General features: G+C 69.3%; 48 protein-coding genes (1 of these 48 running past the window's edge). 26 read left to right on the top strand and 22 right to left on the bottom strand.

Translation table 11 applies throughout. The features are described from left to right. The 9 genes from V7Q42_RS03940 to V7Q42_RS03900 form a co-directional block, all read left to right on the top strand. Window positions 1-304, top strand: the 3' end of a protein-coding gene (locus tag V7Q42_RS03940) for a Ppx/GppA family phosphatase (protein WP_333822593.1). Its footprint begins 1,181 nt before the window's first position; only the last 304 of its 1,485 coding nucleotides appear in the window; its start codon lies off the left edge, out of view; the stop codon is at window positions 302-304. Continuing rightward, entirely contained in the window at window positions 301-1,386 is a 1,086-nt protein-coding gene (locus V7Q42_RS03935) for a lysine-2,3-aminomutase-like protein (protein ID WP_333822592.1), read from the top strand. Before V7Q42_RS03940 ends, V7Q42_RS03935 begins: the two co-directional genes overlap by 4 nt. A gap of 289 nt (window positions 1,387-1,675) precedes the next feature. Continuing rightward, window positions 1,676-2,785 (top strand): septal ring lytic transglycosylase RlpA family protein, encoded by a 1,110-nt coding sequence (locus V7Q42_RS03930; protein WP_333822591.1) that lies wholly within the window; start codon window positions 1,676-1,678, stop codon window positions 2,783-2,785. A 174-nt stretch (window positions 2,786-2,959) separates the two neighbouring features. Then, complete coding sequence (locus V7Q42_RS03925) at window positions 2,960-4,183, top strand: D-alanyl-D-alanine carboxypeptidase family protein (protein ID WP_333822590.1); 1,224 nt, start codon at window positions 2,960-2,962, stop codon at window positions 4,181-4,183. Continuing rightward, window positions 4,180-4,878 carry a dTMP kinase gene (tmk, locus tag V7Q42_RS03920; protein ID WP_333822589.1) on the top strand — a complete coding sequence of 233 codons (699 nt, stop codon included), beginning with the start codon at window positions 4,180-4,182 and terminating at the stop codon, window positions 4,876-4,878. The genes V7Q42_RS03925 and tmk overlap by 4 nt, the downstream gene beginning before the upstream one ends. 8 nt (window positions 4,879-4,886) lie before the next feature. Beyond that, window positions 4,887-5,960 carry a DNA polymerase III subunit delta' gene (locus V7Q42_RS03915; protein WP_333822588.1) on the top strand — a complete coding sequence of 358 codons (1,074 nt, stop codon included), beginning with the start codon at window positions 4,887-4,889 and terminating at the stop codon, window positions 5,958-5,960. 85 nt (window positions 5,961-6,045) lie between these two features. Beyond that, window positions 6,046-7,617: a methionine--tRNA ligase gene (gene metG / locus V7Q42_RS03910; RefSeq protein ID WP_333822587.1), complete on the top strand. Its 1,572-nt coding sequence runs from the start codon at window positions 6,046-6,048 to the stop codon at window positions 7,615-7,617. After that, entirely contained in the window at window positions 7,617-8,396 is a 780-nt protein-coding gene (locus V7Q42_RS03905) for a TatD family hydrolase (RefSeq protein ID WP_333822585.1), read from the top strand. Before metG ends, V7Q42_RS03905 begins: the two co-directional genes overlap by 1 nt. Window positions 8,397-8,431: 35 nt before the next feature. Then, window positions 8,432-9,244 (top strand): MBL fold metallo-hydrolase, encoded by an 813-nt coding sequence (locus tag V7Q42_RS03900; protein WP_333822584.1) that lies wholly within the window; start codon window positions 8,432-8,434, stop codon window positions 9,242-9,244. Between the two features lie 437 nt (window positions 9,245-9,681). Here V7Q42_RS03900 and arfB read toward each other — a convergent pair whose 3' ends face one another. Further along, window positions 9,682-10,116 carry an alternative ribosome rescue aminoacyl-tRNA hydrolase ArfB gene (gene arfB, locus V7Q42_RS03895; protein ID WP_333822583.1) on the bottom strand — a complete coding sequence of 145 codons (435 nt, stop codon included), beginning with the start codon at window positions 10,114-10,116 and terminating at the stop codon, window positions 9,682-9,684. Window positions 10,117-10,280: 164 nt separating this feature from the next. Here arfB and V7Q42_RS03890 point away from each other — a divergent pair, with 164 nt between their 5' ends. The 3 genes from V7Q42_RS03890 (at window position 10,281) to V7Q42_RS03880 (ending at window position 14,216) form a co-directional block, all read left to right on the top strand. After that, the gene (locus V7Q42_RS03890; RefSeq protein ID WP_333822582.1) at window positions 10,281-11,177 is read left to right on the top strand and encodes a protein-L-isoaspartate O-methyltransferase family protein; all 897 of its coding nucleotides are present in this window, start codon (window positions 10,281-10,283) and stop codon (window positions 11,175-11,177) included. 63 nt (window positions 11,178-11,240) lie between these two features. Continuing rightward, the gene (mazG, locus tag V7Q42_RS03885) at window positions 11,241-12,062 is read left to right on the top strand and encodes a nucleoside triphosphate pyrophosphohydrolase (protein ID WP_333822581.1); all 822 of its coding nucleotides are present in this window, start codon (window positions 11,241-11,243) and stop codon (window positions 12,060-12,062) included. 282 nt (window positions 12,063-12,344) lie between these two features. Beyond that, window positions 12,345-14,216, top strand: a complete 1,872-nt coding sequence (locus tag V7Q42_RS03880) for an autotransporter domain-containing protein (RefSeq protein ID WP_333822580.1) — start codon at window positions 12,345-12,347, stop codon at window positions 14,214-14,216. 155 nt (window positions 14,217-14,371) lie between these two features. On the opposite strand, the gene V7Q42_RS03875 is transcribed toward V7Q42_RS03880, so the two are convergent. The 10 genes from V7Q42_RS03875 to V7Q42_RS03830 all read right to left on the bottom strand — a co-directional run bounded on the left by V7Q42_RS03875 (window position 14,372) and on the right by V7Q42_RS03830 (window position 25,819). Continuing rightward, the gene (locus V7Q42_RS03875) at window positions 14,372-14,578 is read right to left on the bottom strand and encodes a hypothetical protein (RefSeq protein ID WP_333822579.1); all 207 of its coding nucleotides are present in this window, start codon (window positions 14,576-14,578) and stop codon (window positions 14,372-14,374) included. A gap of 36 nt (window positions 14,579-14,614) precedes the next feature. Continuing rightward, window positions 14,615-16,090 (bottom strand): GTPase HflX, encoded by a 1,476-nt coding sequence (gene hflX, locus V7Q42_RS03870; protein WP_333822578.1) that lies wholly within the window; start codon window positions 16,088-16,090, stop codon window positions 14,615-14,617. Between the two features lie 11 nt (window positions 16,091-16,101). After that, on the bottom strand, window positions 16,102-16,341 hold the full coding sequence (gene hfq, locus V7Q42_RS03865; RefSeq protein WP_333822577.1) for an RNA chaperone Hfq: 240 nt from the start codon (window positions 16,339-16,341) through the stop codon (window positions 16,102-16,104). A 254-nt stretch (window positions 16,342-16,595) separates the two neighbouring features. Then, window positions 16,596-17,459, bottom strand: a complete 864-nt coding sequence (locus tag V7Q42_RS03860) for a D-amino-acid transaminase (protein ID WP_333822576.1) — start codon at window positions 17,457-17,459, stop codon at window positions 16,596-16,598. 36 nt (window positions 17,460-17,495) lie between these two features. Next, window positions 17,496-18,863, bottom strand: a complete 1,368-nt coding sequence (gene ntrX / locus V7Q42_RS03855; protein ID WP_333822575.1) for a nitrogen assimilation response regulator NtrX — start codon at window positions 18,861-18,863, stop codon at window positions 17,496-17,498. Between the two features lie 4 nt (window positions 18,864-18,867). Then, entirely contained in the window at window positions 18,868-21,099 is a 2,232-nt protein-coding gene (locus V7Q42_RS03850) for a sensor histidine kinase NtrY-like (RefSeq protein ID WP_333822574.1), read from the bottom strand. 280 nt (window positions 21,100-21,379) lie between these two features. Then, entirely contained in the window at window positions 21,380-22,009 is a 630-nt protein-coding gene (locus V7Q42_RS03845; RefSeq protein WP_333822573.1) for a LysE family translocator, read from the bottom strand. A 136-nt stretch (window positions 22,010-22,145) separates the two neighbouring features. Beyond that, on the bottom strand, window positions 22,146-23,588 hold the full coding sequence (ntrC, locus tag V7Q42_RS03840) for a nitrogen regulation protein NR(I) (protein WP_333822572.1): 1,443 nt from the start codon (window positions 23,586-23,588) through the stop codon (window positions 22,146-22,148). A gap of 21 nt (window positions 23,589-23,609) precedes the next feature. Beyond that, window positions 23,610-24,686 (bottom strand): two-component system sensor histidine kinase NtrB, encoded by a 1,077-nt coding sequence (locus V7Q42_RS03835; RefSeq protein WP_333822649.1) that lies wholly within the window; start codon window positions 24,684-24,686, stop codon window positions 23,610-23,612. A 62-nt stretch (window positions 24,687-24,748) separates the two neighbouring features. Continuing rightward, a complete protein-coding gene (locus V7Q42_RS03830) occupies window positions 24,749-25,819 on the bottom strand; it encodes a tRNA dihydrouridine synthase (protein WP_442958160.1) in 1,071 nt (356 codons plus the stop codon). A gap of 198 nt (window positions 25,820-26,017) precedes the next feature. Between V7Q42_RS03830 and V7Q42_RS03825 the strand changes: the two genes are divergently transcribed. Then, entirely contained in the window at window positions 26,018-27,247 is a 1,230-nt protein-coding gene (locus V7Q42_RS03825) for a bifunctional 2-C-methyl-D-erythritol 4-phosphate cytidylyltransferase/2-C-methyl-D-erythritol 2,4-cyclodiphosphate synthase (protein ID WP_333822570.1), read from the top strand. A gap of 4 nt (window positions 27,248-27,251) precedes the next feature. Further along, window positions 27,252-27,752: a CinA family protein gene (locus V7Q42_RS03820; RefSeq protein ID WP_333822569.1), complete on the top strand. Its 501-nt coding sequence runs from the start codon at window positions 27,252-27,254 to the stop codon at window positions 27,750-27,752. A gap of 13 nt (window positions 27,753-27,765) precedes the next feature. Here V7Q42_RS03820 and kdsA read toward each other — a convergent pair whose 3' ends face one another. The 8 genes from kdsA to secG all read right to left on the bottom strand — a co-directional run bounded on the left by kdsA (window position 27,766) and on the right by secG (window position 37,943). Next, window positions 27,766-28,596: a 3-deoxy-8-phosphooctulonate synthase gene (kdsA, locus tag V7Q42_RS03815; RefSeq protein WP_333822568.1), complete on the bottom strand. Its 831-nt coding sequence runs from the start codon at window positions 28,594-28,596 to the stop codon at window positions 27,766-27,768. Window positions 28,597-28,646: 50 nt separating this feature from the next. Next, complete coding sequence (locus V7Q42_RS03810; RefSeq protein ID WP_333822567.1) at window positions 28,647-29,549, bottom strand: VOC family protein; 903 nt, start codon at window positions 29,547-29,549, stop codon at window positions 28,647-28,649. A gap of 50 nt (window positions 29,550-29,599) precedes the next feature. Next, window positions 29,600-30,019 (bottom strand): DUF350 domain-containing protein, encoded by a 420-nt coding sequence (locus V7Q42_RS03805; protein ID WP_333822566.1) that lies wholly within the window; start codon window positions 30,017-30,019, stop codon window positions 29,600-29,602. Window positions 30,020-30,140: 121 nt separating this feature from the next. After that, window positions 30,141-30,773: a 4'-phosphopantetheinyl transferase superfamily protein gene (locus V7Q42_RS03800; RefSeq protein ID WP_333822565.1), complete on the bottom strand. Its 633-nt coding sequence runs from the start codon at window positions 30,771-30,773 to the stop codon at window positions 30,141-30,143. Then, window positions 30,770-31,258: a GNAT family N-acetyltransferase gene (locus V7Q42_RS03795; protein ID WP_333822564.1), complete on the bottom strand. Its 489-nt coding sequence runs from the start codon at window positions 31,256-31,258 to the stop codon at window positions 30,770-30,772. Before V7Q42_RS03795 ends, V7Q42_RS03800 begins: the two co-directional genes overlap by 4 nt. Before the next feature lie 24 nt (window positions 31,259-31,282). After that, window positions 31,283-35,395, bottom strand: a complete 4,113-nt coding sequence (locus V7Q42_RS03790; RefSeq protein ID WP_333822563.1) for a Pls/PosA family non-ribosomal peptide synthetase — start codon at window positions 35,393-35,395, stop codon at window positions 31,283-31,285. Window positions 35,396-35,724: 329 nt separating this feature from the next. After that, window positions 35,725-37,353 carry a CTP synthase gene (locus tag V7Q42_RS03785; protein WP_333822562.1) on the bottom strand — a complete coding sequence of 543 codons (1,629 nt, stop codon included), beginning with the start codon at window positions 37,351-37,353 and terminating at the stop codon, window positions 35,725-35,727. A 173-nt stretch (window positions 37,354-37,526) separates the two neighbouring features. After that, window positions 37,527-37,943 carry a preprotein translocase subunit SecG gene (gene secG, locus V7Q42_RS03780; protein WP_333822561.1) on the bottom strand — a complete coding sequence of 139 codons (417 nt, stop codon included), beginning with the start codon at window positions 37,941-37,943 and terminating at the stop codon, window positions 37,527-37,529. A gap of 341 nt (window positions 37,944-38,284) precedes the next feature. Here secG and V7Q42_RS03775 point away from each other — a divergent pair, with 341 nt between their 5' ends. Together V7Q42_RS03775 and V7Q42_RS03770 are read left to right on the top strand one after the other, a co-directional pair. Further along, a complete protein-coding gene (locus tag V7Q42_RS03775; RefSeq protein WP_333822560.1) occupies window positions 38,285-38,728 on the top strand; it encodes a DoxX family protein in 444 nt (147 codons plus the stop codon). A gap of 163 nt (window positions 38,729-38,891) precedes the next feature. Then, complete coding sequence (locus V7Q42_RS03770; RefSeq protein WP_333822559.1) at window positions 38,892-39,716, top strand: PhzF family phenazine biosynthesis protein; 825 nt, start codon at window positions 38,892-38,894, stop codon at window positions 39,714-39,716. 60 nt (window positions 39,717-39,776) lie between these two features. Here the strand turns inward: V7Q42_RS03770 and tpiA are convergent, their stop codons facing one another. Continuing rightward, window positions 39,777-40,517, bottom strand: a complete 741-nt coding sequence (gene tpiA / locus V7Q42_RS03765) for a triose-phosphate isomerase (protein WP_333822558.1) — start codon at window positions 40,515-40,517, stop codon at window positions 39,777-39,779. 412 nt (window positions 40,518-40,929) lie between these two features. Here tpiA and V7Q42_RS03760 point away from each other — a divergent pair, with 412 nt between their 5' ends. After that, the gene (locus V7Q42_RS03760) at window positions 40,930-42,825 is read left to right on the top strand and encodes a peptidylprolyl isomerase (protein ID WP_333822557.1); all 1,896 of its coding nucleotides are present in this window, start codon (window positions 40,930-40,932) and stop codon (window positions 42,823-42,825) included. A 5-nt stretch (window positions 42,826-42,830) separates the two neighbouring features. Then, a complete protein-coding gene (gene trpE, locus V7Q42_RS03755; protein WP_333822556.1) occupies window positions 42,831-44,348 on the top strand; it encodes an anthranilate synthase component I in 1,518 nt (505 codons plus the stop codon). Between the two features lie 34 nt (window positions 44,349-44,382). On the opposite strand, the gene V7Q42_RS03750 is transcribed toward trpE, so the two are convergent. Then, window positions 44,383-45,645 carry an esterase/lipase family protein gene (locus V7Q42_RS03750; protein WP_333822554.1) on the bottom strand — a complete coding sequence of 421 codons (1,263 nt, stop codon included), beginning with the start codon at window positions 45,643-45,645 and terminating at the stop codon, window positions 44,383-44,385. A 243-nt stretch (window positions 45,646-45,888) separates the two neighbouring features. Between V7Q42_RS03750 and V7Q42_RS03745 the strand changes: the two genes are divergently transcribed. The 6 genes from V7Q42_RS03745 (at window position 45,889) to lexA (ending at window position 51,298) form a co-directional block, all read left to right on the top strand. Continuing rightward, complete coding sequence (locus V7Q42_RS03745) at window positions 45,889-46,494, top strand: anthranilate synthase component II (RefSeq protein WP_333822553.1); 606 nt, start codon at window positions 45,889-45,891, stop codon at window positions 46,492-46,494. A gap of 52 nt (window positions 46,495-46,546) precedes the next feature. Continuing rightward, the gene (gene trpD, locus V7Q42_RS03740; RefSeq protein WP_333822552.1) at window positions 46,547-47,560 is read left to right on the top strand and encodes an anthranilate phosphoribosyltransferase; all 1,014 of its coding nucleotides are present in this window, start codon (window positions 46,547-46,549) and stop codon (window positions 47,558-47,560) included. 8 nt (window positions 47,561-47,568) lie between these two features. Next, on the top strand, window positions 47,569-48,369 hold the full coding sequence (gene trpC, locus V7Q42_RS03735) for an indole-3-glycerol phosphate synthase TrpC (protein WP_333822551.1): 801 nt from the start codon (window positions 47,569-47,571) through the stop codon (window positions 48,367-48,369). Next, window positions 48,366-48,851, top strand: coding sequence for a cyclic pyranopterin monophosphate synthase MoaC (gene moaC / locus V7Q42_RS03730; protein ID WP_333822550.1), 486 nt, complete (start codon window positions 48,366-48,368; stop codon window positions 48,849-48,851). The genes trpC and moaC overlap by 4 nt, the downstream gene beginning before the upstream one ends. Before the next feature lie 4 nt (window positions 48,852-48,855). Continuing rightward, the gene (locus V7Q42_RS03725; RefSeq protein WP_333822549.1) at window positions 48,856-50,064 is read left to right on the top strand and encodes a molybdopterin molybdotransferase MoeA; all 1,209 of its coding nucleotides are present in this window, start codon (window positions 48,856-48,858) and stop codon (window positions 50,062-50,064) included. Window positions 50,065-50,584: 520 nt separating this feature from the next. Beyond that, window positions 50,585-51,298, top strand: coding sequence for a transcriptional repressor LexA (gene lexA / locus V7Q42_RS03720; protein WP_333822548.1), 714 nt, complete (start codon window positions 50,585-50,587; stop codon window positions 51,296-51,298). Here lexA and V7Q42_RS03715 read toward each other — a convergent pair. Further along, on the bottom strand, window positions 51,292-54,255 hold the full coding sequence (locus V7Q42_RS03715) for a ComEC/Rec2 family competence protein (protein WP_333822547.1): 2,964 nt from the start codon (window positions 54,253-54,255) through the stop codon (window positions 51,292-51,294). The two genes, lexA and V7Q42_RS03715, sit on opposite strands and share 7 nt — an antisense overlap. A gap of 127 nt (window positions 54,256-54,382) precedes the next feature. On the opposite strand from V7Q42_RS03715, the gene gltX reads away from it, so the two are divergent. Further along, window positions 54,383-55,813 carry a glutamate--tRNA ligase gene (gltX, locus tag V7Q42_RS03710; protein WP_333822546.1) on the top strand — a complete coding sequence of 477 codons (1,431 nt, stop codon included), beginning with the start codon at window positions 54,383-54,385 and terminating at the stop codon, window positions 55,811-55,813. Window positions 55,814-56,110: 297 nt separating this feature from the next. Next, window positions 56,111-57,403 (top strand): citrate synthase, encoded by a 1,293-nt coding sequence (gene gltA / locus V7Q42_RS03705; RefSeq protein WP_333822545.1) that lies wholly within the window; start codon window positions 56,111-56,113, stop codon window positions 57,401-57,403. Window positions 57,404-57,671: the final 268 nt, after the last annotated feature.

Below are 57,671 nucleotides of genomic sequence, written 5' to 3'. Positions count from 1 at the left end.
ACTCGCCAGCTACTACCGCCACATGGGAATGATCGACGATGCGCTGAGCCCGAGCGTCGCCAAGCTCGCCACGCCACGGCTGATGGAGCGCGCCAAGGTGCTCGGCGCTGCCTTCCGCGTCGCCTTCATCCTGTCGGCGGCGATGCCGGGGATCATCCTCGATGCCCAGGTGAGCCGCGGTGTCGGCAGCCTGGTGCTCGATCTGCCGCCGCACCTCGCCGATCTCGACGGCGAGGTTCTGCTGCGCCGCTTCCGTCAGCTCGCCAAGCTCGCCGGGCTCGACGCCGAGATCCGCACGCGATGAGCCGGGACGGCGATCCGGGAAAGCCCGGCCGCGACGCCGAGATCCGCCGGGTGGATGATCTGGTGGCGCGTGGCTTCGTCGATCCCGCCCGCGCCGAGGCGATCGCCCGGGTGGTCGACCGCTTCGCCCTGGCGATCACCGACGACATGGCGGCGCTGATCGACCCCGACGATCCCGCCGACCCGATCGCCCGCCAGTTCGTCCCCGACGAGAGCGAACTCGACCGCCGCGACGACGAGGTCACCGACCCGATCGGCGACGCCGTCCATGCCGCCGCGCCCGGCCTCGTCCATCGCTATCGCGACCGGGTGCTGCTCCAGCCGACGCATCTGTGCCGGGTCTACTGCCGCTTCTGCTTCCGCCGCGAAGCCGTCGGCGACGGCGAGGCGACGCTCTCGGAAGCCGAGATCGACGCGGCGCTCGCCTATGTGGCGGCTCGGCCGGAGATCTTCGAGGTGATCCTGACCGGCGGCGATCCGCTGGTGCTCTCCGATCGGCGGCTGGCGCTGCTGCTCGACCGCTTGGAGGCGATCCCTCACGTCGAGGTGGTGCGCATCCATTCGCGCGTGCCGGTCGTCGATCCGGGCAGGGTGACGGCGGAGACCGCGCGCGCCTTCCGCCGACGCTTCGCCACCTGGATGGTGGTCCACGTCGATCATCCGCGCGAACTGACGGCCGCCGCCGCCGCGGCGATCGCCCGACTGGTCGACGCGGGCGTGCCGGTGCTCTCGCAGACGACGCTGCTCGCCGGGGTCAACGACGAGGCCGAGGTGCTCGAGGCGCTGTTCCGCCGCCTGGTGACGCTCAGGGTGAAGCCCTACTACCTCCACCACCTCGACCGCGCCGAGGGGACGGCGCGATACCGCGTGCCGGTCGAGCGCGGGCGGACGCTCGTGACCTCGCTGCGCGGCCGGCTCACCGGCATCGCCCAGCCGACCTACGTCCTCGACATCCCCGGCGGCCACGGCAAGGTGGCGATCGGCGTCGATCCCCTGACCCGAACGGGGGAGGGGGCCGAGCCGGGCACCAGCCGCTGGCGGGTCACCGCCCCGGACGGCGGATCCCACGATTGGGACGGGTGAGGCGGCGATCGATTCGCGTCGAACTGGTATCCCGCCCCGTCGTGACCACCGATGTGATACCCCTCCCTTTTCAGCGATCTCCGAATGAGTTATGGGGCTTAATCAGGGAGTAACCGGTGCGGATGAATCATGCGGATCGAAAGATCCGTTCGCGCCGGGTGGGGGTTCGGCAGTTCCCCGGAATTCGGTGTCGAGGTCGCGTGAAGCGACGCGGGAACCGGCAGCCGTCGTGATCGACGGTCCGACGGACGAAGGTCCTCGGTTGCCCGGTGAGAAAAAGGACACGTCGATGAGCCAGCCGAAGACGACCGCCGTGGTCCGTACGAGGATCGCCGTCACGGGATCGGTCGTCGTCGCCGCCGGCATGCTGCTCGCGGGCTGCGCCACCTCCAACACCAAGACCGCTCTTCTCTCCGGCGCCGAGCCGGTCGAACGCGTCGTCGGCCCGCACGACAAGGTCACGCCGGGCGGCGGGCGCTATCAGGTCGGCAGGCCCTATACCATCGGCGGGAAGACCTACTATCCGCACGAAGATCGCAACCTCGACCAGAGTGGCGTCGCCTCCTGGTACGGCGGCGACTATCACCACGGCACCAAGACCGCCAACGGCGAGGTCTTCGACCGCGGCGCCATCTCGGCGGCCCACAAGACGATGCCGCTGCCGTCCTATGCGCGGGTGACCAACCTCACCAACGGGCGCTCGCTCGTGGTGCGGGTCAACGATCGCGGCCCCTACGTCGGCAGCCGTATCGTCGACCTCTCGGAAAAAGCCGCCGATCTGCTCGAGATGAAGCGCCACGGCCTCGGCAAGGTCCGCATCCAGTACATCGGCCGCGCCGGTCTCGCCGGCTCCGACAACCGCGTCCTCGCCGCGACGCTGCGCGGGCCGGGACTCGATTCGGGCCACGACGAGCGCACGCTCGTCGCCCAGGCCGACCTCGGCACCGGGCCACGGCGCGCTCTCCCGACGATGCCGACGCTGGTCGCCTCGGCCGACACGGCGGCGCCGGTCGGTGCGGCTCGGGCGAGCCTCTACGGTCAGGCGCGCGCCACCACCCCGGCGGTCGCGCGCGGCGTCGCCTTCGTGCCGGTCGCCGACGCGAATTCCTTCGAACTCGCCGGCGTCGATCCGACGACGATCCGCGCCGCACTTCTGGCGTCCAAGCACGCCCCGGCGAACACCGGCATCACCGCGGCGATGGCGCCGGCCTCCGGTGGACCCTTGTCGATCCTGCCGCTCGCGTCGAACCCCGGCGCCGTCGCGGCGAGCGACGATGAAAGCGCGCCCAGCCTGCCGTCGCGCACCTCGTCCTATGCGGCCGGAGAGCGGATCTCCTCGGCGCACGCGATCTTCCGCACGATGGGCGACGGCGACCGTCTCGCCGCGCTCGCCGACTGATCTCGAATCTCCACGTCCGTCCGATTTTCACCCCACTCTCGAGGTCTCCGAGAGTGGGAAATCGGCGCGCCGTGGTGTGCGGGCCTCACTTTCTCTATGCTGGACGAGGATCGAGAATCGACGCGCGTCGGTAGGGGAGGCCATGCCCGCCGGTCGCGCGCCAGAGGGGCGATGATGGCGGGCTTTGCCGGTAGGATCTCGGGTTCGACGATGCGGGTCGCGGTGCGTCTGGCGACGGCGGCGCTGTGTCTGGCGCTGGTGGCGGCCGGCAAGCCGGCGGCTCCCGGCAAGGCGGGTTCGGCGCAGAACGGCGGCATGGAGACCAAGGCGGACGTCGCCCTGCTCGTCGACCACGCCACCGGGGCGGTGCTCTTCGAGAAGAACGCCGACAAGCCGTTCCCACCCGCCAGCCTCACCAAGATGATGACCATGTCGGTCACCTTCCGCGAGATCAAGGAGGGCCGGCTGTCGCTCGACGGCGAATTCGAGGTGTCCGAGCACGCGTGGCGGACCGGCGGCGCGCCGTCGCACACCTCGGCGATGTTCGCGCCGATCCATTCCAACGTGAAGATCCTCGATCTCCTGCAGGGCGTCATGGTGCAGTCGGCCAACGACGGCGCCATCACGCTCGCCGAGGGTATCGCCGGTACGGAGGCCGGCTTCGCCGAGAAGATGAACGCGCGGGCCAAGGAACTCGGCATGGACGCGACGGCCTTCGCCAATCCGACCGGCCTGCCGGACCCGGGCAATCGCACCACGGCGCGGGATCTGATCAAGCTCGCCGAGAACCTGATCGTCGAATACCCCGACCTCTACAAGATCTATTCGCAGCCCGAGTTCACCTACAACAAGATCCGCCAGTTCAACCGCAACCCGCTGCTCAAGGCCTTCCCCGGCGCCGACGGCATCAAGACCGGATACATCAAGGAATCCGGCTACAATCTCGTCGGTTCTGCGGTGCAGAACGGCCAGCGGCTGATCGTCGTCATCGGCGGCGCGGCGAGCGACAAGGACCGCGCCGAGGATGCGCGCAAGCTGCTCGACTGGGGCTTCCGCACCTTCGAGACGGTGCACCTCTACGGCGCCGGTGAGACGATCGGCGAAGCCTCGGTGTTCGGCGGCCTGACCTCCGGGGTCGCGGTCGCTTCGCCCAAGCCCGTCGACATCCTCATCCAGCGCGGTAGTCGCGACAAACTGAAGGCGCGCGTGGTCTACACCGGGCCGCTCAAGGCGCCGGTGGTCAAGGGACAGCCGATCGGCCGGTTGATCGTCACCCGCAACGACGCGGTGGTCCAGGAGATCCCGGTCGAAGCGGCGGTATCGGTCGAGCGGGGAACCCTGCGCCAGCGCGCCATCGACGGCACCCGCGAAGTCCTCATCGGTCTCCTGCGGCGATGAGCGACGAAGGCGCGCCCGCCACGCTCGTGACGCCGCCGCCGCACGCCGGCACGAGAGGCCGTTTCATCACCTTCGAAGGCGGGGAGGGGGCCGGCAAGTCGAGCCGCGTCGCCGAACTCGCCGAGCGTCTGCGCCGTCGTGGCCTGGAGGTGGTGGTGACCCGCGAGCCCGGCGGCTCTCCGGGCGCCGAAGCGGTCCGCCACGTGCTCCTCTCCGGCGCGGCGGAGGCCTTCGGGCCGCTCGCCGAGGCGATCCTCTTCGCCGCGGCGCGCGCCGATCACGTCGACCAGACCATTCGCCCGGCGCTGGAGCGCGGCGCCTGGGTGATCTCCGATCGCTTCTACGATTCCACCCGCGTCTATCAGGGTGCGACCGGCGACGTGCCGGCGGACCACCTCGCGGCGCTCGAGGAGATCGCCGTCGACGACGTGCGACCGGATCTCACCATCCTCCTCGACGTGCCGGCGGAAATCGGCATGGCGCGCGCCGCGACGCGACGCGGCACCGACACCGCCGATCGCTTCGAGAAGGAGGAGGAGAAGGTGCACGAGCGCCGCCGCCGCGCCTTCCTGACGCTGGCGCGGGGCGAACCGAAGCGTTTCGTCGTCATCGACGCCTCGCAGGATCCGGTGACGGTCGCCGACGCCGTCTGGTACGGGGTATGTTCACGCCTCGGGCTTCCCGAGAAGGACTGATCCACCCCATGGCCCTGCGCAGCACCGCCGTCACCGAAGCCGCCCCCGAGGTCGACGCCCTCGACGGATTGGCGCTGCCGCGTCAGCGCGGCAACCTCGTCGATCAGGCCGCGGCCGAGCGGACCCTGCTCGACGCCTATCGTTCCGGCCGCATCCACCATGGTTGGATCCTCGGCGGGCCCAAGGGCATCGGCAAGTCGACGCTCGCCTTCCGCTTCGCTCGTTTCGTCCTCACTCATCCCGATCCGCAGGCGCCGGAGGTGCAGGCGGCCCGCGATCTCTCCGTCGACATGGCCGGCGCGGTGGCGCGGCGCATCGCCGGCGGTGCCCACACCGATCTCCTGCATCTGCGCCGGCCGTGGGACGAAAAGAACAAGCGTTTCAAGACCGACCTGCCGATCGACGAGATCCGTCGCACCGTATCGTTCTTCGGCTCGACGGCGGGCGAGGGCGGCTGGCGCATCGCCATCGTCGACGCCGCCGACGACCTCAACGCCAACGCCGCCAACGCGCTCCTCAAAGTGCTGGAGGAACCTCCGCCGCGTTCGCTGTTCCTGGTGGTCGCCCATGCCCCGGGCCGGCTTCTGCCGACCATCCGGTCGCGCTGCAGACGGCTCGACCTCGAGCGGCTGCCGCCGCACCGCATCGCCGAGGCGCTCGGCGACTTCGGGGTGGAGGGCGAGCCGGCGACGCTGGCGGCGGCCGCCGACCTCGCCGACGGCAGCCTCCGGCGAGCGATCCTGCTCGTCCAGCACGACGGCGTGCGGCTGTGGCGCAGCCTCGAGAAGATCGTCGCCGGCCTGCCCGATCTCGACGTGCGCGCCGCCCATGCCTTCGCCGATCTGGTGGCCGGAAAGGGCGCCGACGACAGTTTCGACATCGCCGTCGATTTCCTGCGCGAAGCCGCCGAAGCGCGGACGCGCGACGCTCTGGCGCATGCCGGCGTCGGCGCCGCAGCGCACTGGGCGGAGGCTCACGATGCGATCGGCCGACTGATCGGGCGGACCGAAGCGCTCAACCTCGATCGCAAGGCTGCCATCTTGGCTGCCATTCGGACGCTTGCCGAGGCGGCGCGGAATTGAGTAGGACGGAGAACCACATGCCGGCATCCGCGCCGGCGGGTGCGAGAAGCGGTGCGGGGGCGCTCTCCCGGCCGAGGATTCGATCATGACCCGCGAAAAATTCTTCATCACCACGGCGATCGACTACCCGAACGGCCGGCCGCACGTCGGCCACGCCTACGAGAAGCTCGCCACCGATGCGCTCGCCCGCTTCAAGCGGCTCGACGGACACGACGTGTTCTTCCTGACCGGCACCGACGAGCACGGGCTCAAGATGCATCAGACCGCGGGTCGCGAGGGAATGCTCCCGAAGGAGCTGGTCGACCGCAACTCGGCCGTCTTCAAGGAGATGGACGCCCAGCTCGGCGTCTCCTACGACGACTTCATCCGCACCACCGAAGCCCGCCATCACGCCTCGGTCCAGGAGATCTGGCGGCGGATGGAGGCCGCGGGCGACCTCTACATGGCGAAGTACGGCGGCTGGTATTCGGTCCGCGACGAGGCCTACTACACCGAGAGCGAAACCGAAGTCGGCGAGGACGGCCAGCGCCGGGCGACGCCGACGGGAACGCCGGTCGAGTGGACGGAGGAGGAGAGCTGGTACTTCCGCCTCTCCGCCTTCCAGGAGCGCCTCCTCGCCCACTACGAGGCGAACCCCGACTTCATCGGCCCCGACGCGCGCAAGAACGAGGTGATCAGCTTCGTGCGTGGCGGGCTCGAGGACCTGTCGATGAGCCGCACCACCTTCGATTGGGGCATCCCGGTGCCGAACAGCCCGGGACACGTCATGTACGTGTGGGTCGACGCGCTCACCAACTACATCACCGGAGCCGGCTTCCCCGATGAACAGTCGGAGAAATATCGGCATTGGTGGCCGGCCGATCTGCATGTCATCGGCAAGGACATCGTCCGCTTCCACGCGGTCTACTGGCCGGCCTTCCTGATGTCGGCCGGGCTACCGCTGCCACGTCGGGTCTTCGCCCACGGCTTCATCTTCAACCGCGGCGAGAAGATGTCGAAGTCGGTGGGCAACGTCGTCGACCCGTTCGATCTGATCGCGGCCTACGGCGCCGATACGGTGCGTTACTTCTTCCTGCGCGAAGTACCCTTCGGCCAGGACGGCAACTACAGCCACGAATCGATCGTCGCCCGCATGAACGCCGACCTCGCCAACGACCTCGGCAATCTCGCCCAGCGCTCGCTGTCGATGATCGCCAAGAACTGCGGCGGCGTGGTGCCGACGCCGGGGGCCTTGGCTCCCGAAGACGAGACGATGCTCGCCTCGGCCGACGCGTTGCTCGCCATATCACGCGCGGCATATGACCGCCAGGAGATCCACAAGAGCCTCGAGGCGATCTGGGGCGTGGTGGGCGACGCCAACCGCTGGTTCACCGCCGCGGCCCCCTGGGCGCTGAAGAAGACCGATCCGGAACGCATGGGCACCGTCCTGTGGGTGACGGCGGAAGTGCTGCGCATCGTCGCGCTGCTGGCTCAGCCGGTGATCCCGACGAAGGCGGCGGCGCTGCTCGACGCGCTGGGGCAGGGGGCGGACGCCCGCACCTTCGCCGCCCTCGGCCGCCGCATGGAAGCCGGCCTCACCCTGCCGGCCCCGACGCCGATCTTCCCCAAGTGGGTCGAGCCGGCGGAGGAGGGGACGGACGCGGGGAAGGGGGCCTGATGCTGGTCGACAGCCACTGCCACCTCGACTTCCCCGACTTCGCCGAGGACATGGACGGCGTCATCGCCCGGGCGAAGGCCGTCGGTGTCGCCAAGATGGTCACCATCTCGACCCGGGTCCATCGCTTCGATGCGATCCGGGCGATCGCCGAGGCCCACGACGAGGTGTGGTGCTCGGTCGGCACCCACTGCCATCACGCTGCGGAGGAGCCGGACGTCGACCGCGACCTGCTGATCCGCCTCGCCGCCCACCCGAAGGTGGTGGCGATCGGCGAGGCCGGGCTCGACTACCACTACGACTTCGCCCCGCGCGAGGTGCAGTTGGCGAGCTTCCGCGAGCACATCGCCGCGGCGCGCGAGACCGGCCTGCCGCTGGTCATCCATTCGCGCGAGGCCGACGACGACATGGCGAGCCTGCTCGAGGACGAGACGGCCGGGCAGGGGGCCTTCCCTCACCTGCTCCACTGCTTCTCGTCCGGCCCCGACCTCGCCCGCCGCTCGCTGGCGCTGGGTGGTTACGTGTCCTTCTCCGGTATCCTCACCTTCAAGAAGTCCGAAGAGGTGCGCGCCATCGCCGCAGACGTACCTTTGGACCGATTGCTGGTGGAGACCGATGCGCCGTATCTTGCCCCGATGCCGCACCGGGGCAAACGCTGCGAGCCGGCGCACGTGGCCGAGACGGCGAAGGTCCTGGCAGCCGTGAAAGGCGTCTCGGCGGAGGAGATGGCGCAGGTCACGACAGAAAATTTCCATAGATTGTTCAAGAAAGTGGCGGCGTAACTTCAAGCGCCGCGACAACAGGCGAGGGAAACCGTATGGGCACCACGATGACCTTCCGCATCCTCGGGTGCGGCGCGTCTCCGGGCACTCCCAGAATCGGCAACGACTGGGGCCGATGCGACCCGAACGAGCCGAAGAACCGTCGCCGGCGGTCGTCGCTGCTGGTGACCCGTACGGCGCCGACCGGCGCGACGACGCGGGTCCTGGTGGACGTAGGGCCGGATGTGCGCCAGCAGATGCTCGATGCGCATGTCGACTGGGTCGACGCGGTGCTGATCACCCACGCTCACGCCGACCACATCCACGGCATCGACGACCTGCGCGCCTTCGCCATCAATCGCCAGCATCTCGTCGACATCTGGATGGACGAAGTGTCGGCCAAGCGGGTCCGCTCCACCTTCGATTATTGCTTCGTGACGCCGCCGGGTTCGGCCTATCCGCCGATCCTCAAGGAGCACCGCTATCACGAGGGCGAGACGCTCACCGTCAACGGCGACGGCGGCCCGATCACCGCCATCCCGTTCCGCCAGACCCACGGCGACGTCGACAGTTACGGCTTCCGCTTCGGCGCGGTGGCCTATTCGCCCGACGTCAGCGCCTTTCCCGATCGCAGCCTGCCGTTCATCGGCAAGCTCGACCTGTGGATCCTCGACGCGCTGCGCTGGAAGTCGCACCCGAGCCATCTGTCGGTCGACGAGGCGGTCGACTGGATCGCCCGGATGAAGCCCGCGCACGCCTGCCTGACCCATCTCCACACCGACATCGACTACAAGACGCTCGCCGAGCATCTGCCGGTGGGCGTCGAGCCGGCCTGGGATGGATTGGAGTTCACCTTCAAGGTCGACTGACGCCAACCGCAAGGGACTGCGGGCGCGGCTCTCGGGCGCGCGCCGGCTCGCACGGGCGACGTAGGGAGAGGATCTTCGCCGCCGGTGCGAGGGAAACGCGCCGAGCCACGGACGACACGAAGAAATTCGAGATTCGGCCGCACGATCGGCCGGCCCGCGATCTGAACGCCGAAGAGCGCCCGTCGTTCCCCGCACCTGGCGTTTTATATTCCATAATCCGTCTTATGCGAATCGTCGATCCATGAAACGAGACGGCTCTCGGGGATCATTCACGACACTTTCGCGGCTCGCGTCGGACGGCCCCGTCACCGGCGCCCGCGAAGCGGCCGACGCACCGGGCGGTGGCGGATCCTCTCCCGCCCTCCTGTCGTGATCGTCACGTCGACGGGCTCCGTGGAGCGAGCGTTCGTGCCCGCGATGGCGCACCGCGCCCATCGTCAATCGATCGACGGGCGCCCCTGCCGGAGGCTCTTCACGGCGCCGCGCTTCTTCTTGCCTTCGACACGGCGGACCTGCGAGGCGCGGGTCGGCTTCGTCGGTTTACGCGGCGGCGGCGGCGGCACGGCCGCCTCGCGGATCAGCTCGAGCAGCCGTTCGAGCGCGTCGGCGCGGTTGCGCTCCTGAGTGCGGAAGCGGTCGGCGCGCAGCACCAACACCCCCTCCCCGGTCAGCCGCCGTCCCGCCAGCCGGATCAGCCGTTGGCGCACCGGCTCGGGCAACGACGGCGAGCCGACGACGTCGAAGCGCAGCTCGACCGCCGTCGCCACCTTGTTGACGTTCTGGCCGCCCGGCCCGGAAGCGCGGATGAAACTCTCCACGAGCTCGCTCGGATCGAGGTGGATGGAGCGGGTGACGACGATGGCTTCGGCCATGTTCTCCTCGCGATCGGGTTCGAGACCGTCGCGCCGATCGCGCGCGCCTCCTTCTATCACGGACCGCCGACGGCGGGTGCGGCCTTTCGGGGTCCTGCGGATGCGGAGATCGGTCCGATCCTGTTAGAATTCACGAGGATTCATCCCGCGCGAGGAGATGATCGATGACGGAGATGCCCGTCCGCCACGACGTCACGGCGAAGTTGCGACAGGATTACGCCCGCGAGATGCTCGCCCGTGCCGGCGTCGAGGATCCGGCGCTCGAAGCGGCGATGGCCGAGTTCGCCCGCGAGGATTTCCTCCCCGAAGCCCCCTGGGCGATCTACGGCGAGACGGCGGTCGAGCGCACCTGCGACCCGGCGGCGCTCTATCGCGACGTCCTGGTGGCGTTGGATCAGGCGCGCGGCGTCAACAACGGCAGCCCGTCGCTCCATGCCGGCTGGATCTCGACGCTGGCGGTGAAGCCGGGCGAGCGGATCGTCCACATCGGCGCCGGCACCGGCTACTACACCGCGATCCTGGCGCGTCTCGCCGGCCCGGCGGCGCGGGTGACGGCGATCGAGATCGGTCGCGACCTCGCCGACATCGCTCGGCGGGCGCTGGCCAAGGCGCTCCCCGAGGGGCCCGTGGTCGAGGTCGTGGTCGGCAACGGCGAGGCGTGGCCGCGCGACGAGACCGACATCGTCTACGTCTCCTACGGCATCGCCACCCCCTCCCCGGCCTGGCTCGACCGGCTGGCGCCCGGCGGTCGCCTGCTCTTTCCCCTGTGCGCGCCGCGTGGCGCGCTCTCACACGCGCGCCGCTGGCACGGCGCGGAAGGCGTCGGCCTCCTGGTGGAGCGAACCGAGGCCGGTTTCGCGGCGCGGACGCTCGATCGCTGCGGTTTCGTCTATGCCGAGGGCCCATCGCGCACCTCGTGCGTCGACTGCGACCTGCTCGATCAGGCGTTCCGGCGCGGCGGCTGGGGTCGGGTCCGGAGCCTCGTCACCGGCGACGCCGTCGATCCGAGGCGCTGTTGGTATGCGGGAACCGGCTGGGGCCTCTGCTACGATCCGCCGTGACCCGCACGCCGCGAATCGGCGACGCGGGACCGCTCCGAAGCGCCCGCCGATCCGAGGTCCCGCATGAAACCCTCCCGTGACGTCTCCCGCCTGATCGAGATCATGGCGGCACTGCGCACGCCGGTGAGCGGTTGTCCGTGGGATCTCGAACAGACCTTCGCGACCATCGCGCCCTACACCATCGAAGAGGCCTACGAGGTCGCCGATGCGATCGAGCGCGGCGATCTCCACGATCTCTGCGACGAACTCGGCGATCTCCTGCTCCAGGTGGTGTTCCACGCCCGCATGGCGGAGGAGGCGTCCGCCTTCGATTTCGGCTCGGTGGTCGAGGCGATCACCGCCAAGATGATCCGCCGCCACCCCCACGTCTTCGCCGACGAGGAGGGCAAGACGGTCACCACCGTCCAGGACGCCTGGGCGCGGATCAAAGCCGAGGAGAAAGCCGCCAAGGCGGCGCGGCGGGCGGCCGACGGCCATCCACCGGTCGTGAAGGGCCTGCTCGACGAGGTCGGCACCGGCATGCCGGCGCTGACCCGTGCGGTGAAGCTGCAGGAGAAGGCGGGCACCGTCGGTTTCGACTGGAACGACCCGAAGGCGGTCCTCGCCAAGATCCGCGAGGAACTCGACGAGATCGAAGCCGAGATCGACGCCCCCTCCCCGTCTCCGGACCGTCAGGAGGACGAACTCGGCGACGTGCTCTTCGCCGTCGCCAATCTCGCCCGCCATCTGCGGCTCGATCCCGAAAAGGCGCTGCGCGGCACCAACGAAAAATTCCGTCGCCGCTTCGCCCACATCGAGAAGCGCCTCGCCGAAAAAGGCCTCACCCCGGCCGAGGCGAGCCTCGACGAGATGGAGGCGATCTGGGGCGAGGCGAAGGGGATGTGAGGCGACCCGATCGGTCGCGAGCGTCCATCCGCCGCCGCTCGGCATCGAAAACGGGACACCGCGCCCCCTGGCGAGCGGTCTTCGCGGCGCTTCCGACCGGGCCGGACGCCGAAAACGTGTCACGGCGGCCACGCTCCCGCTTTTTCTGCGACGCACCGGACCGCGCCGAGAATGCGCCTTCCGGTGGCGACGGCGCGACGCTATCCTTCCTCCGCCGACAGTGGACGACCCGCCCGAACGGGGAACGTCGAAGAAGAAGTCGTCGGTTGGGAGGAAGAACTCATGTATCGCGTCGCTCGGCGGTATTCGCGCGTCTCGACGGCTCTCGGTGCGGTTCTGTCGCTGGCATCGCTGGCGACCGTCGCCGAAGCGCAGCAGGTCACGTTGCCGCCCGGCGGGCGCTTCGTCACCATCGGTGACAGTCTTTCCGACAACGGAAACCTCCACGGCGTCACCGGCAACCCGCCGGCGCCCTATTACGCCGGCCGCTTCTCCAACGGCCCCGTCTGGACCGAGTTGATCGCCGGGACCATGAACCAGCCGTTCCTCGGTGGGTCGGTGAACGGCAACGTCAATCTCGCCTTCGGCGGCGCACGGACCGACAACGCGGTCAATCTGAACGGCCCGATCCCCTCGTTGCCGACGCAGCTCGGGACTTTTCTCGGTCTCGGCGGCACCTTCGGATCCGCCGACACGGTGACGCTGCTCGGCGGCGCCAACAACATCTTCCAGTACTTCACCGTCGCCGGCGCCGGCGCCAACCCGGCCGGCATCACGTCGACGTCGATCGCCGCCGCGACCGACATGGCGAGCCTCACCCAGGCGGTGGCCGGCGCGGGCGCCGGGCGCATCCTCATCTCGAACCTGCCCGATCTCGGGGCCACGCCGGCCTACAACGGTTCGCCGGTGACCGCCGGCGCCGGTTCGCTCGCCTCGATGACCTTCAATCAGACGCTGGCGGCGCAGTTGCAGACGTTGGCGATCGCCAACCCGAACACCAACATCGTCCAGATGGATCTGGCCACGGCGCTGAACGTCATCCGCGCCAATGCCGCGGCCTACGGTTTCTCCAACGTGACGAACTCCTGTCTGGGCACCCTCGCCTGCGTGACCGGCTCGACCGCCGTGCAGAACGGCTACCTGTTCTGGGACGACGTGCACCCGACCGCGCGAGGTCATCAGTGGGTCGCGGTCTATGCCGCCCTGCTGCTGACCCCCGAAGCCTCCGCCGCCGATGTCGCCGTGCTCGGCGACGTCGCGATGCGTAGCCGCCTCGCCGCCGCCGACGACGTGCTCGATCGCGCCCTCGGCTACAGCGAGGGCCAGTATCGGCGCCAGAACGGCCTGTGGGTCATGGCGACCGGCGGTCGCAGCGTGTTGGGTGCGCGCGGCGATGTCGCCGGTTACGACCAGACCACCGGCGGCCTGCGGATCGGTCTCGATCGCGAGATGTCGTCGAACCTGTTGCTCGGTGCATCCTTCGGCATCGGCGCCGGTCGACTGGGCGGCGTGATGCGCTCCGATCTCCTGACCTTCGACGCGGACGTCTACGCCAACTACACTGCCGACGCGTTCTTCCTGTCCGGCGCCCTCGGCGCCTCCTGGATGGGCTTCGACGATCTGCGGCGCGCCACCGGTTTCGGCCCGCTCGATGCCACCGGTTCGACTTCGGCGAAGCAGTGGTCGGCCGCGGTCGAGTCCGGCTTCATGGCTCGCACCGGTGAGGTGACGTGGGTTCCCTCGGCTCGCCTCCACTACGTCCGCTCCGACATCGCCGGCTACGACGAGACCGCCGCACTCCTCGCCATGTCGTTCCGCGACCGCTCCGCCGAGGCCCTGCTCGGCGGTGTCCGCCTACGGGCGTCCACGCCGATCGATCTGATCGGCCCGAAGGGCCGGGCCTACGGCGAGATCGGCTACGAACACGCATTGTACGAGAAGCAAGACGGCGTGCTCGCCCGCTTCATCGGCAACACGGCGCAGCCGTTCGTCGGCAACGCCGACGATCTGGTGGGCCGCGGCCTGACCTTCAAGGTCGGCTACGACGCTTCGATCGACGACAAGGTGTCGCTGACCGTGGCCTACGGCGCCGCCCTCAACGACGGCGCCGGAACCTCCCACTCCGGACGGGTTCGGGTGAAGATCCCGTTCTGATCGACCGCGACGGCGCCCTGCCGCGGCCGGCCCTTTTCGAAAGGACCGCCGCGGCGCGCCTCTCGCCGCGATCGGCTCGGGCGCCGGCGCGATGGGGATGCATCCGCGCTCGTCGGCGACGAACAGGCGCGCGACCGGCCCGGAAACCGGACGGCTCATCGCCCCTCGTCGTCGGCCAGCCGCACCACGAACCAGCGATAGGGACTGGACGGATCGTTCTCGAGCTCGACGCGATCGTGATCGAGCGCGAGGAGGTCCATCCGGGCGCGCGAGACCGGCAGTTCCGTCACGATCAGGACCTTCTCCGATCCGCCGCGGTCGAGATCGCGGCGAGCGAGAGCGTAGCGTCCGATGTCGTCCATGTCGGTGCCTCCGAGGTCGGGGAGTCGCCGATCGGTTCAGCCCAGCGGATCGTACGGTCCGCTCGCTTCGCGCGGCTCCTCGGCCGAAGCGCGCTCCACCACCCTGCCCCGCACCTCGCGGATGAACCGCCCCGCCCGCGCGCGGAAATGGTCCAGCGCCTTCTCGGGCACGCGCAGGCGCAGCGAAACCGTCTCCTCGCCGTCCCTGCGTTCGACCACCTCGGTGTTGCGATGGAGCCAGGCGACGAGTTCGCCCTCCTCCACCGGCACCTCGACGCGGAAGACGGCGCGGTCGCGGTTGAGGCGATCCTCGATCAGGTCGAGGAGTGCGGCGACGCCGTCGCCGGTCATCGCCGAACAGGGGATCGCCGTCGGCTCGTCGAGCGCCGGACGCGCCCCTTCGGCGAGGAGGTCGGCGCGGTGCTCGGGAGCGAGCTTGTCGATCTTGTTCCACACCTCGATCACCCGGTCGCGATCCTTGGGATCGACGCCGAGCTGGGAGAGCACGTTCTCGACGTCCCTCGCCTGCGGACCTGTGTCCTCGTGGGCGATGTCGCGCACGTGGAGGATCAGATCGGCCTCGATCACCTCCTCGAGCGTGGCACGGAACGCGGCGACCAACGTCGTCGGCAGGTCGGAGACGAAGCCGACGGTGTCGGAGAGGATGACGTCGCCGCCGTGCGGTAGTCGCACTTTTCGAAGCGTCGGGTCGAGCGTCGCGAACAAGAGGTCCTTGGCGAAGACGTCCGCCTCCGTCAGCCGGTTGAACAGCGTCGACTTGCCGGCGTTGGTGTAGCCGACCAGGGCGACGATCGGATGCGGCACCTTCTTGCGGTTCTTGCGATGCAGCGCCCGGGTGCGGGCGACCGATTCGAGGTCGCGCTCGAGCCGGGCGATGCGTTCCTGGATCTGCCGGCGGTCGGCCTCGATCTGGGTCTCACCGGGGCCGCCGAGGAAGCCGAAGCCGCCGCGCTGGCGCTCGAGGTGGGTCCAGGAGCGGACGAGACGGCTCTTCTGATAGGTGAGATGGGCGAGCTCGACCTGGAGCCGCCCTTCCTTGGTATGGGCGCGTTCGCCGAAGATCTCGAGGATCAGGCCGGTGCGATCGAGCACCTTGGCCCCCCAGGTCTTCTCCAGATTGCGCTGTTGGATCGGCGAAAGCGGATGATCGACGACGACGAGTTCGATCTTCTCGTCCTCGATCGCCTTCTTCAACTCGTCGACCTTGCCCTGGCCGAGCAGGGTCGCCGGCTTCGGCTCGGCGATGCGCACCGCGGGCGAAGCCACCACGTCGAGTTCGATGGCGCGGGCGAGGCCGACGGCCTCCTCGACGCGGGCGTCGAGCGAGCGAGGCGCGATCTCGCCCCCCTCCCCGCGCGCCGGGCGCTCGGTGCGCCACGGCACGACGACGAGGGTCCGCGTCGGCGCGGCGTCGCGGGCGACGCCCTTGCGGGCTCGCTCGTTCCGCCGCTCCTGACCGGCTTCGTCGTCGTCGATGTCGTTCGAGGGCATGTCGCCCCTCGTCATGCGTCCTCGGCCGGTTCGAACAGCTGCACCGGCCCGCCGGGCATCACCGTGGAGATCGCATGCTTGTAGACGAGCTGCGAGTGTCCATCACGGCGCAGCAACACACAGAAGTTGTCGAACCAGGTCACGACGCCCTGCAACTTGACCCCGTTGATCAGAAAGATGGTGACGGGAGTCTTGTTCTTACGAACGTAGTTGAGGAACGTGTCCTGGAGATTGGGAGCGCGGTCCGCCATGTTTTATGACCTTTTTATCGATATGCTTTTCTTTACGAGGTACCCACCGCGTCTTCTGGTGGGTCGATTTTCGGGGTGAACGAAAACCTCGACGCTCTGGAGGAAATGATAGGATCTCCCGAAAGCGCGGCAATCCCCATGAAGTCGTAATGATGGCTGATCTTTGCGCAGCGCATCATCACGACGGCGCGAGATCGCGCATCTCGTGCATTTCGCCGGTGATCGTGTGATCTCGGCCACAGCTGAGCGACATATCAGATGTCGACCATCTCCGTCCGATCGTGGAACGCCCGGCGCAGCGCCAGCGCGGTCGAGCCCGGCATCCCGTTGCCGATGGTCGCCTCGTCGATGGTGACGACAGGCATCACCAGGGTGGTGGCCGCGGTGACGAAGGCCTCGCGGGCGCGCTTCGCCTCCTCCACCGTGAAGGCTCGCTCCTCGACCCTGAGCCCGAGATCGGCCGCGACCTTCAGCGTGATGGTCCGGGTGATGCCGCGCAGGATGCCGTGTTCGGCCGGTCGTGTGACGAGGACACCGTCGGCGGTGACGATCCACGCGTTGGTCGATCCGCCCTCGGTGACGAAACCGTCGCCGTCGACGAACCACGCCTCGCGCGCCCCGGCCTCCTTGGCCGCCTGCTTGGCGAGGCAGTTGGGCAAGAGCGACACGCTCTTGATGTCGACCCGTTCCCACCGGTTGTCGGGGACGGTGATGACCCCGATGCCCCGCTCGGCCAACGCCTCACCCTTGGCGCGGGCGACCGATTTGGCGGTCATCACCACCGTCGGCGGCACGTCCGGCGAGGGGAAGACGTGGTCTCGGTGGGCCTGGCCGCGCGACACCTGGATGTAGATCGAACCGTCGCGGACGCGGTTGAGGCGGGCGATGCGTCGCATCACCACCAGCATCGCGGCGCGGCTCGTCGGCACCGCGATGCGCAACTCGCGCAGGGATCGCTCCAACCGTTCGAAATGCAGGGTCGGATCGACGATCTTGCCGTCCCGGATCTCGCAGACCTCGTAGACGGCGTCGGCGAACTGGAAACCGCGATCTTCGACGTGCACGGCCGCAGCGGCGTGGGGCAGATAGCGGCCGTTCACATAGGCGATGCGGCTCATGATCGGATTCCTTCGTGGTTCGGGCGGTGAAAGCGGTCAGCCGACGCCGAGGGACTTGAGTTTACGGTGGAGCGCCGAGCGTTCCATGCCGACGAATTCGGCGGTGCGCGAGATGTTGCCGCCGAAGCGGTTGATCTGGGCGACGAGATATTCCCGCTCGAAGATCTCGCGGGCGTCGCGCAGCGGCAGGCTCATCAGGTGTTCGCCTCCGGTGGTGGTCGGCAGCGCCGGCAACATGGCGCCGATCTCCGAGGGCAGCAGGTCGGCGGTGATCACCGCCTCCGGGTCGCCGCGGGTCAGGATCATCAGCCGTTCGACGTTGTTGCGCAGTTGGCGGATGTTGCCCGGCCAGTCGTGCGCCTGCAGCACCGCCATCGCATCGTCGCCGATGCTGCGGATCGGCAGGCCGGCGGTGCGCGAGATCTGATCCATGAAACGCTCGACCAGCAGCGGGATGTCGTCGCGCCGCTCGGCCAGCGCCGGCACGCGGATCGGCACGACGGCGAGGCGATGGAAGAGGTCCTCGCGGAAGCGTCCGTCCTGGATTTCGCGCGGCAGGTCGCGCGCCGTCGACGAGATCAACCGCACGTCGACCTGGACCCGGGTCGAGCCACCGACGCGATTGAAGCTCTGTTCGACCAGCACCCGCAGGATCTTCGACTGGGTTTCGCGCGGCATGTCGGCGACCTCGTCGAGGTAGAGCGTGCCGCCGTGCGCCTGCTCCATGGCGCCGATCTTGCGCGACGAACCGCCCTCCTCCTCGACGCCGAAGAGCTCGACCTCCATGCGCTCCGGCGTGATCGCCGCGGCGTTGAGGACGACGAACGGCCCCTGGGCACGATGCGAGGTCTGGTGGATCATCCGCGCCGCCAGTTCCTTGCCGGAACCGGAGGGGCCGGTGATGAGGATGCGGCTGTTGGTCGGCGCCACCCGATCGATCTGTTGGCGCAACTGATTGACCACCGGGGACGAGCCGAGAAGTTCGGAGGAATCGCTCGACTTCTCGCGCAGTTCCTTGACCTCGCGCCTGAGCTTCGACGCCTCGAGGGCGCGCTCCGCCACCAGCACCAGCCGATCCGCCTTGAACGGCTTCTCGATGTAGTCGTAGGCGCCGCGCTTGATCGCCGAGACGGCGGTCTCGACGTTGCCGTGGCCGGAGATGATCACCACCGGCAGATCGGGGTGTTGGCCCTTGATGACATCGAGGAGTGCGAGACCGTCGAGGCGGCTCGCCTGCATCCAGATGTCGAGGAACACCAGCGACGGCCGTCGCTTCTCGATGGCGGCGAGGCACTCGTCGCTGTTGGCGGCGGTACGGGTGCCGTGCCCTTCGTCTTCGAGAATCCCGGAGACCAGCTCGCGGATGTCGCTCTCGTCGTCGACGATGAGAATGTCGGACGCCATGATGTCACGCTTCGCTCGGTTCGAGTGGGGGGATGGCGGAGCCGCCCGCTCCGGCGGCCTCCTTCGCGGCGGTCGTGGCCGTTTCGGGCGACGTCGCCGGTTCGGCGGGTTCCTCGACGCCCGCCACCGGCAGGGTCATGCGCACCATGGCGCCGCGGCCGCCATGGGCGACCGCCGGGGCATCGAGCAGCTCGATCCGTCCGCCGTGATCCTCGAGGATCTTGCGGACGATGGCGAGGCCGAGACCGGTGCCCTTCTCGCGGGTGGTCACATAGGGCTCGAGCAGACGATGGCGGTTGGCCGAGGGCAGGCCGATGCCGTTGTCGACCACCGCGACGGTGATGACGCCGCCATCCTCGGTGATCGCCACGTCGATGGCGCCCTTCTCGTCGCCGCGCACCTCCACCGGCACCGCCTCGACCGCCTCGCTGGCGTTCTTGACGATGTTGGTGAAAGCCTGGAGCAGCAGGCGATGGTCGAAGCGGCCGAAGATCGGCCGGTCCGGCAGGTGGGTGCGGAAATCGATCTCCGGCTTCGCCACCGATTGCAGGAACACCGCCTCGCGAACCGCGTCGACGACGTCGGCGCGGGCGATCTGCGGCTTGGGCATGCGGGCGAAGGAGGAGAACTCGTTGACCATCCGCTCGATGTCGCCGACCTGACGCACGATGGTGTCGATGCACTGGTCGAACACCTGCCGGTCGTCCTCGACCTTCTTGCCGTAGCGGCGCTTCAGCCGCTCGGCCGAGAGCTGGATCGGCGTGAGCGGGTTCTTGATCTCGTGGGCGATGCGCCGGGCGACGTCGGCCCAGGCGGAGGAGCGTTGAGCGGTGACCAGATCGGTGACGTCGTCGAGGGTGACGACGAAGCCGTGGCCGCTCGGGTCCGACGTCTCCGAGGTGAGCCGGACGGTCACCGTGTGCTCCCGCCCGGCGCGCTTCAGGGTGATCTGGGTCTGGTGCGGCTTGCCCGTCTCGTCGACGAGCGCCGCTTCCAGGATGGCGCCGAGTTCGGGCGCGACCTCGAACACCATACGGCCGACCATCTCGCTCTCGCTCTCGTCGAGCAGCGCCGTCGCCGAGCGGTTGGCGAGCGTGATCCGTCCCGAGCCGTCGACACCGACGACGCCCGCCGTCACCCCCGCCAACACCGCCTCGGTGAAGCGCCGCCGCCGATCGATCTGATCCTTGGCGGCGAGGAGTTCGGCGCGCTGGGCGCGCAACTCGTTGGTCATGGTGTTGAAGGTCTCGGCCAGATGCGCGAGATCGCCCTCCTTGCGGCGGACCGGCACCTGCACCGCCAGATGGCCCTTGGACACGTGGTCGGCGGCCAGGATCAGCCGGCGGATCGGCGACACCAGACGGTTGGCGAAGCCGATGCCGATCCAGATCGCGGCGAGAAGGAAGATCAGCGACACGCCGACGAAGATCAGCCCGAAGGCGAGCTGAGCGCCGAACCGGGTGCTGTCGAGTTGGCGATACTCCTCCGCCGCGCCCTTGGCGAGCCGCAGCGGCTCCAGCACCTGCGCCTCGAGCGGTCGGGTGACGTAGAGGAAGATCCCCTCCAGCGCCTCGAGCTTGACGATGACGCCGACCTGATTGGTGCGGCCGGGCGTGATGACCACCGGCTCGCCGGCTTCCGCCTCGACGAAGGCCTCCTCGGGGGGCATCTGCAGCTCGGTCCACGCCGGATCGAGGAGCGTGCGGGTCATCACCGTGCCGTCCGACTTGAGCAGGAAGACGGCGGGAAGGACGCGCAGCTGCGCCTGGGTGCGCATGAAGAGATCGAAGCGATCGGGCTCGAATTCGTAGAGGTCCTTGGAGCGATCGACGTCGGCGGCCAGTCCGATCGCTTCGGCCCGGATGGCGCGCCCGTGTTCGCGGATATAGGCCTCGCCGACATTGGCGGCGGCGTTGACGATGGTGCGGGTGCGGTCCTCGAACCAGCGGTCGAGACCGCGATCGAGGGTGACCGAGGCGAGGATCGCGACGATCAGCGCCGGCGCCGCGGCGACCGCCGAGAAGGCCCCGATCACCCTGAGATGCAGCCGCGCCGCGGCGCGACCGGCGCGCCAAGCGAGCCAGAGCGTGATCAGTTCCCAGGCGATGAGCCCGATCAGGCCGGCGAGAAGTGCGAGATTGACGGTCAGCGTGACGCCGAGAACGGCGTCGGTCGGCACGATACGGGTCATGCCGGTGAGCACGGCGAAACTGACCGCGACCGTGATGAGCGCCACGACGGTGAGGACCAGACCGATCTTGCGGATGCGCCGGGTCGTGTCGCCGACCGGGGCGATCGCATTCTTCGGAATGGTCAGGATCGGTTGCGAATCCAGGATCGGTCCCCTCGCCTCGCGGCTCGCGTTTCCACCCCCCGCCCTCCGGCTCCGCCGGCGGCGTCCATGGAATCGCTCGCGCCCATCTTGACCCGAATTGTTGCCGATTTGCGGCACTGTGGCGAGACGACAACAGCAGAACCGTCCCGCGGCTGCGGAACGGCTCCGGTTTCGATCGGGTTCAGCGGTGCGGGGTGCTCGTCGCGGCGTCCCAGACGGTCTTCACTCCGAAAGCGACGAAGAGAACTCCGATCGCCCGCGAGATCGGCGCACGGAAGCGCAGAAACAGCCGTCCGACCGGCGGCAGACCGGCCCAGCCGACGGTGACGAGGTCGCCGATCGCCATGCCCAGGGTGGTCGCGAGGAAGAGGAACGAGGCGCCGGCGAGGTCGAGGCTCGTGCCGATCCCCACCGAAAGCGCACCGTACATGGCGAGAGAGAAGGGATAGGCCTTCGGATTGGTGAGGCCGAAGATCATGCCGTCGCGGATCGGCGCCTCGGCGCCGACGGTCGACGCCCGGTCGTCGCGGCGCACCAGCATCGCCCTGGCGCCGAGCCAGACGAGATAGACGCCACAGGCGATGCCGAGAGCGCGGAAGAGTTCGGGGCCCAGACGGCTCGCGCCGAGAAGGGCGGCGAGCGCCAACGCCGACCACGTGAGATCGCCGACGCCGTGGCCGAGGAAGAAGGCGAGACCGCGCGCCCGGCCCCGCGTGGCGGTGATGCCGAGCACGGCGAGCGTCGCCGGCCCCGGCGTCACCACATAGACGATGCCGGCGAAAACCGCGGTGAGAAAGAGGGTGACGGTCATCGCGTGGGCCTCCCGAGGTGCGGACACTCTCGCCCCGCGCGGGGGAGAGGCGGGTTCGGTGCGGCCCGCGAAGACCGACGGGAGGCAGCGGACCCGGCTCCCGCGGGTCCCTCACCCGCCGCGCCCCGGCCGAGGGTCACCGCGACGAGCGGATCACCTGGACGTCGAGATCGCGGATCTTCTTGCGAAGCGTGTTGCGATTGACGCCGAGGAGTTCGGCCGCCTTGATCTGGTTGCCGCGGGTCGCCGCCAGCGCCGCCGAGATCAACGGATACTCGACCTCGCGCAGGATGCGGTGATAGAGCCCCGGCGGCGGCAGGTTCTCACCGAAACCGCCGAAATAGGTGGCGAGGTGCTTCTCCACCGAGACGGAGAGACCCTCCTCGCTCGACTTCTCCTCCGGCGCCGGCGCCAACACCGGCTGCGCCAGTTCGGTCTCGATCACCGAGGCGGTGATCACGTCCTGCGGATAGAGCGCGGCGAGACGGCGGATCAGGTTCTCGAGCTCGCGGATGTTGCCCGGCCAACGGTAGCGGCGCAGACGGTCGAGCGCCGCCGCTTCGATCTGCTTGGCCGGCAGCCCCTCCTTCTCGGCGAGCGTGAAGAAGTGGCGGACGAGATCGCCGATGTCCTCGGACCGCTCGCGCAGAGGCGGAAGCCGGATCGGCACGACGTTGAGGCGGAAATAGAGGTCCTCGCGGAACAGGCCCTGATTGATCAGCTGCCTGAGGTCCTTGTTGGTGGCGGCGATGATCCGCACGTCGGTCTTGATCGGGGTGCGGCCGCCGACGGTGGTGTATTCGCCCTGCTGGAGGACGCGCAGCAGCCGCGTCTGGGCGTCCATCGGCATGTCGCCGATCTCGTCGAGGAAGAGGGTGCCGCCCTCCGCCTGTTCGAAACGACCGGCGGAGCGCGCCGCGGCGCCGGTGAAGGCGCCCTTCTCGTGGCCGAAGAGCTCGGATTCGATGAGATCGCGCGGGATCGCCGCCATGTTGATGGCGACGAACGGCCCGGCCCGGCGTTTGCCGTAGTCGTGCAGCGCCCGGGCCACAAGTTCCTTGCCGGTGCCGCTCTCGCCGGTGATCATCACCGTCAGGTCGGTCTGCATCAGCCGGGCGAGGACGCGGTAGATGTCCTGCATCGCCGGCGACCGGCCGACCAGCGGGATCGCCTCGCCGTCCTGGTCGGGACGTTGCGCCTCGCGCTTCTGCTTCGGCTCGGCGAGCGCCCGGCCGACGATGGCGATCAGCTCCTTCAGGTCGAAGGGCTTCGGCAGATACTCGTAGGCACCGCGCTCGGAGGCCCGGATCGCCGTCATGAAGGTGTTCTGCGCGCTCATCACGATCACCGGCAGATCGGGCCGGAGCTTCTTGATCCGCGGCAGCAGGTCGAAGGCGTTCTCGTCCGGCATCACCACGTCGGTGATCACCAGATCGCCCTCCCCTTGCGCCACCCAACGCCACAGCGTCGCGGCGTTGGAGGTGAGCCGCACTTCGTAGCCGGCGCGCGACAGCGCCTGATTGAGCACGGTGCGGATGGCGGCATCGTCGTCCGCGACGAGAATGTTGCCGGTCGGCATGAGTCGAGGTCCTCGTCGATGTCAGAAACCGAAACGCGCCTTCTCCTCTTTGCCGGCGTAGGCCGGCATGAGGATGCGGAAGACGGTCCGTCGGGGTTGGGATTCGCATTCGACCACGCCGCCGTGGTCGCGGATGATCTTGGCGACGAGCGCGAGCCCGAGGCCGGAGCCGTTGGTCTTGGTGGTGACGAACGGGTCGAAGAGGTGCTCGATCAGGTCGCCCGGCACGCCGGGACCGTTGTCCTTGACGCAGAACTCGAGCGGCAGGGTGACCTTGTCCTTCGATCCCGGCACCGACAGGCGGACGCCCGGCCGGTAGGCGGTGGTCAGATGGACCTCGCCGTCGGTGGCGTCGCCGATCGCCTCGCAGGCGTTCTTCACCAGATTGAGGAACACCTGCACCAGCTGATCGCGGTTGGCGAAGACCGGCGGCAGCGACGGATCGTATTCCTCGACGATGCGGACGTTGCGGCCGAAGCCCGACTGGGCGAGGCGCTTCACGTGGTCGAGGACGGTGTGGATGTTGACCGGCGCGCGCTCCACCGGCCGCTCGTCGGAAAACACCTCCATCCGATCGACCAGTTTGACGATGCGGTCGGCCTCGTCGGTGATGAGGCGGGTCAGCGCCCGGTCGTCGTCGGAGGCCGACTGTTCGAGGAGCTGGGCTGCACCACGGATGCCCGACAGCGGGTTCTTGATCTCGTGGGCGAGCATGGCGGCGAGGCCGGAGACGGTGCGCGCCGCCCCGCGATGGGTGAGCTGACGGTCGATCTTGTCGGCCATCGAGCGCTCCTGGAGCATCACCACGACGCAGTCGGGCCGCTCCACCAGGGGCGCCGCGTAGATGTCCACCACCTTGTCGCCGGGCAGGCGCGGGCTCTCGAGATCCACCCGATATTCGCTCACCGGCGCGCCGCGGTCGCGCACCTGGGCGATCAGCTCGAGCAGCGGCGAACCGAAGGGGATGAAATAGGAGAGCTGGTGGCGCCGCATGAACGGGATCGACGCCTGGAAGAAATGCTCGGCCGCATCGTTGCCGCCGAGAATGGTGCCGTCGGCGGCGACGGTGATCACCGGATGCGGCAGCGCGTTGAGCATGGTCGCGGCGGAAGGGTCGGGCGGGGATGCGGCCGACGAGAGCGAACGGGCCGAGTTCGACGTCATGCGGCCCTCCTTTCGAGATCGGATGTGAAGATCGACCGGACGAGACGGATCACCTCGGCCGGGTCGGTCGACGTGAGCAGGCGGGCGCGCAGCGGATGAGCGGCGGGCGAGCCTTTGGTCACCACCCGGTCGGGCGCCGAGACGGCCGCCTCGAGATACCAGTCGAGGTGCTTGCGGGCCGCCTTGATGCCGACGGCGCGGCCGTGATGGGAGAGCATCGCCTCGTAGTGCTCGGCGACGAGGTCGGCGAGATCCTCGCCCGTCGGCGCCTCGGGAAGCGGTCGCCCCGCGAGCCCCGCCGACACCCGGCCCGGCAGCCACGGCCGACCGCAGGCCCCACGGCCGATCATCGCCGCGTCGGCGCCCGACGCTGCCAGTGCCTCTTCCGCGCCGGCGAGCGAGGCGATATCGCCGTTGACGACGAGCGGCAAGGTGGTCGCGGAGCGGACCGCACGCACCGCGCTCCAATCGGCGGAGCCTTCGTAGAACTGGTCGCGGGTGCGGCCGTGGACGGTGATCAGCTCGACGCCCTCGATCTCCGCCCGGCGAGCGAGCTCGGGGGCGTTCATCGAAGCGCGGTCCCAGCCGAGGCGCATCTTCACCGTGACCGGCACGGCGACGGCGGCGCGGACCGCCCGAATGAGCCCGACGGCGTGGTCGAGATCCTTCATCAATGCCGCGCCCGACCAGCCGTGGACGACGCGCTTGGCCGGACAGCCCATGTTGAGGTCGATGACGTCGGCACCGGCGTCGACCGCCTGGGCGGCGGCGCGGGCGGTCGGTTCGGCCTCGCGCCCGGCGATCTGGACGACATGGGTCGCCACCCCCTCCCCCGCCAGTCGCACCGTGGCGTCGACGTCGCCGATGGCGAGCGCATCGGAGGCGACCATCTCGGTCACCACCAGATCGCAGCCGAAGCGCAGGGTGAGGCGGCGGAAGGGCAGATCCGTGATCCCGGACATCGGCGCCAGGACCACCGGGCGTCGGAAGGTCGCTCCTCCCAGCCGGATCTCGCGGGCGAAATCGGAGGGGATGCGGGAGGGGGGCGTCGTGTTATCTATGCTCATTCGATGTGCAGCTCGGAACGTGGCTACATATTTGGCAGATTTTTGCGCAAGGGCAAGCGGCCTCGTCGCTTTTCCCATCGGCCTTTCGTGGGTGTGGCAGATATGGTGTATCTCGCCATGTGTCGATGATGACGATTTCGGCGGCAGAGACCGCCGGCCGAGATCGACCGCGGGATCGGCGAACGGAGGACGAGCGGCGTGGGAACGAAGGGCGCGGTGGCGGCCGTGGTGGTCGCCGGAGGCACCGGAACGCGAGCGGCGGGAGCGGACGGCCTGCCGAAACAATACCGCGTCGTCGCCGGGCGGCCGGTGCTCGCCCACACGTTGGCGGCGTTTCTCGACCATCCCGGGATCGACCGGGTGGTGACCGTGATCCACCCCGATCACGCGAGCCTCTACGCCGAAGCCACCGCCGCGCTCGCCGGCGATTCGCGCTTGGCGCCGCCGGTCGTCGGCGGGGCGACCCGCCAGGCTTCGGTGCGCGCCGGCCTCGACGCGCTGGCGGATGCCGGCCCCGATCTGGTCCTGGTTCACGACGCCGCGCGCCCCTTCGTCTCCGGCGCGGTGCTCGATCGCGCCATCGCGGCGCTCGCCGCCGCCGATGCGGTGCTCGTCGCGGTGCCGCTGGTGGACACGTTGAAGAAGGCGGATGCGACCGACCGCGTCGTCGCCACGGTGTCGCGTGACGGCATGTGGGCTGCACAGACGCCGCAGGGCTTCCACTATGGCGCCTTGAGAGAGGCCCATGCGCGCGCCGCGGCCGAAGGTCGGCACGACTTCACCGACGATTCCGCCGTCGCCGAATGGGCGGGTATGCGCGTGACCCTGGTCGAGGGCGAGCGTGGCAACGTCAAGATCACCACGGCCGAGGACCTCGTCGAGGCGGAGACCCGCATGACCATCGATCGCTTCGCCGCCCTCGCCGACATCCGCGTCGGCACCGGCTACGACGTCCATGCCTTCGAGCCGGGCGATCGGGTGACGCTGTGCGGCGTGACGATCCCCCACGAGGCGAAGCTTTCCGGACATTCCGACGCCGACGTTCCCCTCCACGCCCTGACCGACGCGATTCTCGGCGCCCTCGGCGACGGTGACATCGGCGCCCATTTCCCGCCGTCCGACATGAGGTGGCGCGGTTGCGACAGCGCCGTCTTCGTCCGCGACGCGCTGCGGCGATTGAACGAACGTGGCGGCATGCTCGCCCACGTCGACATTTCACTCGTCGCGGAGGCGCCGAAGGTCGGCCCACACCGGGAAGTGATGCGTGCTCGTGTCGCGGAGATCTGTGAAATATCGATCGATAGGGTCGCGATCAAAGCGACCACCAATGAGAAGCTCGGCTTCGTCGGACGTCGGGAAGGCCTCGCCGCATTCGCCACGGTGACCGTCCGCCTCCCGCTCGAGGGACCGCGCCGCAGCATCGGATGAGAACATGCTCGAACTCGCCGCCTTCGTGGACCGTGCCACCCGTATCGTCGAGCGCGCCAAAGCCCGGCGCGTGATGATCGCCACGGCGGAGTCGTGCACCGGCGGGCTCCTCTCGGGCGTCGTCACCGCCGTTCCGGGATCCTCGGACGTGCTGGACCGCGGCTTCGTCACCTATTCCAACGAGGCCAAGGTCGAGATGCTCGGGGTGGACGCCGCCGCGATCGACGGTCACGGCGCGGTGTCGGCGGAAGTCGCCGGCGAGATGGCGCGTGGCGCCCTCGTCAGGAGCCGCGCCGACCTCGCGGTCTCGGTCACCGGCATCGCCGGGCCCGGCGGCGGAACCGCGACGAAGCCGGTCGGCCTCGTCCATTTCGGTCTCGCCCGCCGTCCGAACGGCGTCGTCACGGTCGAGCGCCGCTTCGGCGATCTCGGCCGCGACGCCGTCCGCATGGCCAGCCTCGATCAGGCCCTCGCCCTCGTCGAAGAGGCCCTCGGCCTCACCTGAGGCGCACCGAGTCTCAGCCGGCCTTGGCGATGAGGTCGAACGCCTGCAGGCGGGCGAGCAGCGCCGGCATCTCGTTCAGCGGCACCATGTTCGGCCCGTCGGAGGGGGCGCGATCGGGATCCTCGTGGGTCTCGATGAACAGGCCGGCGACACCGACCGCCACCGCGGCGCGCGCCAGCACCGCGACGAACTCGCGCTGACCGCCCGACGACGTCCCCTGCCCGCCCGGCTGCTGCACCGAATGGGTGGCGTCGAAGATCACCGGCGCGCCGGTCGCCGCCATGATCGGCAACGAACGCATGTCGGAGACCAGCGTGTTGTAGCCGAAGGAGGCGCCGCGTTCGGTCAGCATGACGTTCGGGTTGCCGGCGCCGACCAGTTTCGCCACCACGTTCTTCATGTCCCAGGGGGCGAGGAACTGACCCTTCTTGACGTTGACCACCTTGCCGGTCGCCGCAGCGGCCAGCAGCAGATCGGTCTGTCGGCAGAGGAACGCCGGGATCTGCAGGATGTCGACCGCCTCCGCCACGAGGGCGCACTGGGCGGCATCGTGGACGTCGGTGAGCACCGGCAGGCCCAGCGTCTCGCGGATCTCGGAGAAGACCGGCAGAGCGGCCTCGAGACCGACACCCCGCGCGGCGGACGCGGAAGTGCGATTGGCCTTGTCGAACGAGGTCTTGAACACCAGGCCGATGCCGAGCTTCGCGCACATCTCCTTCAGCGCCGCCGCGGTTTCGAGCGCATGCGCCCGGCTCTCCATCTGGCAGGGGCCGGCGATGAGCGCGAAGGGCAGATGATTGCCGAAGCGGACCGATCCGACGACGACTTCAGAATTGGGCGACATGCACGATCCTCTGCGAGATGTCCGCGGCGACGGGCCTGCGGCGGGCGACCTCAGCGGGCCGGTTCGAAGGCGAGGCTCGCGCCACCGAGATCGGCGACGACGAAGCCACCGGCGTGATCGGTGACGGCGAAGCCGCCGGCGATCACCTGTTCGGCGGCGCGGCCGAGATCGGCGACGGCGAAGCGCAGCCCCTTGAAGACCAGCGTCTTCGGGTCATCCGGCAACGCCTCGGCGCCGTGCCGCCAGCGGTAGGCGTCCGGCGTCAGCACTTCGATGCGCCCGCGCGGCGTCGGGATCTCGAGACCGAAGCTCGAGGCGTGGAACTCGCGCACCCCGGCGAAGGCGGAGAGGCCCTCGTGGAAGTCGGACGGATCCGGCGCCACCAGCACGACCGCGGCGAGGGTCTGCGCCGTGTTGGGATGATCCTGATACTCCGGCCGCCAGAAATTCTCCGGAAAGCGCTGGCAACAGGTGAAGAAGGCCATGTCCGGCTCGGCCGTGGCACCGGCGAACCCGGTGAAGGTCAGGTCGAAGCCGACCTTGCACTCCTCGCCGTCCGGCGTGACGGCGACGCGCTCGAATCCGAAGGGATCGAAGGTGCGCAGCCCCGCCGCGGCGAAAGCCGCCCGATCCGCTTCGGCGCTCTTCGATTCGAGCACCAGCATCGACAGGCCGTCGCCGTGGCCGGCGAGGAAGTCGCGATTGTAGGCGCCGAAGGAGAAGGCGGTGGCCGTCGCCTCGGGGATCGCCGCGCCGTCGCCGATGCCGAGGATCTCGACGAAGGAGCCGGCGAGCTGGACCAGACGATTCTCCGTTCCCCAGGGATGGCGGGCGGTGGGCGTCAGCCGGAATCCGGCGCGCGACCAGGCGTCGGCGGCGAGACCGAGATCGCGCGTGGCGGCGACGACATGGTCGAGGCCGCGCTCTGCGGTCGCGTGGTGAAGATCGTGCACGAGTTCTCCTCCGCCGTCGGATGGACCCGACGGCCGTATGTCGATGCCCCTCACAGGCCCATGGCGGCGGCGTCGACGATGCCGCCGGCCAGCGATGCGGCGCCGAGCAGGATGCCGGCGGCGACCTCGCCCCGATCGATACGGGCAGAGACGTCGCGCAGCATCAGGAGCCGGAAGAACCAGTAGACCGCCACCTGCACGACGATCGCCACCACGCCCCACACCAGGAAGACCAACAATGTGGTCGAATGCTGGGCGGCGACGGCGAGCGGCAGGGTGTAGCCGATCAGGCTGCCGGCGAAGGCGATCGCCGCGGCCGGGTTGCCCCGCCGGATCTGGCCGAGTTCGTCGTGGGCGGTGGCCAGCATGTAGACCGCCGAATAGACGGCGATCATCCCGAGCGACAGACCGACGTAGACGACGAAGGGTCCGAGCCCGGCGAAGCTGTCGATGACCGGCGTCCAATCCATGTGCGTCTCCCCTGACGTTCGCCTTCGGCGGCGGCGGCGATCCTATCTCCTCCCGCCGTCGCACGAAACCCGTTCGCGGCGCGGTTCGTGGCCCGATCGGACCGAGACCCGTCGGCCGCGCTCATCCGCCGCTGGTCGGGATCCGCGCCACCACGATGAGGCGCGGCGCTCGGCAGAGGAAGAGTTCGGCGATGTGCCCGGTCGAGGCGACGGCGCGGCGGCCGGCGAGGTCCACCCGGATGTCGGGCCAGTCGAGGACGAGGCCCGAGAGCGGATGGACCGCTTTGTAGACCGCCTCCTTGGCGACGAAGGCGAGACGGGCGGCGAGCGGATCGCCGACCTCCCCGAGCCGATCGCCGCCATGCACCACCAGATCGGCGACGTCGCTCGGCAACGGTTCGGCCGGTTCGACGTCGATGCCGACGCTCGCCGCTGTCGCGGCACGAGCGACGGCCGCGACGGCGACCTCGTCGTCGTGAGCGAGCGAGCCGACGAAACCCGGCAGCCACAGCGGCGCGCCGCTCACCGACCGCAGGATCGGCTCGGCCGGTGCACCGAGCCGCGACAGCAGGTCGCGCGCCAGCGACCGGGCGGTTCCGCTGGCGCGCCGAGCGGTCGCGACGGTCGAGGGAAGCGCCCTCGCCTCCTCCGGCAACAACTGCGCCTCGTCACCGGCGCCGATCGATCGGCAGCCGACGAGCAGGTCCGCCGGTGTCAGACGCTCCAGCGCCGCGGCGAGCGCCTCCGCAGTCATCGCCGCGTGGTTCCGTCGGGCGATACGGGTCGGGCGCCGCGATCGACGGCGCGGCGGGCGATGATCTCGCCGTCCTCGTCCACCCCGACCTCGACGAAGCCGGCGGCGGCATAGAGGCGGCGGGCGCCGGCGTTCTCGGGCATGTAGCAGATCTCGATCTGCTCGACCCCGGGCTCGGCCGCGATCTCGTCGAGCAGGCGAGCGAGGGCGGCGCGCCCGTACCCCCGCCCCTGCTCGGCGCGGTCGATCATGAAGCGATAGATGTTGGCCGCCCGGCCGCCGTCGAACAGCTCGTACATGAGGAAGCCGACGATCCGGCCGGCGGCGGCGACGGCGCGCGGCCGCGCATCCGCATCCTCGTCGGCCTCGGCGAGCGAATCGACGTTGCTCGCCACCAGATCGGTCTGGTCTTCGGCGAGACGCAGCGCTTCGACCGCGGCGCGCTCGGCCGGACCGACGCGGATCAGTCGAACGTCGTCGCCCATGCTGCGCGACCCTCCCACCGGTGGTCAGGCCGTCGTCGCGGCCGGGGTCAGGCGGCGATGCGGCTTGGCCGGGTTGCCCCGCCACACGCCGAAGGCCTCGACGGTCTCGCCCTTCATCAGGAAGGAGTCGGCTTCGAGCACCGCACGATCCTCGAGCGTCACGTCGTAGTGGACGAAAGCGGCCGGACCGAGGGTGCAGCCGGCGCCGACCTTGATCCGACCGGACTTGAACGCCCCTTCCTCGAGCGAATGGGCCTGCAACACGCAGGCTTCGTTGAGATTGGCGCCGTCACCGACCTCGAGCAACGTCCGCTCGGTGATGATGGCGCCGCCGTCCCACACCCGACGCCCGACCTTCACGCCGATCAGGCGCAGGATCAACGGGCGGAACGGTGTGCCGACGAAGAGCCCCATGATCGGCGTGTCCGAGAGCTTCCAGTGACGTTCGTGCGACCAGAAATAGGGATCGTAGATCGTCGCGACGCGGGGCTTGAGGCGGCGGAAGCCGAGGCTCGCCCGTTCGATGAACGTGTACCAGACGATCGCCGCGGCCGAGTTCACCACCAGCGCGCCGTAGAGCGCGACGGCGCCCCACTCGAAGTAGAGATCGAGGGCGGTGTCCCAGATCCACAGCGTCATGAACAGCATGATCCACTGGCTGAACAGGAACATCGTCGCCGTCACGAGGTTGTGGCGGTTCTTCGCCTTGAGCCGGCGCCGGCGGGCGCTCTCGTCGAGGGCGCCGATCAGCGTCTTGTCGCGATCGACCATGCGCGGGATCTCGAAGGCGGGCGACCCCAGCAGACCGACGTTCTCGCGCATCTCGCCGTCGATCGGCACCATCACCTTGGTGGCGAGCAGCACGTTGGCGCCGGTCTTGCCGTCGGGCGGATAGTGGATGTTGTTGCCGAGATAGTTGCGCTCGCCGATCTTCGTGTGGGACAGGCGGAAGGACGAGGCCGACTTCTCCAGATTGATCATCGACAACCCGTCGGAGACCATCGTGCGGCTGCCGATCTCGCAATAGAGCGGGTTGTCGTGGATCTGGTTGGTGCCGAAGTTCGAGCCGGTCTGCTCGACCTCGTTGAGGTTCCAGCCGATGGCGCGGATGTAGTGGACGACAGCGGAGCTGTCGCCGAAGAGCACGTTGAGGATGCGCGAGTTGGAGACGCCGCCGGTGATCACCTGGAGCCAGTGGTTGATGCCGTAGAGCGAATAGACCCGGCCCGGCTGCAGGAACGGACGGGTCAGGCGCGGCACCACCACGGCGCCGAGGAGCGCGATCACGAGACCCGCCACCAGCAGGACCAGAGAGGCGAGGACGATGCGCCGCCCGGAGCCGTCTTCGTCGGAGATCTCGGCGAGCTTCTCCCAGTAGCTCAGCACCATCAGCGGGAACGGCATGGCGATGACGAAGAGGCCGATCAGTTGGACCGTCTCGTAGACCATGCGGCGGATCGGTGAGCAGGGCTCGTTGGGAACGCGGCAGTAGTCGGCGGTGGTCGGCACCGCCGGCGAGCCGTGGGCGCGTTCCCCGTCGGCGATGCGCTGACCGCTCTGCAACGACGAGCCGTGACCGAGCTGGGCTCCGTCGCCGACCGCCGTGTCGATGTCGAGCACCGCCGCTTCGCCGACGAAGGCGTTGGCGCCGATGGTGATGCGGCCGGTGTGGATGAAGTTCGCCTGGGCGCGGTAGCCCAGCACCATCGATTCCTTGCGGATGATCGAATTGTCGCCGATCGAGATGAGATCGGTGCACACCGGCACGTGCCGGCACTCGACCACGGCGTTGCGGCCGATGCGGGCGCCGAGCAGCTGGAGATAGAGGCTGTAGAGCGGGCTGCCCTTGAACAGCACCACCGGCGCCGTCCGCATCATGGTGGTGACCACCCAGAAGCGGAAATAGCGCAGGCTCCAGATCGGGAAGGTCTCGACCTTCCATCGCCCGATCAGCAGCCATTTGACCGCGATCGCGGCGAAGGACATGCCGAAGAACGATCCGGCGCCGACCAGGATCGAGCGCAGATAGAGCGTCGGCCAGTCGTCGAGCGCGTCGTAGACCCAGTCGAGGCCGATGTCGAAGGCCCACAGGGTGATGTAGCCGTAGAGGGCATAGAAGGCGAGCTGGAGGACGCCGGTGCCCCAATAGGCGAAGGCGGAGGGCTGGTGGAAGACCTCCGGCTCGATCTCGACCGCCGGCACGGCGGCGGGCCCGCGCAGGAACTCGGCGAGCTTCGCCACCGTCGGGTGGAGATAGACGTCGCGCATCGACACCGGCGGGAAATCCGGCCGGGCACGCAGACGGGCGCAGAAGCGCGCCATCAGGAGCGAGTTCGCGCCGAGTTCGTCGAAGAAGTGGTCGTCGACCGAGACCCGGTCGAGCTTGAGGATCTCGCCGAGGGTCGTCGCCAGCAGGCGCTCCTCGTCGGTGGAGGGCTCCACCATCGGCCGCTCGGAGCCGATCCGCGCGCCGGTCGGCGGCGGCAGACGGCGATGGTCGGCCTTGTTGGAGACCGTCATCGGGATGGCGTCGAGCTGTTCCAGATAGGCCGGCACCATGTAGTCCGGCAGCCGCGCCTTCATCGCCTGGACGAGGTCGAGCCGCGACGGCGCCGGCATGCCGCTCTTCACCGCGAAATAGCCGGCGAGCTGGACGTTGCCCGGCTCCGGCTCCCAGGTGGTGACGGCGGCCTGATGGATCGCCGGCTGGTCGAGCAGCACCGCTTCGATCTCGCCGAGCTCGATGCGATGGCCGCGGATCTTCACCTGTGTGTCGATGCGGCCGTGATACTCGACCTCGCCGTCTTCGTTGATCAGCCCGATGTCGCCGGTGCGGTAGATCCGCGCCGACGGATTGTGCGGGATGCCGACGAAGTCGGGGATGAACTTGGCGGCCGTCAGGTCGGGCCGGTTGAGATAGCCGGTGGCCAGACAGATGCCGGCGATGCCGATCTCGCCCTGCTCGCCCTCGCCGACCAGCTTCGCCTCGACCGGATCGAGAATGACGATGGCGTAGGACGGCAGCGGCGTGCCGATGGTGACCGGCTTGTCGGGGAGAAGCTCGGTCAACGTCGCCGTGACCGTCGCTTCGGTCGGCCCGTAGGAATTGAGGATGCGCCGGCCGGCGCGCGCCCAACGCACCACGAGATTGTGCGGGCAGGCCTCGCCGCCGACCAGCAGGATGCGCAGCTGCGGCACGTCCGTCTCGATCGAGGACAGCAGCGTCGGGCTGCAGGCCATGCAGGTGACGGCGCGCGAGCGCAGGAAGTCGGCCAGTTCCTCGCCGAGCAGCGTCATGCCGACCGGACCGGGGACGATCGCCGCGCCGACCATGAACGGCACCCAGATCTCCTCGATCGAGAAGTCGAAGGCGATGGTCATGCCCTGATAGATGCGATCGTCGGCGCGGTAGCCGTAGCATTCGGCGGCGACGCGGACGAAGTTGCAGATCGAGGGATGCTCGATGACGACGCCCTTGGGGTTCCCCGTCGTCCCCGAGGTGTAGAGGATGTAGCAGATCCGATCGACCGGGGCGCCGACCTCGTCCGGGCCGAGCGGCTCGGGCGAGGCGGCGGCGATCGCGTCGTCGAGGCGGTCGATCAGCAGATGCGGCACCGCGAAGGCGCCGAGCCGGCTCTCGAACAGAGAGATCGACACGACCATGGAAATGGCCGCGTCCTCGAGAATGTAGGCGATACGGTCGGCCGGAAACGCGGTGGCGAGCGGCACCCACGAGGCCTTGGCCTTCATCACCGCGAGGAGACCGACATAGGTCTCCACCGTGCGGTCGAGCAGCAGGCCGATACGATCGCCGGGGCGGATGCCGCGAGCGACGAGAACGCGCGCCAGGCGGTTCGCCCGCTCGTCGATCTCGCGGTAGCTCCACACCCGCGTGTCGGTGACGACGGCGTCGCGGCTCTCGTGCCGTCGCGCCGTCTCTTCGAACAACCGCTCCAGGCGGTCGTCGACACCGGCGCGTGCTTCCCCACCGGTCGCCGTCAGCACCGGGGAGAGCGGCCCCGCCGCGTCACCGCCCGCAACACCGGTGGCGATCGTCTCGACCGCCTCGCCGAGGCTCGACGTTTCGATGAAGGCGGGAGCGGACTCGAATTCGTGGACACCGATGCGGTGGGCCATCATGCTACTCGGAAGCGTCGTGGAGCCTTGCGCGTCGACCGCGACCCGTCCCCGAGCCGTCCCTGTCGAGCAACCGAACACCGCGGAGCACGGAGACGACGTCCACGAGGACGCCGCGTCCACTTCTCCACCGGCGCAGAGCCGTAATCGATACGAAGGAGAAAGAAAAGACACCGCTTCGAAAGATTCGAAATGAGATGAACGCCGGTGCTCCGGCGCCTCACCTCTTGCCCGAAACTTCACCACCCACGGTCGTCATCCCGATTCCCCGTCCTCGCTCCTGGGGAAACGAGGACTTCGCACCCGCCCTTCGCGTCGCCCGGGTGACCTCACACGAGGCGGCTCTGTTCCTTGGCCGCCTCGATGAACGAGGTGAAGAGCGGATGCGGCTCGAAGGGCCGACTCTTGAGTTCGGGATGATACTGAACGCCGATGAACCAGGGATGATCGGCGATCTCCACCGTCTCGGGCAGGAGCCCGTTCGGCGACATGCCGGCGAAGTGCAGACCCGCCTTCTCCAGCGCGTCGCGATAGGCGACGTTGACCTCGTAGCGATGGCGATGCCTCTCGGAGATCTCGGTCGAGCCGTAGATCCGGGCGATGTGCGAGCCGGGCTCGAGCCTCGCCTCGTAGGCGCCGAGGCGCATGGTGCCGCCGAGATCGCCGCCCTCTTCACGGGTGTGCAACTCGTTGCCTTTGACCCACTCGGTCAGGAGACCGACGACCGGCGCCTCGCAGGGGCCGAATTCGGTCGAGTTGGCGCCCGAGATGCCGGCCATGTTGCGGGCCGCCTCGATCACCGCCATCTGCATGCCGAAGCAGATGCCGAAATAGGGGATCTTCTTGCGCCGGGCATGGGCCGCCGCACGGATCTTGCCCTCGGTGCCGCGCTTGCCGAAGCCGCCGGGCACCAGGATGCCGTGGACGTGCTCGAGATAGGGCGCCGGATCCTCCTTCTCGAAGATCTCGGCATCGACCCAGTCGAGCTTGACCTTGACCCGGTTGGCGATGCCGCCGTGGGTCAGCGCCTCGATCAGCGACTTGTAGGCGTCCTTGAGCTCGGTGTACTTGCCGACGATGGCGATGGTCACCTCGCCTTCCGGGTTGTGGACCCGGTCGGAGATCTCGCGCCAGCGCGACACGTCGGGCTGCGGCACGCCGGTGAGGCCGAAGGCGGCGAGCACTTCGTCGTCGAGCCCCTCCTCGTGATAGGCGATCGGCACGTCGTAGATCGACGCCACGTCGAGCGCCTGGATCACCGCGCTCGGCCGCACGTTGCAGAACAGCGACAGCTTCTTGCGCTCGTTCTCGGGGATCGGCCGATCGGCGCGCACCAACAGGATGTCGGGGGCGATGCCGATCGAGCGCAGCTCCTTCACCGAGTGCTGGGTCGGCTTGGTCTTCAGCTCACCGGCGCTCGGGATGTAGGGCATCAGGGTGAGGTGGACGTAGACCGCATGGCCGCGCGGCAACTCGTTGCCGAGCTGGCGGATCGCTTCGAAGAACGGCAGACCCTCGATGTCGCCGACCGTGCCGCCGACCTCGATCAGCACGAAGTCGTAGCCGTCGTTGCCGGTGACCACGAAGTCCTTGATCGCATCGGTGACGTGCGGAATCACCTGGACGGTCCCACCCAGGTAGTCGCCGCGGCGCTCCTTGGTGATGATCTCCTGGTAGATCTTACCCGTCGTGATGTTGTCTCGGCGGTTGGCGGGACGCCCGGTGAAGCGCTCGTAGTGACCGAGATCGAGATCGGTCTCCGCGCCGTCGTCGGTGACGAAGCATTCGCCGTGCTGATACGGAGACATCGTCCCCGGATCGACGTTGAGATAGGGGTCGAGCTTGCGGAGCCTGACCTTGTAGCCACGTGCCTGCAGAAGCGCTCCGAGGGCCGCCGACGCAAGCCCTTTGCCGAGCGAAGACACCACGCCGCCGGTGATGAAAACGTACCGCGCCATGGGAGTCGTCCATTAGCTCATCGACGCGCGATTCGCGAGGACGCGAAAGCCACGACGTCGGAAAGATCGACAGGAACATCCCGCTCGGGGATGGTCACGACGAGAAACCGGGACCGGAGGGGCCATCCCGCCGGTCCCGGAGAAATCCGCGCGGCGCCGCTCGGGCGCCGGGATCAGTTGGCCGGCGCCGCCGGGGCGGCCGGTGCCGGGGCGGCCGGAGCCGCCGGCTGGGTGCCCTTCTGCATCTGCTGGAGCGTGTCCAGGATGCCGCCGCCCGATCCGGCCGGAGCGGCCGGGGTCGCCGGCGCGGAGGGAGCCGCGGGCGCGCCGGTCGACGCCTTGTCGATGATCGAGGAGGGACGCTCCGTCGATTTGCCGGCGAGAATGGCGAGAATCAGCGAGGTGGCGAAGAAGCCGGCCGCGAGAATGGCCGTGGTGCGGGTGAGCACGTTGGCGGTACCGCGCGACGACATCAGGCCGCCGCCGCCGCTGCCCATACCGAGCGCGCCGCCTTCCGACTTCTGCAGGAGCACGACGCCGACCAGCGCCAGCACCAGCATCAGATGAATCACGATGATGACGGTTTCCATCGATCCCAACCGGTCTCGGAACGAACGTACACGGCGTCGGCCGAGGTCCGGCGCCGTTCACGTCTTGAGGAGGAACGGACCGAGGCCCGTTCGGATTGGCGGCTGTTTACAACATCCGTCGAGCCCACGCCAGTGGATCGAGAACATACCCGGCGTCGACCGGGATCGTTCGATGATCATGATGATTCGCCGGACACGATCCCGTGATTGTTTCCTATTGCTCAACGAAGCGTCGCCACGGAGACGGCTTCTGCGAAGCGTTCGCATCCGACATGGTCGATCTCATCGAAAGGGCGCGAGGAAAGCGCCCTCCCCCGCAAGACCGAGATCGGAGTATCCCCATGTCCATCGCCGACGCCACCTCGTCCGTCGCTTCCGCCCGCCGCGGCGGCCTCACCGCCACTCTCGACGCCCAGTCCCCCAAGGTCCTGGCGGTTCTTCGGATCGTCACCGCGGTCGTCTTCCTGATGCACGGCACCGCCAAGTTCTTCGCCTTCCCGCACGTCGCCATGTTCGACGGCATGCCGATCTTCTCGATCTACGGCCTCGCCGGCGCACTGGAGATCGTCGGCGGCATCCTGCTGATCCTCGGCCTCTTCGTCCGTCCGACGGCCTTCGTGCTCTCCGGCTTCATGGCGGTCGCCTATTTCATGGCCCATGCGCCGAAGAGCTTCTTCCCGATCCTCAACGGCGGCGACAGCGCCATCCAGTTCTCCTTCGTCTTCCTCTACCTGGTCTTCGCCGGCGGCGGCGCCTGGACCCTCGACGCCAAGCGCGGCGCCTGAGCGGTTCCCTCCCCGACACGGATGTGAAAGGCGGCTCGGTCTCGGTCCGCCTTTCACACGTTCAGCGCCGCCGAAAGGCGGCGTCGAGCAACGGCATGCCGATTTCGTTCTATCCGGCGAGCCGACGCGATGGCATTTCGGTGGTCTTCATGAGGAGTTGCCGATGAGTGTCGAGAGAATCGCGTCCTTCTCCGCCGGATCGCACGGCGGCAATCCCGCCGGGGTGTGGATCGGCGACGCATTGCCGCCGGCGGCCGAGATGCAGCGCATCGCCGCCGAGGTCGGCTATGCCGAGACCGCCTTCGCCGCTCGGCACGGCGCGGCCTGGACGGTGCGGTACTTCGCGCCGGAGACGGAGGTGCCGTTCTGCGGTCACGCGACGATCGCCCTCGGCGCCGCGCTCGCCCGCCGCTTCGGTCCGGGCACCTTCCGCCTGGAGCTCGCCGCGACCGAGATCACCGTGACCGGCGGACGGAGCGGCGACCTCTTCGAGGCGACGCTGATCTCGCCACCGACGCGCAGCCGACCGCTCGAGCCCGGAATTCTCGCCGACCTCCTCACCCTGTTCGGGTGGAGCGCGGCCGATCTCGATGCGACGATCCCGCCGGCCCGGATCCACGGCGGATCGGACCACGCCGTCCTCACCGTCGACCGCCGCGAGACCCTCGCCGCCATGGCCTACGATGTCGAGGCCGGGGCGCGCCTGATGCGGCGCGAGGGGTGGATCACCATCCTCCTCGTCCGCCGGGCGGACGACCGCGTCTTCGACGTCCGCAACGCCTTCGCCGCCGGCGGCCTCGTCGAGGATCCGGCGACCGGTGCCGCGGCGGCGGCCTTCGCCGGCTACCTGCGCGACCTCGGGCACGCGGCCGGGGCGATCGACATCCGCCAGGGCGACGACATGGGTCACCCCTGCCGACTGCGGGCGGAGTTCGACGCGGTGCCGGGCGCCGGCATCCGCGTCTCGGGAACGGCACGCGACATCTGAACGGGAAACGGCGGCACCGTCACCGATGCCGCCGTTCGAAGAGCCACCGGATGGTCCGGTTCACAGATAGGCGGCGGCGATGGCCAGGAAGTCGACCGCCTTGAGCGAGGCGCCGCCGACGAGGGCGCCGTTCACGTTCGGAACCGACAGCAGCTCCTTGGCGTTCGACGGCTTCACCGAGCCGCCGTAGAGGATGCGGACCTTCTCGCCCTCGGCGCCGTAGAGCTTCACCAACTCGTCGCGAATGAAGCCGTGGACTTCGGCGACGTCGGCCACCGTCGGGACGAGGCCGGTGCCGATCGCCCAGACCGGCTCGTAGGCGACGACCAGGGTCGCGCCGGTCATGCCCTCGGGCAGCGAGCCGCGCACCTGACGGCCGACGACGTCGAGCGTCGTGCCGCCCTTGCGCTCGGCCTCGGTCTCGCCGACGCAGACGATGGCGACGAGGCCGGCGCGCTTGGCGGCCTCGGCCTTGGCCTTGACGATCGCGTCGGTCTCGCCGTGGTCGGTGCGGCGCTCCGAGTGGCCGACTATGACGGCGGAAGCGCCGACGTCCTTCAACTGCTCGGCGGCGATGTCGCCGGTGTGGGCGCCCGACACCTTGGCGTGGCAGTCCTGACCGCCGATGGCGATCGGGCCGGACTGGGCGGCGAAGAGCGCGACGAGGGTCGCCGGCGGGCAGATCATCAGTTCGACCACCGACTGGCTATCGGCGCGATGGCCGGCGATCATGGCGTGGAGTTCACCGGTCGAGGCGGTGACCCCGTTCATCTTCCAGTTTCCGGCGACGAGCGGCTTCATCGGTTGTCTCCTCGATCGTCTGTTCGGTTCGCTCCGGCGCGATGGACGCTCCGGCGCTCGGACGGCGTGTCGGACACACGCGGCTTCGCGGCGATCGGTAGCATCCCATGACGGCAACCGGCAACGGCGCGCTCTGCCGCGCCCCCTCCGGCGCCGACTTCGTGCGCCCGCGCCGGCGCGATGACCGCCTCGCTCGGTGTCACCGGTGGTCGTCGCGCCATGACCTCCCCTTCCGCCCCGGTGGAGCTCACCGACCGATCCGAGATCGAGGGCGCCGGACACCCGCCGTTTTCCGGGGCTCGATCGGGGCGATGCCGCCTTGCTTCGGTCGCGGTGCGTTTCTATGATCCGCGCCGCCCGCGCCGGGGGTCGCTCCGGTCGATGAAACTCGTACCGTTCGGTCCCGCTCTCCATGCTCGACGTTCTGCGCCGCGGCGCCTCCACCTGGATCTCGAAGCTCCTTCTCGCCGTGCTGATCGTCAGCTTCGGCATCTGGGGCATCGCCGACGTGTTCCGCGGTTTCGGTTCGAACGTCGCCTTCCGTGTCGGCTCGACCGAGATCGGCGTCGGCGAATTCGATCAGACCTTCCAGCGCGAACTGCATCAGTTGTCGCTGCGTCTGAAGCGTCCGCTCAACAAGGACGAGGCGACGAAACTGGGCGTCACCCGCCAGATCATCGACAAGGTGGTGACCGAGGCGACCATCTCCGAGGCGGCGCGCGACCTCAGGCTCGGCATCTCCGACAAGGAGATCGCCGACGACATCACCCAGGATCCGAGTTTCAAGGGGCCGACCGGCGCCTTCGACCGCAACCGCTTCGTCGATCTGCTGCGCTCCAACGGCTGGAGCGAAGACATGTACGTGGTCAAGCGCCGCGCCGACCTCCTGCGCGGTCAGGTGCTGGAGGGCGTGTCCGGCGGCATGACCACGCCGAAGGTGCTGCTCGAGGCGGTCGATCGCTTCCGCAACGAACAGCGCTCGGTACGCATGGTCACCCTGTCGTCCGAGACCCTCGGCGAGATCGCCCCGCCCTCCGACGCCGACCTCGCCACCTTCTTCGAGGCTCGCAAGGCCGCCTTCCGGGCGCCCGAGACCCGGTCCTTCGACGCGCTGCTGCTCGACACCGCCTCGATGGCCAAGGCCTCCGACGTCACCGACGACGACGCCAAGGCCGAATACACCCGCCAGAAGACCCGCTACACCACCCCGGAGAAGCGGCGCGTCCAACAGCTCGCCTTCGACGACGCGGCCGCCGCCAAGGCCGCCGCCGATGCGCTCGCCGGCGGCAAGAGCTTCGCCGATCTCGTCGCCGAGCGCGGCGCCAAGCCCGAGGACCTCGACCTCGGCCTCCTCGCCAAGGCGAACTACCTCGATCCCAAGATCGCCGATGCCGCCTTCGCGCTGGCCAAGGTCGGCGACGTCTCGGGCGTCGTGCAGGGCCGTTTCCGCAACGTCGTCGTCAAGCTCACCGAGGTCACCCCGGGCACCGAGAAGCCCTATGCCGAGGTCGCCGACGAGTTGAAGCTCGAGATCGCCAAGCGTCGCGCCGAGACCGACATCCTCGCCCGTCACGACCAGATCGAGGACGCGATCGCCGGCGGTGCCAAGCTGCGCGAGATCGCCGAGCGCTTCGCCATGAAGCCGATCGTCATCGAGAAGATGGCCAAGACCGGCGCACTGCCCGACGGCACGACCTTCTCCGCCATCCCCGACGCCGCCAAGCTGATCGGCGCGGTCTACGAGAGCGACGTCGGCGTCGAGAACGAGACGCTCGATCTCGGCGGCAAGGGCTTCGTCTGGTACTCGGTGACCGCCGTCGACCCGGCCCACGACCTGCCGCTCGCCGAGGTCGAGGAGCGCGTGCTCACCGCCTGGAAGGCCGAGGAGATCCGCAAGCGGCTCGGTGACACGGCGAACGCCATGGTCGAGAAGCTGAAGAAGGGCGAGGACTTCGCCACCGTCGCCAAGGATGCCGGCTTCGAGGTGAAGACCACGGCCGAGTTCAAGCGCGACGATCGCCCGGAGGACCTGTCACCGGCCGCCGTCGCCGCCGCCTTCGAAGGCCCGGAGGGCCATGTCGCCTCGGTCGCCGGCAACGGCGACGCGCGCATCGTCCTCCAGGTTGCCTCGGTGACGGCGCTCGCCTTCTTCGGCGAGACCGACGAAACCAGAGCCATCGCCGAACGGACCACGGGCAGCCTGCAGAACACGTTGCTCGAGAGCTGGCTGGCGCGCGTCCAGAAGGATCTCGGCGTCTACACCCACCAATCGAACGTCGCCCGCGTCGTCGGCCGCTCCAAGGACTGACGACCATGCGGATCGATCCCGACGTCGAGACCTTCGCCCCTCTCTACGACCAGGGCCGCGCCACGGTGGTGTGGACGACGCTGGTCGGCGATCTCGAGACCCCGGTCTCGGCCTACATGAAGATCGCCAGCGGGCGCGACCACTGCATCCTGCTCGAATCGGTCGAGGGCGGCTCGGTGCGCGGTCGCTATTCGATGATCGCCTTCGATCCCGATCTGGTGTTCCGCGCCCGTGGCGAGGCCGGCGAGATCAACGATCGCTTCGCCGTCGATCGCACCGCCTTCCGGCCGACCGAAGGGCGTTCGCTCGAGGTGCTGCGCGGCCTCGTCCACGCCAACGAGTTCGAGATGCCGCCGGGGCTGCCGCCGATGTCGGCCGGCATGTTCGGCTATCTCGGCTACGACATGGTGCGCCAGATGGAGGAGATCGGCGAGCCGAACCCCGACGCCCTCGGCCTGCCCGACGCCGTCCTGGTGCGGCCGCGCACGGTTCTCGTCTTCGATGCGGTCAAGGACGAGATCTGGGTGGTGACCCGGGTGCGCCCGGAAGCCGGCGTCTCGGCCGCCCAGGCCCACGCCCGCGCCGTCGAACGCATCTCGGCGGTGGTCGACGCCCTCGATCGGCCGATCGACAAGACCGCCTACGAGATCGGCGACCTGTCGCTCGACGTGCCCATGGTGTCGAACACCACGCCGGCCGAATACGAGGCGATGGTCGAGCGCTCGAAGGAGTACATCCGCGCCGGCGACATCTTCCAGGTGGTGCTGTCGCAGCGCTTCGAGGCGCCGTTCAAGCTGCCGCCCTTCGCCCTCTATCGGGCGCTGCGCCGCGTCAACCCGGCGCCGTTCCTCTACTATCTCGACTTCGGCGACTTCTCGGTGGTCGGCTCGAGCCCCGAGATCCTGGTGCGCGTCCGCGACGGCGAGGTCACCATCCGCCCGATCGCCGGCACCCGGCCGCGCGGCGCCACCCCCGCCGAGGACAAGGCGCTCGAGGCGAGCCTGCTCGCCGATCCGAAGGAACTGTCGGAGCACCTGATGCTGCTCGACCTCGGCCGCAACGACGTCGGTCGCGTCGCCTCGATCGGCACGGTGAAGGTCACCGACAAGTTCTTCATCGAGCGCTACAGCCACGTCATGCACATCGTCTCCAACGTCGTCGGCAAGCTCGACCCGGCCCACGACAATCTCGACGCGCTTGCCGCCGGCTTCCCGGCCGGCACGGTCTCCGGCGCCCCCAAGGTGCGCGCCATGGAGATCATCGACGAGTTGGAGAAGGAGAAGCGCGGCCTCTACGCCGGCTGCGTCGGCTATTTCTCCGCCGACGGCGCGATGGACACCTGCATCGCGCTCCGCACCGCCATCGTCAAGGACGGCAAGATCTACGCCCAGGCCGGCGCCGGCATCGTCGCCGACTCGGTCCCGGCCTCCGAACAGGCCGAATGCGTCAACAAGGCCAAGGCCCTGTTCCGCGCGGCCGAAGAGGCCGTGCGCTTCGCCCATTCGGCCCAACGCGGGCAGTGACGCGGCGGGGCGACGGTGTCCGCCGCCTCGTTCGTCAGCCGCAGCGCTCCGGTTCGCGGCCCGTTGCCGGCCGATCGGCAGCGGTGGACCCCGGCCCGAGCCATTTCGCCAACTGATCGAACACCTCGTCGCTCCAGATGAGTTCGACGTGGCCGACGCCGCGCATCACCCGACGGTGATCGGCGGCGAAGGCGAGCGTGCGGGCGGGATCGCGGTGGCGACCGAGGGCGCTGTCGACGCGGACGAGGCCGTCGCCGAGGATGTGGTCGGTCGCATCGCCCTCCCGCTGGCCGAGCGCTCCGGCGATCGCCCAGGCGCGCGCCGTCGACGGCAGCGGCACCGGCCGGCGGCGGTCGGCGAAGGGCGAGCCGTCGTCGTCGGACACGTCCTCGGCGAGCAGCGCCCCGTGGCGCAGGTCGCGGATCCCGGCGCTGCGGGCCCGGCCGAGCTTGGCGAAGGGCGCGGCGTAAGGGGTGGCGCCGAGGACGACGTCGAGCCAGTGCCCGGCCTTCTCCAGCGGTGCACCGTGATGCGGCGTGCCGAGGAAGACGAGATCGCTCACCCGCGCCGGCCAGCGGTGACCGGCCGCCTCCCCCTGGTGGAAGGCGCTCCGCGCCACCAGCCCGCCCATCGAATGGCCGACGAGGACGATCCGGCGGAGCGGTCGCGGCCAACGATCGATCAGTTCCTCCAGAAGATCCGCCAGATCGCGGCCGTTCTCGTGGATGTGGCGGCCGCTCGAATAGTCGAGCCCGAGCGGCGTGAGCCCGAGCGAACGGCCGAGTTCGGCGGCGCGGTCGCGGCCCTCACGGGTCCACTGCAGATCGTTCATGCACAGGCCGTGGATCGCGATCAGCACGCCGTCGGCGGCGTCGGGCAGGCTCGTCGCCAGGGCTTCCACGTCCGCCGGCAGCGGCCGACCGTCGCGGCGCAGCGCCATGGGCTTGGCGAGCGGATTGCCGGTCGCGATCAGATGATCGCCGAGGACGCCGTTGAGCGCCGCGAGCGCCGCCTCCCGCTCGGGCGACGGCTCGTCGGACCCGAAGGCCGGCACCATCAGGTCGAGGCCGATCTCGATGCCCGCCCCGACAGCCCGGGTGACGCGGCGCACGGTTTCGTAGACGAAGCCGGTGAGACCGGAGGTGCGGCCCGCGACCGACGGCGCCGGAAAGCCCGGCAGCCGGGCGATGCGCTCGTGCATCGCCTCGACCAGATCGGTGATGCCGGTGGTGGCGTCGATCACCAGCCGCGTCCCGCCGGTGAGGTCCGATCGGTGGATCGGAAGGTACGGGGCCATCGACTCTCCTCGCCTCCGGCCTCGAGCCGGAGAACGCCATCCTATCACGTCCGACCCGAGGGCGGCGCGACTTTCGCGGCCTCCCGCCCCGGCCGAGACGCGGCACAGCCGCCGGCGAGGTCGCCCCGCGGCGGCGCGTCGCCGCGCGCGGCCCGGTCCGCCACCGGCGGGGCCGCGGGACTCGTGACAAACGCGCCCTCCCCGGCTATCTGTGTCGGCTCGGAAAACCGGAAGGCCTGCGCGATGTTCCTGGTCGTCGACAATTACGACAGCTTCACCTTCAACCTCGTCCACTACATCGGCGAGGAAGGCGCGGTGATGAAGGTCGTGCGCAACGACAAGATCACCGTCGACGAGGTGGCGAAGCTCGATCCGGAAGGGATCATCCTCTCCCCCGGCCCCTGCACGCCGACCGAGGCCGGCATCTGCGTCGAGGCGATCGAGCGGCTCGGCGCCCACATCCCGATCTTCGGCGTCTGCCTCGGCCATCAGGCGATCGGCCAGGCCTACGGCGGCCGGGTGATCCGCGCGCCGCACCTGATGCACGGCAAGACCTCGACCATCACCCACGACGGTCGTGGCGTCTTCCGCGGCCTCAACCACGCATTCACCGGCACCCGTTATCACTCGCTGATCGTCGAGCGCGAGACGCTGCCGGCTTGCCTCTCACCCGTCGCCTCCTCCGAGGACGGGCTGATCATGGGCCTGATGCACCTCGAGTACCCGGTCCACGGCGTGCAGTTCCATCCCGAGAGCATCGCCTCGGAGAACGGCCACGCCATCATCCGCAACTTCCTCGAGATCGCCCGCGACTTCAACGACACCCGCCGCGACCGCGCCGCGGCGTGACCCGTTCCTCTCGGCGCCCTCGCGCCCCCTTCGTCCGTCCCCGGAGTACCCCATGACCGACCTCAAGGCGCTGATCGGCAAGGCCGCCACGGGCGCGACCCTCTCCCGCGAAGAAGCTCGTACCGCCTTCGACATCATGATGTCCGGCGCCGCCACCCCGGCCCAGATCGGCGGCTTCCTGATGGCACTCAGGGTGCGCGGCGAGACCATCGACGAGATCACCGGCGCCGTCGAGGTGATGCGCGACAAGATGCTGCGGGTCGAAGCGCCCTCCGACGCCGTCGACATCGTCGGCACCGGCGGCGACGGCTCCGGCTCCTACAACGTCTCGACCGCCGCCGCCTTCGTCACCGCCGCCTGCGGCGTGCCGGTGGCCAAGCACGGCAACCGGGCGCTTTCTTCGAAATCCGGCGCCGCCGACGTCCTGATTGCGCTCGGCGTCAAGATCGACATCGGCCCCGACAAGATCGCCGAATGCATCCGCGAGGCCGGCCTCGGCTTCATGTTCGCTCCCGCCCACCACGCCGCGATGAAACACGTCGGCCCGGCGCGCGTCGAACTCGGCACCCGCACCGCCTTCAACCTGCTCGGGCCGCTCTCCAATCCGGCCGGCGTCAAGCGCCAGATGACCGGCGTCTTCGCCCGCGCCTGGGTCGAGCCGATCGCCCGCGTACTCGCCAATCTCGGCACCACGTCGGCCTGGATCGTCCACGGCTCCGACGGTCTCGACGAGATCACCGTCACCGGTGAGACCCATGTCGCCGAACTGAAGGACGGCAAGATCGCCACCTTCGTCGTCGATCCCGAATCCGTCGGCCTCGCCCGTCATCCGATCGAAGCGCTCAGGGGTGGCGACGCCGCCGTCAACGCCGCAGCGCTCCGGGCGGTGTTCGAGGGCGAGCCCTCGGCCTATCGCGACATCGTGCTGATGAACGCCGGCGCGGCGCTGGTGGTCGCGGGCAAGGTGGCGACGCTCGCCGAGGGCGTGGCCCGCGCCGCCACCGCGATCGACGACGGCAGCGCCCGGGCGCGCCTCGCCGCGCTCGTCGACGTTTCGAACGCCTGAGGACGGCGATGGCCGACATTCTGAAGAAGATCGAGCTCTACAAGCGCGAGGAGATCGCCGCCGCCAAGGCGAAGGTCTCCGAAGCGGAGCTGCGCGCCCGCATCGCCGACGTCACGGCGCCGCGCGGCTTCCTCGCCGCGCTCCGCGCCAGGAAGGCGGCGGGCGAGCGTGGCCTGATCGCCGAGATCAAGAAGGCGAGCCCGTCGAAGGGGCTGATCCGCGCCGATTTCGATCCGCCGAGCCTCGCCCGCGCCTACGAGGCCGGCGGTGCCGCATGCCTGTCGATCCTCACCGACGGCCCGTCCTTCCAGGGCGCGCCGGAGTACCTGACGGCGGCCCGAGCCGCGGTCGGCTTACCATGCCTTCGCAAAGACTTCCTCTACGAACCTTATCAAGTGCTCGAAGCGCGTGCCTGGGGTGCCGACTGCATCCTGATCATCATGGCGTCGCTCTCCGACGACGAGGCGAAGGCGCTCGAGGATGCCGCCTTCGCGCTCGGCATGGACGTGCTGATCGAGGTCCACGACGAGGAGGAGACCGAGCGGGCGCTGCGCCTCGCCTCGCCGCTTCTCGGCATCAACAACCGCAACCTCAAGACCTTCGAAGTGTCGCTCACGACCTCCGAACGGCTGGCGGCGATGGTGCCCGACGACCGCCTGCTGGTCGGCGAGAGCGGCATCTTCACCCCCGACGACTGCGCCCGCCTCGAGCGCGTCGGCATCTCCACCTTCCTGGTCGGCGAGAGCCTGATGCGTCAGGCCGACGTCACCGTCGCCACCCGGGCGCTGCTGGCGAAGGCCCGACCATGACCGACGCCCCGCGCCTCACCCATCTCGACGACAGCGGCGCCGCCCACATGGTCGACGTCGGCGACAAGGCCGTGACCTCGCGCACGGCGATCGCCGAGGGCTCGGTCACCATGAAGCCGGAGACGCTGGCGCTGATCCGCGACGGCCTCGCCAAGAAGGGCGATGTCGTCGCCACGGCGCGCATCGCCGGCATCATGGCGGCCAAGAAGACCCACGAGCTGATCCCGCTCTGCCATCCGCTGCTCCTGACCAAGGTCACCCTCGATGTCGAGATCGACGAGACGCTGCCGGGTCTACGTCTCCGCGCCCTCGCCCGCGTCTCGGGGCAGACCGGGGTGGAGATGGAGGCGCTGACCGCCGTTTCCGTCGCCTGTCTCACCGTCTACGACATGGCCAAGGCGGTCGACCGTGGCATGGTGATCGGCGGCATCCGATTGCTCGAGAAGTCCGGCGGCAAGTCGGGCGAATGGCGCGCGGAGTGACATCATGGCGCTGACCCCGGTCGATGTGGCGCTCGCCGCCGTGCTCGAAGGCATCGTGGCGACCGAGTCCGAGATCGTGCCGATCACCGCGGCGCGCGGCCGCGTCCTCGCCGCCGATCTTCACGCCCGCCGCACCCAGCCGCCCTTCGCCGCCGCCGCCATGGACGGCTGGGCGATCCGCGCCGCCGACGCGACCGAGCCCGGCGCGCGCCTGCGGGTCGTCGGCGAGGCCGCCGCCGGCAACGCCTTCGCCGGCACGGTCGAGGCGGGCACCTGCGTGCGCATCTTCACCGGCGCACCGTTGCCGGCCGGCGCCGATACCGTCGTCATGCAGGAGTACACCAGCCGCGACGGCGACACCGTGACCTTCGACGAGGTGGCCGAGCGCGGCCGTCACATCCGCGCCGCCGGCGTCGACTTCCGCGAGGGCGACGTCGGCCCGATCGCCGGCACCCGCCTCGACTTCACCAATCTCGGTCTGGTCGCGGCGATGAACCACGCCGAAATGCCGGTCCACCGGCGCCCGCGTATCGCCGTGCTCGCCACCGGCGACGAGCTGGTGCCGCCGGGCGCCACCCCCGGTCTCGACCAGATCATCGCCTCCAACGGCTATGCGATCACCGCGCTGATCGAGGCGGTCGGCGGCGAGGCGATCGATCTCGGCATCGTTCGCGACGACCTCGACGCGACGATCGCGGCGATCCGCGCCGCCTTCGATCTCGGTGTCGAGGTGCTCGTCACCATCGGCGGCGCCTCGGTCGGCGACCGCGACCACGTCCATGCCGCACTCGCCGCCGCCGGCGTCGAATTCGGCTTCTGGAAGCTCGCCATGCGGCCGGGCAAGCCGCTGATGTTCGGTCGCCGCGGCGCGGCCCGGGTCGTCGGCCTGCCGGGCAATCCTTCGTCGGCGCTGGTCTGCTCGCTGCTCTTCCTGGCGCCCCTGGTGCGCGCGCTCTCCGGCGTGCCCGATCCGCGGCCACGCCAGGAGATCGTCGCCCTCGGACGCGCCGTCGCCGCCAACGACGCCCGCCAGGACTACATGCGCGCCCATCTCGTCGTCGACGCCGACGGCCGGCTCGCCGCGGTCCCCGCCGATACGCAGGATTCCTCGCTGTTGACCCGCTTCGCCGGGACCGACGGCCTCCTGGTGCGCCCGCCCCACGCCCCGCCGGCCGAGGCCGGCGAACCCTGCCGGTTCATCCGCTTCCCCTGAGGCGAAATCCGGACGTATCCATCCGGATCACCGGTTCCGTTCGCCGAAGAGCGCTCGGGAACGGGGATTTTCGGCGGGTCGAATGCGGCATCGCGGAACGCGATCCACCGGACCTCGAGGAGGAAACGACCGCCGGAGCCGTACACCGCGCCCGGGTCGCCGCCATGGCGCGCCTCCGGCATCGAGCGCCCGACGCCACCCGCGGCCGCGGGCACCGCGTCGCCATCGCGGCGATCCGCGCGCCCCGATGCGGCCGGCCCATCGATCTCATGCCCGTTTTGTTCTCGGCGTCGCTTGCGGAACATCCGGGGAACGTGTAGGTTGAGTTCGCGATTTGTACTTGTGGCGAATCGGCCACTCTCCATCGTCGAACGCCATCGACGGCGGGCGAGTGGGCCGTGAGCGATCCGACGAGTGCGAGCGAGATCCGACCCGGCGGGACGATCGTTTCGCCGCGTTTCTTTTCGATCCTGTTCCGCGGCGTGCGCTCTCACGCCGGGACCGACGAGGTGTCGAGCCGATGCTGACGCGCAAGCAGTACGAACTGCTGATGTTCATTCACGAGCGGCTGAAGGAGACCGGCGTGCCGCCCTCCTTCGACGAGATGAAGGATGCGCTCGACCTCCGGTCCAAGTCGGGCATCCATCGGCTGATCACGGCGCTCGAGGAGCGCGGCTTCATCCGCCGCCTGCCCAACCGGGCGCGAGCGCTCGAGGTGGTGCGCCTGCCCGATTCGGTCGCCCCCGGCCTCGCCTCGGCGAGCCGGCCGGGCAAGGGTTTCGCCCCCTCGGTCATCGAGGGCAGCCTCGGCAAGCCGCGCAGCGTGGCGACGGGCGACGACGAGCGGGCCGACGTGGTGACGATCCCCGTCATGGGCCGCATCGCCGCCGGTACGCCGATCTCGGCGATCCAGAACTACACCCACGCCATCCCGGTTCCGATGGACCTCATCGGCGGCGGCGAACATTTCGCTCTCGAGGTGCGCGGCGATTCGATGATCGACGCGGGCATCCTCGACGGCGACACCGTGTTGATCAAACGCTCCGACCACGCCGACTCGGGCGATATCGTCGTCGCCCTGGTCGACGAGGAGGAGGCGACGCTGAAGCGACTGCGCAAGCGCGGCGCCTCGGTAGCGCTGGAAGCCGCCAATCCCGCCTACGAGACGCGGATCTTCGGCCCCGATCGGGTCAAGGTCCAGGGTCGGCTGGTCGGCCTCATCCGCCGCTACTGAGCGGCGCGGACCTCGGCATCGACCGCCTCGGCTTCGCGTTCGAGCGCGGCGATGCGCGGATCGAGCGGGGTCCAGGGACGGGGGCTCGCCGGAAGGCTGGTGCGCAGAAGTACGTCGCGACGCAGATACACCTCGTCCGGTGGGACGGCGGCGACCGCGGGCGCCACGCCGGAGCGGGTCGGCGGCGGGTCGGTGCGCGGTGTGTTCGCTCGCTGCGTGTGACCTCGTTGGGTGTTCCGTCGGCTCGCGGCCGGATCGATAGGAACGCCCCGGTCGCCGCCATCGCCATCCCCGGCTCCCCCACCTGCATCGCCGCCGCCCCCGTCGGCGTCGGGGGCGGCTGTGGCACGCGGGGCGAAGTCGTCGAGGTCGCCCGACGCCGTTTCCGGATCGCGGGTGGGATCGGCGAGTGCGTCGGCGGAGCCGTTTTCGAAGCGTGACCGCTCGTCGGTGTTCCTCGCCGACGAAAGGGCCCCGATCGGTCTCGGCGGACCGGTGAAGTCGAGCGTCGACGCTCCGGTGCGGGCGAGGTCGAGGCGATCGACGACCGTGGTGAGATCGCGGCAGCCCGGCGGCGCGACCAGGGTGGTGATCACCAGGGCGGCGCGTCGGCAATCCTCGTCGAAGGCGCCCGGATGGCGCACCACGGCGATTTCGAGCATGCCGCCGCCCGAACGGCGGGACGACGCGCCCGGACCGCCCCGCGGCTGCGATCCGATCGCTCGATCCGACCCGGGGACGACTGCGGCAGGCTCGCCGCCGCCGGGGATCTCGGGGTGGCGCGCTTCGATGCCGGTGCTGCTCCCGTCGGGGGTACGCGTGGCCGCGCCGGGGCGAGCTTCGCGCCCATCGCCGGTCTTCGCGCTGCCGCGAGCTTCGCTCCGGCCACGGGCGTCCTTCGCCGCGGGAACCTCGGCACCCGCGGCGGTATCACCGATTTCGCCGTCGCCGATCTCCCCGTGACGGAAGATGCATCCTGCCGGATCGCAGAGCCACCCCGCGCCGAGACCGGGGTCCTGCGTCGGCCGGGCGTCGTGATCGGCGGCGAGCCAGATCGCCGTGTCGAACCGGTCCTGGCGTCCGGCGAGCACGTGCAGCCGTCCGTCGGCGCCTCGCACCGCCACCGGGCTGCCGTGGCGGCCGATCAGCACGTCGGGGCGCGGCCCGAGGAAGAGCAAGGCACAAGCCGCGGCCGCCGGGATCAGACCGAAAAGTCGGATCCGGCTCTTCCAGGCGGAGAGCCACAGGACGGCGGCGATGCCGAGCGGCATCATCGCCGCATGCGGCGCACCGATCAGCCCGTCGCCGGCCGGCAGCGCCGCGGCCCACCGCCCCACCAGGATCATCCAGTCGATCCCGAGGCCCATCACCTGCAACGGCCAGTGGTCGAGCCCGAACGGCATCGCCAGAGCCGAGAGGACCGCCGCCGGCATGATCACGATGCCGGTCACCGGCAACACCGCCATGTTGGCGAGGATCGAATAGGGGGCGGCGCGGAAGAACGTCCCGGCGATGATCGGCGCGGTGGCGAGACCGGCGACGAGAGAGGAGAAGGCGAAGCCCTCGATGTTGCGGAAGACCCCGCCGACGAGATGGACGACGAGCCCCGCCTCGCGGCGCGGCGGCGGCCGTCGCGATGCCCACCCGCGGTAGAGGTCGTAGGAGGCGACGAGGGCGATCACCGCCAGGAAGCTCATCTGGAAGCTCGGCTCCATCGCCGCCGACGGCGAGACCGCCATGATCAGGATCGCCGCGACGGCCACCGTGTGCATGGTGATCGCCGGCCGATCGACCAGCACCGCGAGGAGCGCCACCGACACCATCAGATGCGAGCGCAGCGCCGCCACCTGGTTGCCGGAGAGCAGGAGGTAGATCGTCGCCGCGACGAAGGCGACCGCCGCCGCCCATTTCTTGATCGGGTAGCCGAGCGCGAGGGCGGGAAAGAGCGCCAGGAGAGCACGGATGGCGACGATCACCCCGCCGGCCACCAGCCCCATGTGGAGGCCCGAGATCGAGACGATGTGGGTGAGGCCGGAGGCGCGCAGCGGCTCGGCGGCGGCTTCCGGGATCGCCCGCTGCTCGCCGACCATCAGCGCCGCGCCGATGGCGCCGGTGGCCCCGGGCAGGCTGGCGCGCACCCGTTCGGCGATGGCGTGGCGCAACGACCCGATCGGCTGAAGGAGGCTGTCCCCCCGGTCGGCCGGGCCGAGATCGATCGGGGTGACGCGGCCGAGGATGTAGCCGCCGGCGCCGCGCCCCTCGAACCACGCCCGCCGGGCGAAATCGTAGCCGCCCGGCATCACCGGTCCTTCCGGTGGCTTCAGCCTCGCCTTGAAGCGGATGGCGTCGCCGACGCCGGGCCTCGCCCCCTTGGTGGTGAGGGTCGCGGAAATGCGGGTCGGCGTCGTCTCCCGCGTCAGCCCCCTGCCCTCCATGCGGGCGACATCGACGGTGAGGCGCAGACCGCCTGTGGCGGTGGCGTCGAGATCGACGACACGGCCCTCCACCGTGACGGTCCGTTCGTGATCGAGCCGCGGGGCGGCGACACGCGCCGTCTCGAAACTCGCGGCGGCGGCGCCGAGGACCAGCGCGGTGAGGGTCGCAGCGAGGCGGGCGGCGTGGCCACGACGCCGACGCACCCATGTGATCGCCACCGCGGCGAAGGCGAGGGCCGCGACCGCCGGCGGCCACGGTTCGCGCGGCAGGACGAAATAGAGCGCGATGCCACAAGCGAAGACGACGACGAGACCGGGCAACGCCAAGCCGCCGTCGAGATCGCGGCGGACGGCATCTTGCAGGCGATCGGCGACGTCGCCGAGGCGCAGACCGAGCGCCGAACCGCCGCGGGCGAGGACGTCGAAGCCGCGACGGTCGATCGGACCGGGCGGTCGCGCCGATCCGGTGACGTCGGGTCGGACGTCGCCGATCCGCGATCTCTCCGTCTCTTCGCTCCTCACCGCTCTCGCCCCTTGGGTTTCGGCGCTCCGCCATGTTAGAGGAACGCCCCAGTTCCCGAACGTGGCCGACCGTCACATCCGGTTGCAGCCTCCCACGCCGCTCAACTTCCGTCGAGATCCGCTTTCCATGGCCGACACCGTCGTCACCCGTTTCGCCCCCTCCCCGACCGGCTACCTGCACATCGGTGGCGCGCGGACGGCGCTGTTCAACTGGCTCTACGCCCGCCACACCGGCGGCAGGATGCTGCTGCGCATCGAGGACACCGACCGCGAGCGCTCCACCGACGCGGCGATCGACGCCATCCTCGACGGCCTGCGCTGGCTCGGGCTCGAGGGCGAAGGCGAGCCGCTCTTCCAGTTCGCCCGCATGACCCGGCATGCCGAGATCGCCCAAGAGCTTCTCGCCCGCGGCAAGGCCTATCGCTGCTGGGCGAGCCCGGCCGAACTCGACGAGATGCGCGAGACGGCGATGAAGGAGGGCCGACCACCGCGCTACGACGGCCGTTGGCGCGATCGCGACCCGGCCGAAGCCCCGGAGGGCGTGCAGCCGGTCATCCGCCTGAAGATCCCGAGCGAAGGCGAGACGGTGATCGACGACTGCGTCCAGGGCCGCGTCGTCTTCCGCAACGACGTGCTCGACGACTTCATCCTGCTGCGCTCGGACGGCACGCCGACCTACATGCTGGCGGTCGTCGTCGACGACCACGACATGGGCGTCACCCATGTCATCCGCGGCGACGATCACCTGACCAACGCGGCGCGCCAGACCCACATCTACCGGTCGATGGACTGGACGGTGCCGGTGTGGGCCCACATCCCGCTGATCCACGGCGCCGACGGCGCCAAGCTCTCCAAGCGCCACGGCGCCCTCGGCGTCGACGCCTACCGTGCCCTCGGCTACCTGCCCGAGGCGCTCAGGAACTACCTCGCCCGCCTCGGCTGGAGCCACGGCGACGACGAGATCTTCACCACCGAACAGGCGGTCGAGTGGTTCGACATCCACGACGTCAACAAGGGCGCCGCGCGCTTCGACTTCGCCAAACTCGAGAACCTCAACGGCCACTACATGCGCGCCACGCCCGACGAGGCGCTGTGGAAGGCCTTCGTCGACTTCCTCCCCCACACCGACACCGGTCGCGACCTCCTCGCCAAGCTCGACGCGACGCTCGAGGCGAAGATCCGCGCGGCGCTGCCGGGGCTCAAGGAGCGGGCGAAGACGCTGGTCGAACTCCTCGACGGCGCGGCGTTCATCCACGCCGCCCGACCGCTGGCGATGGAGGAGAAGGCGGCGGCGCTGCTCGACGACGCCGGCCTCGCCGTGCTCGGCGCACTGGCGCCGCGTCTGGCGACCGTCTCGGAGGCCGACTGGTCGGCGGCGTCGACCGAGGCGGTCGTGCGCGCCCATGCGGAAGAGGCCGGGCTCAAGCTCGGCAAGGCGGCGCAGCCGCTGCGCGCCGCCCTGACCGGTCGGACGACCTCGCCGGGCATCTTCGACGTGCTCGCCGTTCTCGGCCGCGACGAGACCCTCGCCCGTCTCGCCGATCGCCTGCCCGGCTGAGCCCGGGCACGACCGCCGACCTCCCGAAAGAGCCGCCGAAGCCGCGGCGTCGCATGCCCATGCTGCGACGCCACGTAGCATTTCGCAGCCACGGGAAGCGGTTGATGCGCCACATTTTTGACCAGAATTCTTGCCGCCTGATACCTAGGAAGTGCTTGTCGGCGGTTCGGGAATGGGCTAGGCCTCGCACTCGACGAAGCGGCGCGGGGCCAGGTCCCCCTTCTGTCCGTTGTTCTAAACGGTTAGATGTGGTTCGCCGGCCAGTCGTTTGGATCTCCGCGCCCAGGGGGTATCTGCATGAGCGAAAAGTCCGCCACTCTCACCATCGGCGACAAGTCGATGACCCTGCCGGTCCGTCCCGGCTCCATCGGTCCCGACGTCATCGACATCACCAAGCTCTACGGGGCCACCCACTGCTTCACCTACGATCCGGGTTTCACGTCGACCGCCTCGTGCGAATCGAAGATCACCTACATCGACGGTGACGAAGGCATCCTGCTGCATCGCGGTTATCCGATCGACCAGCTCGCCGAGCAGGGCTCCTTCCTCGAGACCTGCTATCTGCTGCTCTACGGCGACCTGCCCACCCGTCGCCAGTTCGACGACTTCAACGCTCGTGTCTATCGCCACACCATGGTGCACGAGCAGATGCTGAAGTTCTTCACGGGCTACCGCCGCGACGCCCATCCGATGGCCGTCATGGTCGGCACCGTCGGCGCCCTCGCCGCGTTCTATCACGACAGCTTGGACATCACCGATCCGCACCAGCGCATGGTCGCGTCGATCCGCATGATCTCCAAGATGCCGACCATCGCGGCGATGGCCTACAAGTACTCGATCGGCCAGCCGTTCGTGTACCCGGACAACAGCCTCGACTACACGTCGAACTTCCTGAAGATGTGCTTCTCGATCCCGTGCGAGGACTACAAGGTCAATCCGGTGCTGAGCCGCGCCCTCGACCGCATCTTCATCCTGCACGCCGACCACGAGCAGAACGCATCGACCTCGACCGTCCGTCTCGCCGGCTCGTCGGGCGCCAACCCGTTCGCCTGCATCGCGGCCGGCATCGCCTGCCTGTGGGGCCCGGCGCACGGCGGCGCCAACGAAGCGGCGCTGCAGATGTTGCAGGAGATCGGCTCGGTCGACCGCATCCCGCACTACGTCGAGCGCGCCAAGGACAAGAACGATCCGTTCCGTCTGATGGGCTTCGGTCACCGGGTCTACAAGAACTACGACCCGCGCGCCAAGATCATGCAGAAGACCTGCCACGAGGTTCTCTCCAACCTCGGCATCAAGGACGATCCGCTGCTCGACGTCGCCATGGAGCTCGAGCGCATCGCGCTGCACGACGACTACTTCATCGAGAAGAAGCTCTACCCGAACATCGACTTCTATTCGGGCATCACGCTGAAGGCGATGGGCTTCCCGACCTCGATGTTCACCGTGCTGTTCGCTCTGGCGCGCACCGTCGGCTGGATCGCCCAGTGGAAGGAGATGATCGAGGACCCGCATCAGAAGATCGGCCGTCCGCGTCAGCTCTATACCGGCGCCCCGACCCGCGACTACGTCCCGTTGTCGCGCCGCGGCTGATCCATCCGACCGACCGAAACGAAGAGGGCGCCTTTCGGGGCGCCCTCGGCATTTCTGCCGGGTGGCTTCACCACCCGTTCCGTCCCGCCGACGTCATACCAGAGGCCGGAGGTGCTGACCCACCCGGCCTCTGAAGGACCGCAAATTCCTCATTTGCATCAGAGGCATGAGAAATTCGCGTCAGGAATACCATCGGTCATTTTCGATGGCCGATGGTATCAGGAGACCTGTGCGCGGATAGCCCTCGACGACCGTCTACTGACGTGAT

Source organism: Pinisolibacter sp. (assembly GCF_036782435.1).
In the GTDB taxonomy this organism is placed as follows: Bacteria; Pseudomonadota; Alphaproteobacteria; order Rhizobiales; family Ancalomicrobiaceae; genus CALBKH01.
The sequence above is the reverse complement of the archived record's forward strand: the minus strand, read 5'-3'. Positions and strand labels throughout refer to the sequence as shown.

Bases quoted from the DNA above. Each gene is read 5' to 3' on its own strand.
- V7Q42_RS03935 (WP_333822592.1), top strand. From the start codon at position 301: ATGAGCCGGGACGGCGATCCGGGAAAGCCCGGCCGCGACGCCGAGATC.
- V7Q42_RS03930 (WP_333822591.1), top strand. From the start codon at position 1,676: ATGAGCCAGCCGAAGACGACCGCCGTGGTCCGTACGAGGATCGCCGTC.
- V7Q42_RS03925 (WP_333822590.1), top strand. From the start codon at position 2,960: ATGGCGGGCTTTGCCGGTAGGATCTCGGGTTCGACGATGCGGGTCGCG.
- tmk (WP_333822589.1), top strand. From the start codon at position 4,180: ATGAGCGACGAAGGCGCGCCCGCCACGCTCGTGACGCCGCCGCCGCAC.
- V7Q42_RS03915 (WP_333822588.1), top strand. From the start codon at position 4,887: ATGGCCCTGCGCAGCACCGCCGTCACCGAAGCCGCCCCCGAGGTCGAC.
- metG (WP_333822587.1), top strand. From the start codon at position 6,046: ATGACCCGCGAAAAATTCTTCATCACCACGGCGATCGACTACCCGAAC.
- V7Q42_RS03905 (WP_333822585.1), top strand. From the start codon at position 7,617: ATGCTGGTCGACAGCCACTGCCACCTCGACTTCCCCGACTTCGCCGAG.
- V7Q42_RS03900 (WP_333822584.1), top strand. From the start codon at position 8,432: ATGGGCACCACGATGACCTTCCGCATCCTCGGGTGCGGCGCGTCTCCG.
- arfB (WP_333822583.1), bottom strand. From the start codon at position 10,116: ATGGCCGAAGCCATCGTCGTCACCCGCTCCATCCACCTCGATCCGAGC.
- V7Q42_RS03890 (WP_333822582.1), top strand. From the start codon at position 10,281: ATGACGGAGATGCCCGTCCGCCACGACGTCACGGCGAAGTTGCGACAG.
- mazG (WP_333822581.1), top strand. From the start codon at position 11,241: ATGAAACCCTCCCGTGACGTCTCCCGCCTGATCGAGATCATGGCGGCA.
- V7Q42_RS03880 (WP_333822580.1), top strand. From the start codon at position 12,345: ATGTATCGCGTCGCTCGGCGGTATTCGCGCGTCTCGACGGCTCTCGGT.
- V7Q42_RS03875 (WP_333822579.1), bottom strand. From the start codon at position 14,578: ATGGACGACATCGGACGCTACGCTCTCGCTCGCCGCGATCTCGACCGC.
- hflX (WP_333822578.1), bottom strand. From the start codon at position 16,090: ATGCCCTCGAACGACATCGACGACGACGAAGCCGGTCAGGAGCGGCGG.
- hfq (WP_333822577.1), bottom strand. From the start codon at position 16,341: ATGGCGGACCGCGCTCCCAATCTCCAGGACACGTTCCTCAACTACGTT.
- V7Q42_RS03860 (WP_333822576.1), bottom strand. From the start codon at position 17,459: ATGAGCCGCATCGCCTATGTGAACGGCCGCTATCTGCCCCACGCCGCT.
- ntrX (WP_333822575.1), bottom strand. From the start codon at position 18,863: ATGGCGTCCGACATTCTCATCGTCGACGACGAGAGCGACATCCGCGAG.
- V7Q42_RS03845 (WP_333822573.1), bottom strand. From the start codon at position 22,009: ATGACCGTCACCCTCTTTCTCACCGCGGTTTTCGCCGGCATCGTCTAT.
- ntrC (WP_333822572.1), bottom strand. From the start codon at position 23,588: ATGCCGACCGGCAACATTCTCGTCGCGGACGACGATGCCGCCATCCGC.
- V7Q42_RS03835 (WP_333822649.1), bottom strand. From the start codon at position 24,686: ATGCTCAACGCGCTGCCGCATCCGGTGATCACCGTCGCCGCCGACGGC.
- V7Q42_RS03830 (WP_442958160.1), bottom strand. From the start codon at position 25,819: ATGAGCATAGATAACACGACGCCCCCCTCCCGCATCCCCTCCGATTTC.
- V7Q42_RS03820 (WP_333822569.1), top strand. From the start codon at position 27,252: ATGCTCGAACTCGCCGCCTTCGTGGACCGTGCCACCCGTATCGTCGAG.
- kdsA (WP_333822568.1), bottom strand. From the start codon at position 28,596: ATGTCGCCCAATTCTGAAGTCGTCGTCGGATCGGTCCGCTTCGGCAAT.
- V7Q42_RS03805 (WP_333822566.1), bottom strand. From the start codon at position 30,019: ATGGATTGGACGCCGGTCATCGACAGCTTCGCCGGGCTCGGACCCTTC.
- V7Q42_RS03800 (WP_333822565.1), bottom strand. From the start codon at position 30,773: ATGACTGCGGAGGCGCTCGCCGCGGCGCTGGAGCGTCTGACACCGGCG.
- V7Q42_RS03795 (WP_333822564.1), bottom strand. From the start codon at position 31,258: ATGGGCGACGACGTTCGACTGATCCGCGTCGGTCCGGCCGAGCGCGCC.
- V7Q42_RS03790 (WP_333822563.1), bottom strand. From the start codon at position 35,395: ATGGCCCACCGCATCGGTGTCCACGAATTCGAGTCCGCTCCCGCCTTC.
- V7Q42_RS03785 (WP_333822562.1), bottom strand. From the start codon at position 37,353: ATGGCGCGGTACGTTTTCATCACCGGCGGCGTGGTGTCTTCGCTCGGC.
- secG (WP_333822561.1), bottom strand. From the start codon at position 37,943: ATGGAAACCGTCATCATCGTGATTCATCTGATGCTGGTGCTGGCGCTG.
- V7Q42_RS03775 (WP_333822560.1), top strand. From the start codon at position 38,285: ATGTCCATCGCCGACGCCACCTCGTCCGTCGCTTCCGCCCGCCGCGGC.
- V7Q42_RS03770 (WP_333822559.1), top strand. From the start codon at position 38,892: ATGAGTGTCGAGAGAATCGCGTCCTTCTCCGCCGGATCGCACGGCGGC.
- tpiA (WP_333822558.1), bottom strand. From the start codon at position 40,517: ATGAAGCCGCTCGTCGCCGGAAACTGGAAGATGAACGGGGTCACCGCC.
- V7Q42_RS03760 (WP_333822557.1), top strand. From the start codon at position 40,930: ATGCTCGACGTTCTGCGCCGCGGCGCCTCCACCTGGATCTCGAAGCTC.
- trpE (WP_333822556.1), top strand. From the start codon at position 42,831: ATGCGGATCGATCCCGACGTCGAGACCTTCGCCCCTCTCTACGACCAG.
- V7Q42_RS03750 (WP_333822554.1), bottom strand. From the start codon at position 45,645: ATGGCCCCGTACCTTCCGATCCACCGATCGGACCTCACCGGCGGGACG.
- V7Q42_RS03745 (WP_333822553.1), top strand. From the start codon at position 45,889: ATGTTCCTGGTCGTCGACAATTACGACAGCTTCACCTTCAACCTCGTC.
- trpD (WP_333822552.1), top strand. From the start codon at position 46,547: ATGACCGACCTCAAGGCGCTGATCGGCAAGGCCGCCACGGGCGCGACC.
- trpC (WP_333822551.1), top strand. From the start codon at position 47,569: ATGGCCGACATTCTGAAGAAGATCGAGCTCTACAAGCGCGAGGAGATC.
- moaC (WP_333822550.1), top strand. From the start codon at position 48,366: ATGACCGACGCCCCGCGCCTCACCCATCTCGACGACAGCGGCGCCGCC.
- V7Q42_RS03725 (WP_333822549.1), top strand. From the start codon at position 48,856: ATGGCGCTGACCCCGGTCGATGTGGCGCTCGCCGCCGTGCTCGAAGGC.
- lexA (WP_333822548.1), top strand. From the start codon at position 50,585: ATGCTGACGCGCAAGCAGTACGAACTGCTGATGTTCATTCACGAGCGG.
- gltX (WP_333822546.1), top strand. From the start codon at position 54,383: ATGGCCGACACCGTCGTCACCCGTTTCGCCCCCTCCCCGACCGGCTAC.
- gltA (WP_333822545.1), top strand. From the start codon at position 56,111: ATGAGCGAAAAGTCCGCCACTCTCACCATCGGCGACAAGTCGATGACC.